Below are 56,553 nucleotides of genomic sequence, written 5' to 3'. Positions count from 1 at the left end.
ATGGGCCTGGACGGCGTCGGCTTGCTGTCCGGGGTGAAGGCGGTGTCCCGGCAGGGACGGTCGACCACGTGCGACGGCACCTGGTCGTGCTCGCCTTGATCGTGCCGCTCGGTGAGCGTGGCGGTGCCGGGCGCGGCCGGAGCTCCGTCCGGCACCGCGGGCGTGGCGGTGCCGGGCGGCGCGAATCGCGTTCTGCAGGGCGAAGCCGGCACCCTGGGCCCGCTCGTAGCGGGACGACTCCCGAGGCGGTTTGCCGTCGGCGCCGGCGATCCACCGACTCCTCGGCGATGCAGGTATCCAGTCCGGTGCGAAGGCGCGGCCGCAGGGTTTCCAGCAGGTGCCGGCGGGCCTCGGCCACGATGTGGTGGCGGTTGAAGACCCTGCGGACGGTGTCAGGGTGTAGAGGGTGTCGGCGGCAACGACGTTGCGCAGGAGGCGGCGGGTGTCCAGGGCGTACCAGGCACCGTCCGGGCGCTGGGCCCGGTTCAGGACCAGGCAGTGGCCGTGCAGGAGCGGGAAGCCGTCGCGGTTCTCGGAGTGCCGGAACGTTGCGACGATCAGGCCCGGCAGCTTGGCGCGCTCGCGACCGGAGGACCAGCGGACCTCCGCGACTTCCTCCTCCAGCCACCGCAGCGCAGTCTCGATCGCCCGCTCGTGCGCCTTCTCGATGACCCGCTGCACCGCCTCGTCTCCCCGCGCCCACAGCACGATCAGGAGGCTTCGCCGGGAAGGCGAAGTCGAAGGCGAGCAGCGGGGTTGCCTTCCGCTGCTCGGTCTCGTCGAGCAGCTGCCCCCGGACCGTGGCCAACTACGTCTCCCCGGTTCGTGATCGTTCGCGCCTGTCCTCGTCTGCCCGATGCATGTACCCCAACATAAACTGCCCAACTCGACCGTAAGGTCGATTACCTCTCTGCGGGACACGCGAAAATCTATGGCGGCCGGAGTAGACATCGGACTGCGGCGCGACTAGGTTTCTTCTCGTAGCCCAGAGAGACAACAGGGCCTGGCAGAGACGAACTGCCGGCAAGCGGTACCAGTAGTGCAAAGCAGTACACGCAGTTGCAGGACGGTACGGCGGTGGAGTTCCGAAGCCAGGTGGTTGCAGGACGGCGACGGGACTGACGGCCGGACCGGGTGGCCCGCAGTGATCAGGGGCCGCCGAGCGGGACCGTCGTCATGGCGGAAGCGGTGCCCGTAAGCGCAGTGCGGCAGTACGCAGTACCCCGAGGTAGAAAGTTGATCACTGAGGGAAACGGAGGAGCGAGGCGCCATCAGGATCGCCCGGACGGAAGTCCTGAGTCCGGGTACCGCAGGACATCGATAGTGAGGTGGTCTCCGGTCGAGCAACCGCGATCCCCGCGCCCCCGGCAGCAGTCAGGTCGGGTCCGCGGACACAGAAGGCCGGCACAGTACCAAGGCCGGCAGATGGTGTAGCAGAAGTTCCTTCGGGGCCCTGGTGCCGTACGGCACCAGGGCCCCTCCACGCGTTCCGCGGAGAGGTGCAAATGACAGCAGACGACTCGTACGGCCGTCTCGACGACGACGACTACCCCGCCTACACGATGGGCCGGGCCGCCGAGATGATCGGCACCACCCAGGGCTTCCTCCGCGCCATCGGCGAAGCCCGTCTGATCACCCCGCTCCGCTCCGAGGGCGGCCACCGCCGCTACTCCCGCTACCAGCTGCGCATCGCCGCCCGCGCCCGGGAACTCGTCGACCAGGGAACGCCCATCGAGGCGGCCTGCCGCATCATCGTGCTGGAAGACCAGCTCGAGGAAGCCCAGCGCATCAACGCCGAATACCGCCGCGCCGCCGGGGCGGTCGGCCCGCCGGCCGAGGGCTGAGACGGTGCGCGCCCGTCGGCCATCGGCGGGCCCCGCGCACGGACACGGGCGTTTCCTCTGGTGACAGGGTGTGCGGACGTGTACCGTCCCCGTTAGCTGTCGTGGTTCGGAAGTTCCCTTGCCCATGCCTTCGGCGTGGGTTTTTTGCTGTGCTGTGCCGCAGGAACCAGGGCGATCACCTCCGTCTTCCGCATGGTGCGGGAGGCGTTCATCGACCGGAAGGCATGAGACATGGCTACAGGAACTGTGAAGTGGTTCAACGCGGAGAAGGGCTTCGGCTTCATCGCCCAGGACGGCGGCGGCCCGGACGTCTTCGCCCACTACTCGGCGATCAACTCCACGGGCTTCCGTGAGCTCCAGGAGGGCCAGACCGTGACGTTCGACGTCACGCAGGGCCAGAAGGGCCCCCAGGCGGAGAACATCAACCTCGCCTGACCCGCCCCACCGGCGGACCGGGGGCACCGGACTCAGGGCGCGCAGCTGCTTCGCGCGCCGTGACCGAGTGCCCCCGGCACCGCTCATGGCGGCCCGACGCGCGGCTGTTCCGTCCGAACCGGCCGGCGTCGTGGCTCCGTGTCGTGTCTCCCCGCCGTGCCTCTGCCGACGGGGACGCGACACCGGAGCCTTCGCCCTCCCGGATGCCCCCGACCCGGTCGAGGGCGCAGCATGGAGGCAAGTGTCCCCCGGCGGCGTTCCCCGCACCGCCGGGGCCGGGGGCGGAGGGAGCATGCGATGGCCCAGGACGCACCGCCCGAAGCCGGCGGCGCCGAGACCGCCGGGGCCGACGTCGATGCCGGTGCGGGTCGGCAGAGCGCGGGAAGCGTACTGGACTTCCTGAACGTCGCGGCGGTCGTGGTGGACATGGACGGGCGCATCGTCTTCTGGAGTCCGCAGGCCACCGACACCTTCGGATACACCGCCGCGGAGGCGCTGGGGCAGTACGCGGCGCGCCTGCTGCTGAGCACGGAGAACCGTGCGCGGGCGGCGGAGCTGTTCGCCGGCGTGATGGCCACCGGGCAGAGCTGGGCCGGGGTCTTTCCCGTCCGCCACCGGGACGGCGCGACGCGGCTTGTGGAGTTCCGCAACGTGCGTCTGCTGGACGACCTGGGCGACGTGTACGCGCTGGGCATGGCGGTCGACCAGGCGACGCTGCACGACGTGGAGAGCCGGCTGGCGCTCTCCGATCAGCTGGTGTCCCAGGCGCCGGTGGGGTTCGCGCTGATGGACACAGATCTGCGCTACCGGCTGGTCAACCCCGCGCTGGAACGGATCAACGGGGTACCGGCCGCCGAGCACATCGGCCGCCGCCCCCGTGACATCCACCCCTACGAAGGGGTGGAAACGGTCGAGAGGGCCCTGCGCCACGTGCTGACGACGGGCACGCCGCTCGTCGACCAGTACATCGTGAGCCGTACCCGCGCCGACCCTGACCACGACCACGCGTGGTCGATCTCGTACTACCGGATCCACGGCCCCGCGGGCCAGGTGATCGGGGTGGCGTCCTCGGTCGTCGACGTCACCGAGCGCCACCTGGCCGCCGCCGAGGCCGAGCGGGCCCGGCGACGACTCACGTTGATCGCGGACGCCTCCGCCCGGATCGGCACGACGCTCGGGGTCGAACAGACCGCCCGGGAGCTCGCCGAGGTCGCGGTCCCGGATCTCGCGGACGTGACCGCCGTCGACATCCTCAACGACGTGCTGTCCTACCGCACCTCCACACGGCACCCGAACGGCCCGGTGCTGTTCCGGGCACTCGCCGTCGCCTCCGCCTTTCCCACCGACATCACCGCCGCGGCCGACCCGGTCGGCGAGGTCGCCGCCTACGGCCCGGACCGGCTGATCACCCAGTGCGTACGCACCGGGCAGCCCGTCCTCGTCGCCCACTGCGACGAACAGGACCTGCGGCGCATCGCCCGCGACGCGCGGTCCGCCGACACCCTCGCCCGCGCGGGCGCCCACTCCTACCTCGCGGTCCCGCTGATCGCCCGGGACGAGATCCTCGGAGCCTTCGACCTCCTGCGCATCCGCAACCCCCATCCCTTCGACGAGGACGACGTCCTCCTCGCCCGCGAACTCGCCGCACGGGCCGCCGTCGCCATCGACAACGCCCGCTGGCACCAGAACGTGCGCACCGCCGCCGAAACCCTCCAGCGCAGCCTTCTGCCGCCCGCCCCGCCACAACGACCGGGCCTGAGGATCGCCTCCCTCTACCAGCCGGCCCAGGCGGCCAACGAGGTCGGCGGCGACTGGTACGACGTGATCCCCCTGGCCGGTGAGAAGACCGCCCTCGTCATCGGTGACGTGATGGGCAACGGCATCGACGCGGCGGCCACCATGGGCCAGTTGTGCACCGCCGCCCGCGCCTACGCCGCCCTCGACCTGCCCCCCGAGGAGATCCTCCACCACCTCGACCGGCTCACCCACGGCCTGGAGCACTCCATCGCCACCTGCCTCTACGCCACCTTCGACCCGGCCACCGGACAGTGCCGCATCGCCAACGCCGGGCACCTCCCCCCGGTCCTCACCCGCCCCGGAGACCCGCCCGAACTGCTCGACCTGCCCACCGGAGCCCCGCTCGGCGTCGGCGGCGTCGACTTCGACACCACGACCGTCCCCCTGTGCCCCGGTGACCAGCTCCTTCTCTACACCGACGGCCTCGTCGAGACCCGCGACGACCCCATCGACGAACGTCTCGCCCTCCTCCTGGGAACCCTCGGCCCCGCGGGCCCGCACCTCGACACCACCTGCGCCCGACTGGTCGACGCCATGCGCAGGCCCGACGACCCGGACGACGTCGCTCTGCTCCTGGTCGAGGCCCGAAATCCGAAGCCCTGACGAGGCCGGCGAGCCACGGGGTGAACACGGCGTCCGGAACGGCGACGACGGCGTTCCGACCGGTCGGCTCGGAAGGCGGCCGCAGGAACGCCTCCTCCGTGTACGGGGAGCCGAGCGCGGCGATGTGACGGTCCAGGACCTGCCCGCCCCCCGCCCCGCGACGCCGGGTCGCGCCTCGGCCCCGGCGTCGTCGCGCCGTTTTGCCGGATCGGCAACAGCAGTGGCGGGAGCGGGGCGCGGTGGGTGACGGTGGAACCGTGACCGAGAACATCGCAGCGGGATCGCCCGCGTACGACAGCCCCTCGCCTGCCGGCGGATACCTCGGAGATCCCGCCGTGCGGGCGGAGTGGGACGACCGGTATGCCGAGCGGCGGCAACTGTGGAGCGGCCGGCCCAACGGCGCGCTCGTGGCCGAGACCGCCGGGCTCACCCCAGGACGGGTGCTCGACGTGGGCTGCGGCGAGGGCGCGGACGCCGTCTGGCTCGCGCGCGGCGGCTGGGACGTGACCGCGCTCGAAGTCTCGGGCGTGGCGCTGGAACGGGCGGCCGGGCACGCGCGGGACGCCGGTGTCGACGTCCGCTGGGTGCACGCCACGCTGACGGACGCGGCGCTCCCGCCGGCCTCCTTCGACCTGGTCTCCGCCCAGTATCCGGCGCTGCTGCGCACCCCCGACGCCGCGGCCGAGCGTGCGCTGCTCTCGGCCGTCGCGGTCGGCGGTGTGCTGCTGCTCGTCCACCACGCGGGGATGGACACCCGGCAGACGCACGAAAGCGGCTTCGATCCGGCGGACTACGTCTGGCCCTCGATGGTCACGGCACTCCTCGACGAGGACTGGGTGGTGGAGGTGGACGAGCAGCGGCCGCGCGTGGCGCCCGAAGGCGGCGCCGGCGCGCACCACACCGACGACCTGATCCTGCGCGCGCGCCGACTCCGCTGAGCCCTCGTCGGCTTTCCGCCTCCGTGGGGCGCGCTTCCTGGCCGGCCGGTGCCGACGCGCCGGCCGGCACCGTGCCTCACCGGGCCCGGGTCGACGACGAGGGCGTGGCTCAGTCCCGCCAGAGCGACCACACCGTCGAACGGACCATGCCGTCCCCGGCGGTCCGCGGGTCCTGCACGGTGTCGTCGCGGTAGCCCAGCAACTCCGTGGCCGCCTGCGCCGTGGCCCGGGGATCCAACGGCGTTCTGCCGACGACCAGTTCCGGATACGCGCCCTGGGCGAGGACCTGGTCGCCGTGACCGAACCGGTTGCCCGTCCCGATGAGGTGGGGCAGGACCACGGGCACCTCGTGACCCCCTCGCACCGGTACGAAGTCGAGCCATCGCGGACCCCGTCCCCGGACGTCCCGGTCACCGGAGGCCCAACGGGACACTCCTGGCGGCGGCTTCGCGAGCTCAGGGCCCAACCGCGGCGCCGGCCGGTCCGGGCCGTGATCGTCGCGCCGGCCCTCCTGGCCCTGGCCCGCGACCTCGGCCGCCGGCTTCTCCGGAGTCACAGCCGCAGCCGCGGCGTCCACACCGCCGTGACGACCGGCGCCGGCCACGTCGTCCGGTGACATCCGGCTGCGGGAGTTGAGCGCTCAACCGGTCAAGAATCAAATCAATCACCGGGTGGTCCACGTGTTTTCCTCGCTCGGGTGCGGTAAGTCGCGCGGTTACCGAGACAGAACCAGGAGGGCCATCATGATTGCCCAGGAACAGATTCCCGCGGTGGTGGACCACCCGGTCTACGACCCCCAGGGGAAGAAGATCGGTGACGCCAAGCACATCTACGTCGACGACGTCACCGGCCGTCCCGAGTGGGTCACCGTCAAGACCGGCCTGTTCGGTACCAGCGAGTCGTTCGTGCCGATCAAGGACGCGTCCATGGTCGACGACCACCTGGAGGTCCCGTACCCGAAGGATCGGGTCAAGGACGCCCCCCACGTCGACGTGGACGGCGGAGGTCACCTGTCCAACCACGAGGAGCGGCGGCTGTACGAGCACTACGGCATCGCCTGGGACGAGGCCTGGCAGCAGGCGAACCGGCCCGGCGAGGGCGGCTGGGCGCACGGCACGGCGGACACCGCCCGGCGTGGCGACGGCGGCCTGGGCGACACCAGGAGCGCTGCCGGCGGCCTGGGCATGAGTGGCACGAGCGCTGCCGGCGACGGCACGTCGCGTACGGGTGACGACGCCATGACCCGCTCCGAGGAGCAGATGCACGTCGGCACCGAACAGGTGGAGACCGGCCGGATCAGGCTGCGCAAGTACGTCGTCACCGAGGACGTCCAGCAGACCATCCCGGTCAGGCACGAGGAAGTCCGCGTGGAGCGCGAGCCCATCACCGAGGCGAACCGGGGCCAGGCCTTGTCAGGACCCGAGATCTCCGAGGCCGAACACGAAGTGACGCTCTATGAAGAGCGCCCCGTGGTCGAGACACGGGCCGTCCCCGTCGAGCGGGTGAGTCTGCGCACGGACGAGGTCACGGAGGAGGAGACGGTCACCGGTCAGGTCCGCAAGGAGCGGATCGACATCGAGACCGACGAGGCCGACGTGACCGACGAACTCTCCGAGCGCCGCGGCCGCACCGACGAGGGCCGCATCTGACCGTTCCGCCGACGCTCCCGGCCGACCCCGACCGACAGAGCGAGCGGGTGAACGGCCTCCCGACCGGGCGACGCGGCTCTGGACAGCCGTGTCGCCCGTCGGCGGGGCCGGTCGGCGGACCATGCCGACGGCGTCCTGGGACGGGCGGAGTTCCGCCCGTCACCACGGCGCCGTCGCCGTCACGCCCGGTGTCACGCCCCGGTGTCACACCCTGGTCCGGTCCGCACCACGGCGTGGTCCCCGTGCGGGCCGAACAGGTGCAGGATCTCCACCGCTTCGCGGCCCGCGGGGCCGAACCAGTGCGGCTCGCCGGTGTCGAACTCGGCCACCTCGCCCGGCCGTAGGGTCACCTCCCGCTCCCCGAGGATGAGCCGGAGTTCCCCGGCGAGTACGTACAGCCACTCGTAACCGGCGTGGGTCACCAGCCTCGGTTCGCGGTGCGCGAGGACCTGCTTGAAGACCTGCACCCGGCCCGGGTACTGCGTCAACGGAACGAGGACGCTTCCGCGTTCCCGGCTCCGCGGGGTCAGGTGGACCCGTGGGTCGCCGGTGGCCGGGGCCGCCACCAGCTGGTCGAGGGCGACGCGGTGGACCCTGGCGAGCGGGATGAGGAGGTCGAGCGTCGGACGCCGCAGGCCCGACTCCAGGCGCGACAGCGTGCTGACGGAGATTCCGGTGCCCTCCGCGAGGGTTTCGAGGGTGAGGCCGCGGTCGCGCCGCAGGGCGCGCAGCCGTGGCCCGATGCTGTCGATGAGTTCCGCGAGTTCGGCGTCCATGCGGCTATTTTGCGGTCTTCGCAAAGTTCCTGGTCCCGGGTCCTTCCCCCGCCCGAGTCTGGGCGCGTCGAATCTCGTCGAAGGGGGAACTCCTTTGCTCACGGCATCCCTGCCCGCTCCACCCGTCCCGCTGAGCGCCCGCCGCCGCTGGGCGGTGCTCGCGGTCTGCGCGCTCAGCATGTTCCTGGTCGGTGTGGACACCACCATCGTCAACGTGGGGCTGCCCGGGATCGGGCGTGGCCTCGACGTGGGCACCCACGGCCTCGAATGGGTCGTCGACGCCTACACGGTGGTCATGGCCAGCCTGCTCATCGTCTCCGGGGCACTCGCCGACCGCTTCGGGCGCCGCCGGGTCTTCCGGTGCGGACTGCTCGTCTTCGGCCTCGCCTCCCTCGCGTGCGCCCTCGCCCCGTCCTTCGGCGTGCTCGTCGCCGCCCGGGCCGTCCAGGGCGTCGGGGCCTCGATGCTGAGTCCGGTGGCCCTGGCGATCGTGGTGAACGCGATGCCCGACCCCCGGGAGCGCGCCCGCGCGATCGGGGTGTGGGCATCGGTCTTCGGGCTCAGCATGGCGGCGGGCCCGGTGACCGGTGGGGCGCTCATCGCCGCGTTCGGCTGGCGCTCGGTGTTCTGGATCAACGCGCCGGTCGTCGTCGCCGCCCTCGTCCTGGTGGCCGTGGTCGTACCGGAGTCCCGTGGGGAGCGCGCCCGTCGCCTCGACCTGCCCGGGCAGGTGCTCCTCACTCTGGTCCTCTGCCTCTCCGTCGGCATCCTCATCGAAGGGCCCCGCGTCGGCTGGACGTCACCCGCGGCCCTCACCGGTTACGTGCTGACCGTGGCGGCCGCGGCCGGTTTCGTCCGGGTCGAACGGCGCCGCCGTGAACCCCTGATGGACCTCGGTCTCTTCCGCCGGCCGCCGTTCGCCACGGCGGTGCTCGGCGCGGCGGCCGTGTTCGTCGCACTGAACGTGACGCTGCTGCTCACCACTCTCCACCTCCAGCACGCCCGTGGCTGGACGCCGCTCGCGAGCGGTGCCGTGACCCTGCCCATGGCGCTCGGGGCCACTCTCTGCGCGCCCTGGTCCGGTGCTCTCGTGGGCCGTCTCGGACCACGGCGTCCGCTGATCCTCGCGGGCGGGTCCACCGCGGCCGGCGGTCTCTGCCTGGTGGGCCTGGACCAGGGCACGAGCGTGCCGCTGATCCTCCTCGCCTTCCTGCTGATAGGCGTCGGCTTCGGCTTCGCCAACGCGCCCCTGACCAACACGGCGGTCAGCGGTCTGCCGTCGTCCCGGGCCGGAGTGGCGGGGGCGGTCACCTCCACGGCACGTCAGGTCGGTGCGGCGGTCGGCGTCGCCGTCGCCGGAGGCCTGGCCGCGGGAGCCGACCCCGCGGGCCTCGCCGCCGCGACCCGGCCGGGATGGCTGCTCGTGTCGGCCTGCGGACTCTTCCTCCTCGTCGTGGCGCGCGCCGCGGTGCCCCGCCCGTAAGGGAGTTGACTACGTGTCAAACAAGAGGGAGCGTTCGGAGGGCGTGAAGGCCGGCCCGGTCACGGCAAGGACGGACGGGGCGGTCAGGACGGACGGGGGAGTCGGTCATGCTCGTACGAGTGCTGCGCGTACCCGTGCTGCGGAAGAGGCTGCTGTGGACACTGCTCGCCGTCGTCCTCTTCCGGCTGGGACAGGGCCTACCCCTGCCGGGCGTACGCGTCGGGGCGCCGGCGAAGGGCGACGGGGGCGACGGGGGAGGGCAGCGGCTCCACGGCCTCGTCGAGGTGCTCACCGGCGGCGGGCTCGGCCACCTCTCGGTGTTCGCCTTCGGGATCGCGCCGGTCCTCGCCGCCCGTCTGGTCATGGAGGTCGCGGGTCCGCTCGTTCCGCGCCTCCGGCTCCTGGCGGCGACCGGTGAGGACGGCGCCGCCGTGGTCGCGCGCCGGACCCGGTGGTTGGCCGTCCTCCTGGGCGCCCTGTTCGCCGGGGCGGTGGTGGTGGCGGTGGCCGACGGCGGGTGCGTCCCGCTCACCGGCGTCTGCGCCTCGGAAAACTCGCCCCTGCTCCACGCGCGCGCGGACGGCCCACTGGCCCAGGTCGCGCTGGTGGCCTGCATGACGGCGGGTACGGCGGTCGTCGTCCTCCTGAGCGGTCTGATCACGGCCCGGGGCGTCGGCGAGGGGATCGCCGTGCTCTTCCTCGTCCAGGTCGTCGCGGTCGTCCCCGGTCAGGTGATCACCGCCGCCGGGGAGACCGGAGGCACGCGCGGCGCCTTCGTCCTCCCGCTCGTCGCCGCCGCGTTCGTGGTCATGGCGGTGGTGGTCATCACCGTGTGGCAGGCGGAGCGGCGCGTCCCGGTCCAGCGGGCCCGCCGGATGGTCGGCCGCCTGAACCCGGGTCCCACACCGACGTACGTGCCCGTCCGAGGCGGCCAGGGCGGCTTCGGCGTGATGATCCCGGCCTCCCTGCTGCTTCTCGTGCCGGCGCCGGTGGGGCCGTGGCTGCTGCCCGTGTACGTACTGGTCGTCTTCGCGCACGCGTGGCTCCGGGCGGGCATCGCGCCGGCCGCCGACGACCTCGCGCGCCGATTGGAGCGATCGGGCCTGTTCGTACCCGGTATCCGCATGGGCCGGGCGACCGCCGAGTACATCGGGTACGTCCAGTCGCGGATCGGACTCGCCGCCGCGCTCGCCATGACGGTCGTCGCCCTGGTGCCCGTCGTGGCGCTCACCGTGCTCGACGGGCCCGCCGAGGGGTTCGCGCTCAGTGCGACGACCCTGCTGATCGCCGTGAGCGTCGCCGTGGGCACCGTACTCCCGGCCGCGAAGCAGATGGAGTCCCTGGTCGCACAGCACACGTACGCGCCGTTCCTCCGCTGACGGGCGTTCACCGCGCCCGTACGTGGCCCCGGTCGCCGTTTCAGCGTGTCCCGGGGCCGGTGTCGGTCATGCCGAGCCGAAGGTGCTCCACGTGGTAGAGGGCCTGGTCGAGGAGGCCGGCGACGTGGTCGTCGTGGAGCGCGTAGACGACGGAGCGGCCCTCGCGGGTGCCGGTGACGAGGCCGAGGTTGCGGAGCAGTCGCAGCTGGTGGGAGCAGGCGGACTGCTCCATGCCGACGGCCGCGGCCAGTTCGGTCGCCGGGCAGGGGCCTTCGCGGAGGCGGGCCAGGATCAGGAGCCTCGACGGTGTGGACAGCGCCTGGAGCGTGGTGGCGACCTGCTGCGCGTTCTCCGGGGTCAGGCGGGTGCGCGGTGTCGTGCTGTTGTCCGGTGCGTTCACTCCGTGGCCCATGGGCAGCATCCTACGGAAGTAGACATATGAATGGATGTTCAAGTGTTCCTGTACGGTGAGGGCGTACGACTCCTCCCGTGAAGGACTCCCTCTGTCATGGCCTCCACCCTGACCCAGCCCGTATCCGTTTCCACCGGCCCCTCGGCCGTCCGGCGGCGCACCCGTGTCCTGGCCCTGCCGGAGGCCCGCTGGGCCCTGGCCGCCCTCGTGCTGTTCCTGATCGCCCTCCCCCTGGACCTTCTCGGGGCCCCGGGGTGGGCCTGGGGCCCGCTCTTCGCCGCCACCTATCTCACCGGCGGCTGGGAACCCGCGTGGGAGGGCCTGAAGGCGCTGAAGGACAGGACCCTGGACGTGGATCTGCTCATGGTCGTCGCCGCCCTCGGCGCCGCGGCCATCGGGCAGGTCCTCGACGGAGCCCTGCTGATCGTCATCTTCGCGACCTCCGGCGCCCTGGAGGCGGTGGCGACCGCCCGTACCGAGGACTCGGTGCGCGGACTCCTCGACCTCGCGCCGGCCACCGCCGCCCGGATCCGGGACGACGGCACAGAGGAGAGCGTGCCGACCGGGGACCTCCTGGTCGGGAACGTCATCGTGATCCGCCCCGGTGAGCGGGTCGGGGCCGACGGCCGCGTCCTGGCGGGGGCGAGCGAGGTCGACCAGGCCACCATCACCGGCGAGCCGCTGCCGGTGCTCAAGGAGACCGGTGACGAGGTCTTCGCGGGCACCCTCAACGGCACCGGCGTGCTGCGGGTCGAGGTCGGCCGGGACGCCTCCGACTCGGTGATCGCCCGGATCGTGCGGATGGTCGAGGAAGCCTCCGAGACCAAGGCCCCCACGCAGCTGTTCATCGAGAAGATCGAGCAGCGGTACTCGCTCGGCATGGTCGCCGCGACCCTGGCCGTGTTCCTGGTCCCGCTGGCGTTCGGCGCGGAGCTGACCGCCTCGCTGCTGCGCGCGATGACCTTCATGATCGTCGCCTCGCCGTGCGCCGTGGTCCTGGCCACCATGCCGCCGCTGCTCTCCGCCCTCGCGAACGCCGGCCGGCACGGCGTGCTCGTGAAGTCCGCCGTGGTGATGGAGCGCCTCGGACAGGTCGACGCGGTGGCCCTCGACAAGACGGGCACGCTGACGGAGGGCACCCCGCGCGTCACCGCCGTCCGCGTCCTGTCCCGGTCCGGCCCGGAAGGCTCGTACGAAGAGGGCCTCGACGGGGACATCGACGAGGACCGGCTGCTGGCGCTCGCGGCGGCCGCCGAGCACCCCAGCGAGCACCCGCTGGCCCGCGCGGTCGTCCTCGCCGCCCGCGCCCGCGGCCAACGGCTCGCGCCCGCCGAGGACTTCGGCTCCACCCCCGGCATCGGCGTCACCGCCACCGTGGACGGCAGGACGGTCGAGGCCGGTGCCCCCGCCCGGCTCCTGCACGGAGCCGAGGACCCGCTCTCGGCCCGCGCCGCCGGCACGGCGGCCGAGTTCGAGGCCGGCGGACACACCGCCGTCCTCGTCAAGGTGGACGGGGTGCCGGCCGGCGTCCTGGGCATCGAGGACCGGCTGCGCCCGGACGCCACCGCCACCGTCGCCGCCCTGACCGGCCTCACCGGTACCGCCCCGATGCTGCTCACCGGCGACAACCCGCGCGCCGCCGCCCGCCTCGCCGCCGCCGTCGGCATCACCGACGTCCGCGCCGGCCTCCTGCCGCAGGACAAGGTCGCCGCCGTCCAGGACCAGGAGAAGGCCGGACGCAAGGTCATGGTGATCGGAGACGGCGTCAACGACGCCCCCGCCCTGGCCGCCGCCCACACCGGTGTCGCCATGGGCCGCGCCGGCTCCGACCTCGCCCTGGAGACCGCCGACGCGGTGATCGTCCGGGACGAACTCGCCACCGTCCCCACGGTCGTCGCGCTCTCCCGCCGCGCCCGCGCCCTGGTCGTGCAGAACCTCGCCGTCGCCGGGTTCTTCATCGCCGTCCTGGTGCTCTGGGACCTCCTGGGCACCCTGCCGCTGCCCCTCGGCGTCCTCGGCCACGAGGGCTCCACCGTCCTCGTCGGCCTCAACGGGCTGAGGCTGCTCCGTGAGGCCGCCTGGCGCCGCGCCGCCGCCGAAGCCGCCGACAGGCCGGCCGTGCGCGCGGGGTGAGCCGCCGCGTACCGGGGCCGGGGGCCGTCGGTCCCGTCGTACCCGAGCCGCCCGTGGGGGCCGGGCGGGTCACCAGGTCCGTCCGGCCTCGATCAGCAGGTCGCGGACGCGGATGACGTCGGGGCCGGCGGGGCGGCCGGGGCGTTGGGCCAGATAGGCGGTGTTGATGGGCGGGTCGTCCGGACGGTGAAGGGCGACGAGGGCGCCGGAGGCCAGCTCCGCTTCGCAGAGGTAGCGCGGCAGGACGGTGAAACCGGCGCCGGCGGTCACCGCGGCCAGGACACCGCGCAGGTCGGGCACGGTGACGGCCGCCGGGCAGGACAACCGGGTGCCGAAGACGTGACGCCAGTAGCGACGGGCGATCGGCAGGTCCTCCGCGTACGTGACCAGGGGGATCCCGTGCAGCGCCGCCGGGCCCTCCCCGGCCGGCCGCTCCTTCACGCGGTCCGCCCAGACGGGGGCGGCGACCAGCGCGAACTCCTCGTCCATCAGCGGTACGGCCGTCAGGGCGCGCCCCCGGGGCCGGAAGGTGGCGATGACCAGGTCGTGGCGTCCGGCGCGGAGTTCGTCGAGGAGCGGATCGGTCAGGCCCGGGGTGACGCGGAGCCGCACCCCTTCGGCCACCAGCGGTGCCAGGGCGGGCAGGACGCGGGTGCAGAGCAGCTCGGCGGGCCCCGCCAGGTGGACGGGGGCCGCCCGCTCGTGGGGCGCCGTCCCGTGGCCGACGGCGGCGAGCGCGTCGAGGGGGGCGGCGACGCGGGCCGCGAGGTCATGGGCGACGGCGGTCGGGGCGACGCCGCGGGGCAGACGCTCGAACATCTCCCTGCCGGTCTGCCGCTCCAGGGCACGGATCTGGGTGGTCACCGTGGGCTGCGAAAGCCCCAGGAGCCCGGCGGCCGCGGTGAACGAGCCGGAGCGGTACACCGCGAGGAAGGTACGCAGCAGATTCAGGTCCGTCACGGACGTCCCGCCGGGCCGCGTTCCGCCGGTCGGCCCGGTGCCATCAGGATCCGTATGTCTCACGGGGAAAGCCTACCCGCCGCCTATGGCAGGACGGACGCGGGACGGCTGCGGGACGAGTGAGGGACGGGTCGGAACGGCCGGTACGCGGCGTACGGCCGTACGAGTCGTCCGGCGACCCGTACGGCCGTACGCCGGCGGCCGACGCGGTCCTCGCGGCAGCGGCGGCCGTACGCGCCGTCAGGCGCCCAGGACCTTGAGGACCTCGGCGGCCAGCGGGGCGGAGGAAGCCGGGTTCTGGCCGGTGATGAGATTGCGGTCGACGACCACGTTCGGCACCCACGGCTCGCCCACCCGGACGTCCAGGCCGGCTTCGGTGAGACGGTTCTCCAGGAGCCACTTCGCCTTGTCGGCGAAGCCGGACTGGGTCTCCTCGTCGTTGGTGAAGGCGGCGACCCGGTAGCCGGCGAAGGCGTTCGAGCCGTCGGCGTCCGTGGCGGCGAGGAGCGCGGCCGGGCCGTGGCAGACGACGGCCAGCGGCCTGCCGGAGCGCAGGGCCTCGACCAGCAGCCTGCCGGAGGTGGCGTCGACGGCGAGGTCCTCCATGGGGCCGTGGCCGCCCGGGTAGAAGACGGCCGCGTAGTCGGCCGGATCCACGTCCTCGAGGCGCAGCGGGTGCTGGAGCGCGGTGAGCGAGTCGAGGGTGGCGGCGACCTTGTCGGCACCCTCCTGACCGCCGTTGAACTCCGGGGCGAGGCTGCTCCTGTCGACGGTGGGGACGACACCGCCGGGGGTGGCGACGACGACCTCGTACCCGGCGGCCGTGAACGCCTCGTACGGGGCGGCGGCCTCCTCGGCCCAGAAGCCGGTCGGGTGCTTCGTACCGTCGGCCAGGGTCCAGTGGTCGGTGCCGGTCATCACGAACAGGATCTTGGGCATGGGGTTTCTCCCGGGAGGTACGGGCCGGGGTCCGGCCCGGAGGGTGGTGATCGCTCACCCGGCGCCCCGGTCGGAGACCGTCGGGGTGGCGATGTCCTCGAACGTAGCCGCGTCCCGGAAAGCTTTCCAATGGGGATTCCCATGGCTGCCATGGGAACTCCGATGGCAGCCATGGGAACACGCGTACGCCGCCGTCCCGCGGGATAAGGGACACCGGGGTGTGCGTCAGACGCGGTGCACGGTGTGGAGCTTCGTGGCGTACGTGCCCGTGCCGTCCAGGGTGGAGGAGCCCGCCAGGTCCGACATGGTCGGTCCGTTGCCGGTCTTGCGGCTGGAGAGGAAGCGGCGCTTGCCGTTCGTGTCCTGCCCCAGGTAGATGCCGACGTGGTCGACCGTGACGGTCGGGCCGTCGTCGCCCGAGTCGGCGTTGAAGAGGAGCAGGTCGCCCGGCTGCAGCAGGGCCGCCGCCGGTGCCGCGCCGCCGGCCGTCTGGTCGATCCGGGCGCCCGGCGCGTGGTCGACCATGTCGCGGGACTTGCGCGGCAGCCGCGTGCCCGAGGTGTCGGCGCCGGCCGCCAGCGGGACCTTGTGGTGGTAGCCGAACACCATCCGCGTGTAGCCGGAGCAGTCCAGGTTGCCGACCTGCTTACTGGACGGGCCGGTGTACGTACCGTCCGGGAAGGTCCAGCCCGTGTTCATGTACTCGTGGAAGTCGGCGCCCTCGTAGCGGTTGCCCTGCGGGTCGAGGTAGCCGTAGCCGGCCTCACCCAGGACCTGCCTGCCCGCGGCGGTGCCCGCGCCCGCGGTCACGGCCGGCGCGCCCGGCAGGAACATGGCCGCGAAGGCGAGCACGTCGGGCGCGGTCGAACCGGCCCAGGCGCGGATCTGGGTCTCGAGGGCCGGGGTCCAGGTGCCGTCGAACGGCTGGTCGAGGACGCGCACCCAGTCGCCGTGGGTGACCGTCGGCGGGGCCTCCCAGGTCGCGTCGGTGACCTCGAAACGGCTGACGGTCAGTTTGACGGGCAGGTTGGTGCAGCCGTCGTTGGCGAGGGCCCGCAGGCCCACCCGGCCCTTGCCGAAGGTGGCGTCGTCGGCCTCGGTGGTCCAGGCGGTGGGCTCGGCGCCGGCCGTACGCCAGGCCTTGGCCCGGATCCTGGTGCCCTCGCGGCGGACCCGGACGGTCCAGTCGGTGCCGGCGGCGACTCCGGTGGCCAGGGGGACGGCCGGCGCCAACTGCGTGACGGCGTCGGCGACCTCCTTCTCGACGCGGAGCTCGACGGCCCCCGTGGTGGTGAAGGAGAGCCGGGCCCGGTAGTTGTTGTGCGAGTCCTGGTAACCGAAGGACAGGGCGTACGAACACGCCTGGCCCGTGGGCACCTTGTCGAACCTGGCCACCGCGCGCACGTCGACGTCGGTGATCTCGCCGTCGCGGACGCTGGCGTGGCGGCTCGCGTAGTCCGTGGTCAGGTTGATGACGCCGGCGCCGGGGGTCACCGAGAAGTCGGTGGCGGAGCCGCCGAGCGTCGTCCAGCCACCGCCGCCGGGGGCGGTGCCCCAGTACGCGCGGTCGGCCTCGGGGAGCGCCAGGTCCGGCAGCGTGCGCCGGAAGTCGTCGACGAAGGGCCGCTTGTTCTCGGTGAAGGTGCGCTCGGGGCCGGGAAGGAGCACCGTGCGGGCGCCGTGCGTCAGGAGCGCGACGCGCCTGCCGCCGGAGGTGACCTCGGTACGGGCCGGGGTGCCGGGCAGCACGTCGGCACTGAGGGTGCCGAGGGCCACGGGGCCGAACCAGTCGGCGTTGAGGGCGGCGACGGTCACGGCGGACCGGGGGGCGCCGAGGCCGGTCACGGGAGCGGCGAGCGGTGTCAGGGCGGGAGCGGCGGCCGTGCCGGCCGCCTGGGCGGCGCGAGCGGGGGCGGCGGGCAGGGACGCGAGGGGAACAGCGGCCGCGGTGGCGGCCAGCGCGGTGAGCACACCGCGCCGGGAGGTGCCGGCGGTGCGAGATGTATTGATCATGACAGCTATCATCCGGACACCCCGCGCACCCGGTTCGACCGGGTGCCCCTACCCGCCGGGCCGCACGCGCGACGACCTGGCCGACCGTCCCGGTTCCGGGGGACGGCCCCGCTGCCACGGGGCGCTCGTGCCGCACCCGTCCGCCGTCCCCGTGCGTTCCGGTCCGGACCGATGGATCCTGGAGACAGGGAACGGGGCCGTGCATCGGTCGTGCGCGGCTCGAAGTACGAGGAGGCAGGCCATGACCCGCACCCTGGAGTGGACGGTCGGCGTGGAACTGGTCGAGGAGCGCGGCATGACCAAGGCCGAGGCCCGGTTGAGCACCGGAAGCTCGACCCTCACGGGTCACGGCTCCGCCCGGTGCAACCCGGCGGACGTGGACGTGCCGGCGATCGGTGACGAGCTCGCCGCGAGCCGGGCGATGAAGGACCTGGCCGGCAAGCTCATGCGGGAGGCCAACCGGGAGATGGAGGCGGTGGGCGCGGGGACCGTTCCCCAGCACACCGGCCCCGGATACGGCTGGCCGGAGGCGGTCACCTGACGGGACCGCCGCCCGCGGCGAGGGCCCGGCGGGGCGTCGTCCGTCCGTCGGGCCCCGTCCGGGCGCGCGCCGTGGCGCGGCCCGTCGCCGTCGGCCCTCCGCACGGGCCATGAGCCGTTCCCAGCGGGTTCCCGCCGGTTTCCGCGAGTGCGGACGGGTCCGCTGCCGCGAGTGCGGGTGAGCCCGCCGAGAGCTTCCCCGCCGGTTCCTCGCCGGCACCCAGGGGCCTCCGCCGGGTTCCCGACCTCGCGGATCTCCACCGGGCCCGCGGATCCCGGCCGGTCACGGCCCGTCCGGCCCTGACCCGTCCGACCGGACCGCCGCCCCCTCGGCCTCCTCGTACGCCAGCCGGTCCGCGACCTCCACCACCCCGTCCACCGTCTCGCACAGCCGGACGAGGATCGGGCCGATCCCCGGGCGGTCCAGCGTGCCGCTGAGCGTGACGCGGCCCTCGTCGACGTCGATGTGCACGGCGGCGGGGGAGAGGCGCAGGATGCGGACGACGACGTCCTCGCGGATCTCCTCCTGGATCGAGCGGTCCCTCCGCAGGAACAGCTGAAGCAGGTCGCTCCGGCTCAGCACCCCGATGAGCCGTCCGTCCGTGTCCACCACCGGCAGCCGCTTCACCCGGTGCCGCTCCATCAGACGGGCGGCCTCGACCGCCGTCCAGGAGGGCCGGGCCGTCACGACGGGGCTCGACATCATGGCCTCCGCCGTGCTGGGCCCGTCCTTCGCCGTGTGCCGCCTCAGGAGATCCGCCTCGGAGACCACGCCCACCGGCCGGTTCTCCTCGTCGACCACGGGGACCGCGGTGATGCCGTACTCGTCGAGGAGCCGCGCGATCTCCTTGAACGAGGTCCCGGGTTGCACCGCCACCGCGGTCGGCGTCATCAGGTCGGCGACACTGCGGTGCCTCATCGTCCGTTCCGTCCCTTCGGGGTTCCGGATTCCATGATCTCCCACCGGGCACCGGAGTGGGACGAGGCGCCTGCGAAACGGGGTGCGCGGCAGGCTTGCGAGATTGGCATGTACATGGTTACTTCGGGTAAGTCCACCCCTGCGAGCCGGAAGAAGGACCCCCGCATGCCCTCTCCCCGCACGTCGAGCACGCTCGTGCCGAGCCCCCGCGCCTCCGGCGCCCCCGGCACCTCCCGCACCCGCCCGCGCCGCGCCCGTCACCTCGCCGCGGCCGTCGCGGTCGCCCTCGCCCTCGTCGCCACCGCCGGCGGCACCGGAGCGGCCGCCCCCGAGGGGCCCGCGGCCGAGGGGCCCGCGTCCGCCGGGCTCCGCGAGGCGATGTTCGTCGGCAACAACTGGGACGGAACGGCCGACGTCATCGCCGCCCGGGGCGACTTCCACCGCATCGGACGCCTGAACGTGATCCCCGACAAGCGGGAACGCCTCCGGGAGATCTATCTCAACCCCGTCAAGCTCGCCTTCTTCCTCGGCGTCCGCAGCGGCCCGGGGGAGGGCCACGACCAGTTCGTCGACGACATGTACGCGACCCCCGACGGCTCCGCCATGGTCGTCTCCCGGCCCAGCTTCGCCGACGTCGTCTCCCTCGACCTGCGCACCGGACGGATCAACTGGCGCTTCGCGGTGGCCGGTCACCGCGCCGACCACATGGCCGTCTCGCCCGACGGCACCCGCGTCGCGGTCTCCGCCTCCACGGGGAACACGGTCCACGTCCTCGACATCACCACCGGCCGTGAACTCGGTTCCTTCGCGACGGGCGACAAGCCGCACGAGAACGTCTTCACCTCCGACGGCCTCCTGTGGAACATGTCCATCGGCGAGGTCACCACCGCACTCGACGCCCCCTGGCTCGACTGGACCAAGGGCGACCGCCGCATCACCGTCGTCGACGCCCGCACCTTCGAGACCGTCCGCGTCATCGACATGCGCGGACGCCTCGACGCCTTCGGGCGCGATGACCTCTCCGACGCCGTCCGCCCGCTCGTCTTCACACCGGACGAGAAGAAGCTCTACTTCCAGGTCTCCTTCTTCAACGGCTTCCTGGAGTACGACATCGCCACGGACCGGATCACCCGGGTGAAGGAGCTCCCCGCCGCCCCGGCGACCGATCCCGACCGCACCACCTGGGTCAACGACTCGCGCCACCACGGCCTTTCGATGAGCCCCGACGGCGGCAGGATCTGCGTCGCGGGGACGATGGACGACTACGCCACGGTGGTCGACCGCGCCACGCTCCAGGAGGGCCCGCTCGTCGAGGCGTCCAAGCCGTACTGGGCGACCGTGAGCGGCGACGGACGGTCCTGCGTCGTCTCCGAGAGCGGCGCCGACCGGGTGACCGCGATCGACTTCGCCACCGGCCGGCGCGTGGCCTCCGTGGACGTCGGTGACCACCCCCAGCGCGTGCGGCTCGCCAGGATCCCCGCCGACTGGACCGGACCGACGGGGAGTTGACGGCGGCTGCGGGGCCGGTCGGATCGGCGGTCCGACCGGCCCCGCTCCCGTCCCGTTCCTCAGGCCCTGTGGACCGCGATCTCGTGGAGCGAGTAGCCCCACCGGGTCGCCCGCCGCTCGCCGTGGAACCGTACGTAGCGGGCCGGCGTCGACGCGAACTCCGCCGTGTCGTACCCACCGTCCCCGGCGTCCGTGGACCACACCGTCCGCCAGTCCGTGCCGTTCTCGGACACCTCGATGCGGTACTGGCGCGCGTACGCCCGCTCCCAGTCGAGGGTGACCCGGCCGACCCGGCGGACCGCCCCGAGGTCCACGCCCATCCACTGGTCGTCCGACCAGTCGCTCGCCCAGCGCGTGCCCACGTCCCCGTCGACGGCGCGGCCCGGGGCGTAGCTCGTGAACGGGTTCCACTCCGAGGAACTGGCCGAAGCGGCAGCGCCCGCCGCGAGGTTCACCCCCGGCTCGTGCCTCTCGGTCGCCCCCCAGGTGGTCAGGTACGACTCGGCGCCACGGGCCAGCTCGTCCACGACTCCCTGGCCGCCGCTGAGCCGGATCTGCTCGATCCAGTCCGGCACCATGCCGTTGTGCGCGGCACCGTCGGTGTTGAGGTCCCAGGTGCGCTCACCCGTCACCTGACGGTCGATCACCGCTCCGCCGTCGAAGCTGCGGAAGGGGTACCTCACCGCGTTCGGCGCGTCCGCCCCGACCGGGCCCGGCCAGCCGCCGACCCCGTTCATGTCCGTTCCGTATCCCAGGCCGACCCCGTACTTCTCGCGGAGCCCGGCCTTCTGCCCCGCCTCGCCGATGAAGCCCTCCGCGCCGTGCATGTACTGGGCGACGAAACCGCCCAGGCGGTAGAGCCGCTCGGTCCAGTCCAGGTCCATCCAGCTGTGGGTGGAGAGGACGCCCGGGTACTCCTCGGACTCCAGGATGTCGAGCGCCCGCCCGGCCGCCTTCACGCTCATGTGGTCGAGCTCGAGCATCATGCCCCGGTCCATCATGCCCCGCAGCGCGTACTCGCCCAGTCGGCTCAGGCCGCGGGTGTTGCACTTCGCGTCGGAGGCGTACGAGGGGACGCTCACCCCCGGCGGCAGCTTGGAGGCCATCACCGGGGCGGCCGCGAGCCCGATCGGGTTGTCGTGCTGCGGACCGGTGCACTTCTCGGTGGCCCAGAAGGTGCCCGTCGACAGGAACTGGCCGATGTTGACCGCGGTCCCGATGGCCCCCGAGTCGAAGCGGACGCCGCAGAGCGCGTTGTCGAACTTGTGGCAGAGGAACATGCTCCGCACCCCGAGCCCGTACAGCTCGTCGAGACCGCGGTCGATGTCCTCCTTGTCGCACTGGGCCACGTCGAGGATCATCTTGCAGCCGAACGGCTCCGAGGTCTCCACGCCCAGGACGACCGCGAGCTTGCCCTGCTCGACCACCGAGCGCGCCTGCGCGGCGGAGGTGACGATACGGAACCAGCCCTTCCCGGGGCCGCCGTACAACCCGTCGACGTAGTCCTGGAGCTCGTACGTCTTCCGGGCCTGGAGGCGGATCGACGTCATCTCGTCGCAGCCGCGGTCCCGGGGCAGGATCGAGCAGATCAGGCCGTTCGTCACCAGGTCGTTGACGAGCACCCGCTGCCCGCCGCGCCAGGCGCGCTCCACCCACGCGTAGTAGTTCTGCTGGTGGGTCAGGGAGTCATGGGCGGGCCAGTCCTTGAACGTCGGCCAGCCCACCGGGTCGTGGTGGCCGTCGGAGCCGCCGGTGATGTTCTCGAACAGCGCGCCCGAACCGTCGGGATAGTGTTCGGGACAGTCCTTGAGCGCCTCCGCGGCGCCGCCCGCGGCGAACGTCCGGCCGCAGATCAGCCGGCCGCCGAAGCCCTCGTCGGACATCAGGTGGTTGTGCGCGTCGACGAAGCCGCGCACCTTCCCCTGCGCGTCCGTTCCCGTGAACGGGGCGCCCGTGACGTTGATCCGCGAGTCGGCCGCGGGCCGGGACGTGGGCTCCCACCAGGAGCTGCCGGCGTCGGCCGCGGGGACGGGGGCGGAGCCGAAGAGGACGGCGGCCAGGGCGAGGAGCAGTGCCAGGAGGGCGGATCGGCCGCCGGTCCCGCGCGAATGGGGTCGAGTCATGGTCAGCGATGCCTCCGGTCGGTGGGGGTGTACCGGGCGCCCCGAGGATCGCGGTGTCGGTGGAGCGAGTCAATAGTCCGGGACGGATGACCTGTTGACGGCGGGGAAGGCCGACCGGCCGGAACCAGGACCCGTCGGGGGAGCCGTCACCCCTCGAACATGACCACCAGCTGATCAGCCGCCAGGTCGAGTTGGTCGGCGGCCGCCTTCTCGTCGCCGAGGACGAGGAACTGCAGGGTGAGACCGTCGATCGCGGCCGCCAGGTACCGCGCGATCGTCTCCACCGGCACCCTCGGTTCGAGGCCCCGCAGCGCGCGCACCTGCTCGACCAGGGTGCCCGCCGACACCACGTACTGCTCGTACTGGGCACGCGCCAGGTGCTCGAACCCCGGCTCCCGCAGGGCGTACTGGGTGAGGTCGTAGGTGAGCATGTGCTCGCCGGGACGGTCCGTGACGTGGTCCCAGTACGTCTGGAGCGCCCCCCGCACGGCCTCCCGCAGTGTGGCGCCCGGCTCGACCGCCGACATCACCCGGGCCACGTAGGTGCCGGTGATCGTCTCGATCGCGGCCTCCAGGAGGGCCTGCTTGGACTCGAAGCAGTAGTGGAAGACGCTCAGCGAGACCCCGGCCTCGGCGCAGATCGACCGGGTGGTCGTCCGGGCGACACCGTCCCTGGTCATCGCCCTGATCGCGGCCTCGACCAGCTGCCTGCGTCGTTCGGCCGACGGCATCCGCCCCATGGTTCCTCCTCGCGTCCGGCGCAAGGGTAGGCGAGAGCCGCGCCCGGTGACACCACGGGCGCCGCCCGTCGCTCGCCGCCCGCCGCGTGATCCGTGCGCGCGGCGGGACGGGACGGCCGGACGCGTCAGGGGACGGGGGTGTACGGGGTGTCGCTGTGGCGCAGTTCGGTCATGGCGGGCTCGGTGACGCGGTAGACGGCGGTGCGCCGGATCGTCACGACGGCGGCCGGGTCGGCGTCCCCGCGGGTCAGGTAGACGACGGTCGCCTGCCGCGGAGCGGGCGAGGAGGCGTCGATCGACACCACCGGCGTGCGGTCGCCGAGCGAGGCGGCGGCGGCCGGTACGGGAGTCCCGCCGTCGTTGCGCCAGGTGACGAGACCGTAGAAGCGGCCCGTGCCGCCCGTCGTGACCTTCACGGCGGCCACGGCGTCCGCCGCCGGATCGCCCGTCACGTCCCCGATGCCGCACTGCGGCTGGAGCTCGATCACCACACCGTCACCTTCCCACCGCCCGTCGGTGAAGGCGATCGTCCCCGCCGGGGCGTCGGGCAGCCGCAGGGACGGCCCCTGTAGTTCGGCGTTCCGCAACTGGTCACAGGTGAGGGCGCCCGCCGAGGCGTCCTTGCCGGGCTTCTTCGACCCGGTCGGCGAGGGCTTGGCCGGTTCCTCGCCCTTGGTCGGCTTGCCGCCGGGAGCCTTCGAGGCGCTGGGCTTCCCGGGTCCTGATCCGGAGCCCTCTCCGCCGCCGCCCGTGTCCTGGCACCCCACCGTGACCGACGCCAACGCGAGAGCCGTGACCAGCAACGCTCCGCGCGCCACCCCTCTTCTGGTTCCGAACATCCCAGGTTCCCCCTTGTTCTGTCCCGCCGTCCGTGCGCAGACCGGCAGGGTCGAAGACGCGCCACCGGGCACCACGGTTGCGGACGCCTGACCTGGCGGAACCAGGGGACCGCGCCGTCGAGGCGTACAGCCGCACTGGCATCATGCGTACCCGGGAAGAACACCGATCGCGGCGGCCTCGCGGTCAGCACAGCCGCCGCCACGCCCCACGCCCCACCACGACCGAACCGCTGAGTGAGCTCCTCTTGATCGACAGCACCACCCCTCCGCACGACACCACCCCCTCGGGCATACGCGCCGAGCGCCGGCGGATCGTCGAGTCCGTCCAGGCGCACCGGCGACTCCTCGCGAAGCGGGGGGCGTTCGAGGTGTCGGACCGGCAACGGCTGAACCGCGAGGCCAGGGAGCGCGACCGCGCCGAGGCACGGCACGGGAAGGCGCTCCAGCGCGTCCACGAGAAGCAGGTCAAGAACGAGCGGTCGCTCACGGGCAAGCTGAACGGGCTCGACGGGAAGCGCGACAGCCAGGAGCGCAGGGCGCTCGCCGTGCTGCGGCGCGAGTCCGTCGACCAGGCGCTCCGGAGCACGCACCTCACCGCGAGCCAGGTGAACGGCATCGGCAGCGGCCTCGTCCGGGACCTCGCCGCGCAGGGAGTCAGGACCGCCGCCGACTTCAGACGCGTCTCCTGGGGGAAAGCCCCCAACGGGAAGGGCGGTGAGGTGCTGTACATCCACCGCACGCAGGGCCGCAAGGTCCACATCAACGGCATCGGCGAGCATCGCGGCCGCCCGCTGACGGAGTGGCGACGAGAGGCCCTCGCCCGTGCGGAGGCCCGCGCGCCGCACGAACTGCCGGCCGATCAGCGGCACCGTATCGCCGAGATCATCGAGACCGAACGGGTCCGGCTCCAGGGCGAACTGGACGAAGTCCCGCGGCTCGCGGCTTCGGCCCGGGCCGAAGCCGTACGCGTCCACACGGAGGCCGTGGAACGCCTCGCCGTCGCCGAGGCGGAGGCGGCGGAGGAGGCCGCGCGCCGCAGGGCGGAGTTCGACGCGATGGCCGAGCGTCTGCTCGGTCTCCAGGCCGAACTGTCCGCCCACGTGGACCGGTTCGGCGATCTGGGGCTCCGTGACCGGCGGGCCCGTTCCCGGGCTCTCCGGCCGGTCCCGGTCGCGCCCGCCGTCCCGGCTCCCCGCGCCCCGGAATCCGCCCCGCGCCGGAAGACGAGCCCGGCGTACGCCGACACCGATCCGACCGCGGCCCCGGCGAGCGCCGTCACCGGACCGGCCGGAGCGCAGGCGAGCGACACCACGGACTCGGCCGGAGCGCAGACGGGCGCCATGACGGGCCTGGCCGGAGACCCGGCGGGCGCCATGACGGACCCGGCCGGAGACCCGGCCGGCGCCACCGCCCTGGACGGAGTCCGGGCGAGCCTCGGCTGGCTCGTCCCGATGGCCTTCTTCGGGCTGACGACGGTCCTCGGCACGGGCGGCGACGCCACCGCCCCCCTGGGGTTCAGGATCACGGCCCGGCTCGCCGCCCTTGCCATGCTGGCGGATCTGCTGCGCCTCTGGGTTCCGCGCAGACGCTGGCGTACGGCGGGTTCCCTGCCCGCCGGTACCGGCCTGCTGGCCTCGGGCACGTTCCTGGGCCTGGTCTCCGCGAGCATGTCCGTCGACCCGGAGCACTCGGCCGGCGGCGCCCCCTGGGCCGTCGCCGTCGTGTCGGCGCTCCTCCTCCTGGGAGGCGCCGCCCGCCGCACGGGCACGCGGACACCGGGCCGGACCTCCGACTGACCGCGCGGCGACCACCGGGGAGTCGTCAAGAGCCGGCGGTGCGCCCCGTGCGCCGCGCCGACCTGCGTTCCTCGTGCCCCGGGGGGAAGCTGGAGGCGGGGAAGTGCCCGGAAGGAGCCGTCGCCATGGGAGGAAACCCACGCCGCCCTCAAGGACTCGTACGCCTCGCGGCCGTCGGTGTCGCGGCGGTCGCGGGCGCCGCACTGCTCTCCGGCTGGGACGGTGACGGTACGGCGGGCCGGGCCGAGGGGCAGGCCCCGGGCCGTACCGCCGCCGTGCCGGCCGCCGCGGCCCCGGCCGCGCCCAGTCCGTCGGCCGATGACGTGCGCACCCTCGAGCAGGGCCGGACCCTGACCGTCGCCATCTCGCCCAACGACCTCTTCGACATCCCGGCGAGCTCGGCCGAGGTGACCCTCACCGCCCTGAAGCAGGCGGACCGGCTTCCGCAGGGCGAGCACCTGGACCCCGAGGTCGCCGAGCGGGGCATGACGTTCGTCTGCCTGGAGTTCAAGGTCGAGAACGCGAGCACCGAGGAGTTCGACACCTCGCCTCTGACCAGGGCGCGCTGGACCGGCAAGGACGGAGAGACGACGAAGGTCGAGCAGGAGATCGGCGGGAACTGCGCGGCGCTCGGCCTCGTCGAGGAGAACCTGCTGACCGAACCGGACCCCCGGCCCGGCGAGTTCGTGCGGGGGACCACCGTCTTCGCGGTGCCCGACGGGCAGGCGGGTGTCCTGGAGTTCGCCGACGGCCTGGACCACCCCCTGTTCAAGGTCGAGACGAAGGCTTCCCGTTGACCGGGCGTCCCGGCGCCGACGGCCGGACGGGAGGACCGCCGACGGGCGCCCCGAGGGGACCGCGTCTCAGGCCCGTTCCAGGTCCAGGACGTCGCGCAGCGCCGCCACCGCGTGGGCCCGGTGCTCGTCGAGCCACCGGACGGTGGCCTCCTCGTCGCCGTGGCGGAGCGCGGAGATGACGGCGCGGTGCTCGCGCACGGCCTGCTTCCGGTGCGGGTCCTCGGTGTAGTAGAGCGAGCGGTACGCGTCGGTGGAGTCCCACAGGGTGGCGATCAGGCGGACCAGGCGCGGCATGCCGGACGCCTCGATCAGGGTGAAGTGGAAGAGCCGGTTCGCCGCCGCCATCCGCGGCACGTCACCGTCCTCGGCGGCCCGCTCCACCTCGCGCTGGACGCGTTCGAGCGTGGCCACCGTGCCCTCGGGCATCCGCCGGACGGCCATGCGCACGGCCTCCGTCTCCAGGAGTTCCCGGATCCGGTAGATCTCCTCCAGGTCGTCGAGAGAGAGCTCCGCGACGAAGTACCCGCGGTGGATGTGATGGACGACCAGGCCCTCGGCCTCCAGGGCCTTCAGGGCCTCGCGCAGCGGCACCCGGCTCACCTCGAAGCGGGCCGCGAGGGCGTCCTGGCGGATCTGCCCGCCGGGCCTGAGCTCCCCGCTGGTGATGGCGCGCCGCAGTTCCTCCAGGACGAACTGCTGGGCGGTCTGCGGCCGCCTCTTCTGCACCGCGCTGCTCATCGCCTGTGACCTTCCGTTTCCTTACGCTGCCCACCGGGCGTCGCCGCGCCGGTGGCGACCATCTTCCTACGCGCGGCCGTTCGCCGCCGATCCCCTGTGGACGGACCGTCCGAGCTCCGCGAGGAGGCCGTCCGTGTGCTCGCCCAGGCGCGGGGGAGCGGTGCGGTAGGCGGCCGGGGTGGCGTCGAGCCGGATCGGATGGGCCACCTGACCGGGACCGGCCGCGGACTCCGGGACCCGGGGGGCGAGCCCCAGCCGGTCGGCGAGGTCGAAGGCGGCGGCCAGGTCGTTGATCGGCCCGCACGGCACGCCGGCCGCGGTGAGCTCCTCGAACCAGCTGTCGGCGGTCCGGGTGCCGAGCGGCCCGGCGAGCGCCGCGATCAGTTCCTCCCGGTGCGCGACCCGGGCCGTGTTGGTGGCGAAGCGGGGATCCCCGGCGAGTCCCGGCAGGCCGAGCCGTTCGCACAGGGCCCCGAACTGCCGGTCGTTGCCCACGGCGAGGACCAGCGGCCGGTCCTGGGCCTCGAACACCTCGTACGGGGCGATGCTCGGGTGCCGGTTGCCCATCGCGCGCGGCACGACCCCGGCCCCGAGGTGGGCGGCTGCCTGGTTGGTGAGCGCCGAGAGGAGCGAGCCGAGGAGGGAGACCTCGACCCGCTGGCCCTCGCCGGTGCGTTCCCGGTGGCGGAGGGCGGCGAGGACGCCGAGGCCCGCGTGGAGCCCGGTGATGACGTCGACCAGGGCGACCCCGGCCTTCGTCCCCTGGCCGCCGGGTTCACCGGTGACGCTCATGAGGCCGCCCATGGCCTGGACGAGCAGGTCGTAGCCGGGCAGCCGGGCCCCTTCGGCGGTGCCGAAGCCGGTCACCGAGCAGTAGACGAGCCCGGGGTTGGTCGCCCGCACGTCCTCGTACGCGAGGCCGAGCTTCTCCATGGTGCCGGGGCGGAAGTTCTCCACCAGGACGTCCGCGCGGTCCACGATCGCGCGGGCCGTCGCCAGGTCCTCCGGGTCCGTGAGGTCGAGGGCGACGGAGCGCTTGTTCCGGTTCACCCCGAGGAAGTACGTGGCCTCGCCGGCGGCGAACGGCGGTCCCCACGCGCGCGTGTCGTCGCCGGCACCCGGCCGCTCGATCTTGATGACGTCGGCGCCCAGGTCGGCGAGGAGCATCGTCATGTACGGCCCGGCGAGCACCCGGCCGAAGTCGGCGACGACGATCCCGGAGAGGGCACCGCCCAGCGGAGTCCTCGGCGTCCCCGGCGCCCCTGAGGTCCCCGGTATCCCCGAGGTCCCGGGCGTCTCGGGAGTGCCCGGCTGGTCTGCGCGCATTCCGCTCTCCCTCGTTGGCGATCGGATCCAGTCGGACCGTACGGTCCGGATATTGGATTTTCAATACTGGATCCAATATTCGATCTGGCGCTACGCTTCGGCACGCCGAGTCGCCACAGCCGCCAGGAGGCCGTCCGTGAAGTCGCAGCCCAGCTCCGCTCCCGTCCACCCCTTCGACCTGCTCGCCGTCGACGGACTGCTGACCGACGAGGAGCGTGAGATCCGCCGTACCGTGCGCGCCGTCGCCGACCGCGAACTGCGCCCGCACGTCGCAGGCTGGTTCGAGAAGGGCGAGATCCCCGCCCGCGAACTCGCCCGCACCCTCGGCGGCATCGGCGTCCTCGGCATGCACCTGGAGGGCTACGGCTGCGCGGGTACCGACTCCGTCGCGTACGGCCTCGCCTGTCTGGAGCTGGAGGCCGTCGACTCGGGCCTGCGCTCCCTCGTCTCCGTGCAGGGCTCCCTCGCCATGTACGCGATCTGGAAGTACGGCTCCGAGGAGCAGAAGCAGCGGTGGCTGCCGAAGATGGCGGCGGGCGAGTACATCGGCTGCTTCGGCCTCACCGAGCCCGACGCCGGCTCGGACCCGGGCGCCATGCGCACCAACGCCAAGCGCGACGGCTCCGACTGGATCCTCAACGGCACCAAGATGTGGATCACCAACGGCTCCGTCTCCGACGTGGCCGTCGTCTGGGCCCGCACCGAGGACGGCGTCCGCGGATTCCTGGTGCCGGCCGGCACCCCCGGCTTCAGCGCCCCCGAGATCAGGATGAAGCTCTCGCTGCGGGCGAGCGTCACCAGCGAACTGGTCTTCGAGGACGTGCGCCTCCCCGCCGACGCGATGCTGCCGGAGGCCCGCGGCCTCTCCGGCCCCCTCGGCTGCCTCAACGAGGCCCGCTTCGGCATCGTCTTCGGTGCGCTCGGCGCCGCCCGCGACTGTCTGGAGACGGCCATCTCCTACGCCCGCGACCGGATCGTCTTCTCCCGCTCCCTCGCCTCGTACCAGCTCACCCAGCAGAAGCTCGCCGACATGTCCGTCGAACTCGGCAAGGGCATGCTGCTCGCCCTCCACCTGGGACGGCTCAAGGACGCGGGCGCGCTCACCCCCGAGCAGGTCAGCGTGGGCAAGCTGAACAACGTGCGCGAGGCCATCGCGATCGCCCGCGAGTGCCGCACGATCCTGGGTGCCAACGGCATCACCCTGGAGTACCCGGTGCTGCGCCACGCCAACAACCTGGAGTCGGTGCTCACCTACGAGGGCACGAGCGAGGTCCACTCCCTGGTCATCGGCAAGGCGCTCACCGGCGAGCAGGCCTTCCGCTGATCCGCTGATCCGCTGATCCGTGGACCCCGGGGGCCGAACCTCGGGTCCGGGGAGTCGATCCTCGGGCCCGAGGCGCCGGTGGTCAGCCCGCCGTCACCCGGTCGACGAACGCGTCCAGGTTGTCCGTCAGACGGGCGACCTGCTCGTCGAGCGTGAGGGACTCCTCGTGGCGGCGGCCCCGCAGCTTCGGCTGCCGCCTGCCTCGGACGTACAGGGAACAGGCGAGGTCGGCGCAGAGGTAGATCCCGACGGTGTTCCCCTCGCGGCCACGACTTCCGGCGAGGGGCGCCACGAGGAGCGTGACGCCCGATGACGCGTGCCCGGTCAGGCATACCTGGCACATGCTCGACTTCACGGCGCTGGTCCGGCCGGCGGCCGGCACGCGCAGGCTCACCCCCACCGGCCCGTCCGCGCGGGGGACGACCAGGTGCGCGCGAAGCGGCGCGCCCGGGTCGACCCAGCCCAGGAAGTCCAGGTCGTCCCAGGGGAGCTCGGCGAAGTCGAGCGGCAGCTTGAGGCGGGCCGCCTCGCCCTTGGTGCAGTTCACGAAGGACGAACGGATCTGTTTGTCGGTCAATGCTTCCACTCGGTGGACCGTACACGGACCGTCGTGGGCGGGCATCCGAATAAGGCGCTGCTCAGCCGCCAGCCGCCGCGGGGCGACCGCCGGAACCGGCGGTCAGGACCGGTGGCCCGCCCTGCGGACCGGGGGCCGGGGGCGGGGCGGAGTCCGAGACCGGGGCCGTGTCCGAGCCGGCCGGGGGCGGCGGGGAGACGTCGGCGGGAGAGCTGACCGGGGCGGAGCGGTCGGCCGGCTCGCTCGTGCCCGGATCCGCCGGGGATTCCGTGGCGGGCGCCGACTCCGGCTCCGACGACTCGGTCGACGTCGACGTCGACGTGTCGGGCGGTGACGCGTCGGTCGACGGGGACGTGTCGGAAGGGGACGTCGGCGGCGAGGACGTCGAGGTCGACGGGGATTCGGACGGCGACGTCGAGGTCGACGGGGAGGTGGTGGGCGGCGGGGGCGGCGGCGGGGTCGGCTTGTCCTGCTTGCCGGTGTCGCCGTGCTTCCGCGCGAACCAGCTGTCGTCCTCGGGGTCGTACACCACGAAGACGTTCACGACCGTCGTGGCGGGCGCCACCACGACCACCTGGGAGGAGCTGTACCCCTGCCACGGCGTCCCCGTCGTCCGGGGCTCCTTCTGCGGCACCGGGTCGGTCAGCGGGTTGCCGCAGGCGCAGCGCACCCGGGGCACGCCCCGGCTGTCGACGAGGACCGCCGTCCCGGCCTGGAGCACCGCCTGGTACGGGGTGGCGGAGCCGTCCCGGAAGCCGTGGTTCGTCACCCGGGTGTCGGCCCGGAGCTGAAGCGGGGTCAGGGACCGCAGATAGCGCGGTACGTCCCCGGCGGAGGTGCCCACGACCGAGGCGAAGGCCGCGTTCTTGGCGGGCTCGCCCGAGAGGTAGCGCACCTGCTGTTCCACGTCGCAACTGGCCACCGCCTGCGTCCCGCCGTAGAGGCCGGGCGTCGATCCCGACACCTCGGGGGTGGCGGACGCGGTACGGGGCGGCAGGGAGGGTGGCGGCGCGGAGGCCGGGTCGGTGCGGGCCGTCGACCGGGTGAACGGGTCGGGGCCGGACGCGGCCGCGTTCTGCAGGAAGACCTCGCCGCCACCGGACCCGGAGCCGCCGCCCCCGCCGGAGCCGTTGGTGAGGACGACGGCCAGGGCCGCGGCCGCCACCGCGACGGCGGTGACCGAGGCGACCTTGGGGACGGAGCGCCACCAGGGGCCCTTGCCGCCGCCGTTCCCGGGACCATCCGCACGGCTGCTTCCGCCGCCGGAGCCGCCGGACGAACCGCCGCCGCCCCCGCCTCCCCTCGAACCGTCGTGGGGTGGTCCGGGGGGAGGCGGGGGGCCGGCGCTCCCGGGGCGTGTACTCGGACCCGAGAGCGGGCCTGAGGGGGGACCTGCGGGAGGCACCGACGGGGGGCCGGACGACGGAGGGCCGGACGGCGGGTGGGAAGTCACGTTTTTCCCTTTCTTCCGTTCCGCGCCCATTGTGTGCGCGGAACAGTGCCCTCCCGCAAGCGGAAGCACGCGGATCGCGGGCACGTCCGGGAGCTCCACCGGTCCGCAAGCGGCCGACCGCCACCGGTACTAGCGTGGGCAGCGTGAGCAGTCGGCTCTCCACCTCCACCCGGCCCGCCGAGACCACTGGCGGGCTCCTCGCCCGCGTCGCCCTCCAGGCCCTGGCGGCAGTGGTCGCCGGATACCTCGCGATGGGCGTCACGGCGGGCCTCGGCCTCTGGGCCGCGGACGCGGCCGACCTCCCCGGCGGCTTCACCGCCGTCCTCGCCGCGGTCGTCGTCATGGCCGCCGGCGGCAAGGTCGAGCTCTCCGGCGACGCCGGAGCCCTCGCCGGAACCCAGGCGGAGCTGACCGCCATGCCGCTCACCGTCACCCTGGTGGGCGCACTGGTCACCGGCTTCTGTTTCCTGCGCCCGCTGCGCCACCACGCCGTCACGAGCTCCCGTGAACTCCTGCTGCGCGCCGCGAGCACCGTCGTCCTCTGGCTGGCGGCGCTCGCGGGCCTCTCCGCGCTCGCCCGGCACGACTTCCGGATCACCATCGGCGGCGGGGAGGGACAAGGCGGACTGGAGGACCTCTTCAGCGAGCTCCTCGACGCCGTGAACCCCACCGTCGGCTTCCGCACCGACCTCGGACCGACCCTGTTCTACGGCCTCCTGTGGATCCTGGGCGTCCTCGCCATCGCTCTCCTCGTCTCCCGCAGGACCCCGCTGCCGCCCCGGCTCGTCCGCTACCAGGAACCCGTCAGGCCCGCGGCCCACGCGATGCTCCTGCTGCTCCTCGCGTACGTGGCCGTCGGCCTGGTCATCGGCCTGGTCGTCGCCGCGACCAGGGGGCACGCCGCGGAGACCTTCGCCGTCCTCCTGCTCGGCCTGCCGAACGTCACCTGGCTCGCCCTCGGCGTCGGCATCGGCGGCTCCTGGGAGGGCCGGGCCGAAGGCCCCTTCGGCCTGCCCATGCCACAGGTCCTCGACGCCGTGCTGCGCCAGGGAAGCGGCACGGGCGACACCCCGGACCTCTCCACCATCGACCTGAACTCGCTCGCCGCGCAGGACGCGCGGGCCTGGTGGCTGCTCCCCGTCGCCGCCGTCCTGGTCCTCGCCGCCGCCTTCGCGGCGGCGGTCCGCTCGCCGGCCCGGATCCGGCTGTGGCAGCACGCCGTGCACCTGGGGGTCGCGTTCGCGCTGACCATGCTGGTCGTCGCCCCCATCACCCTGGTCGAGGCCCGCTTCGGCCTCTCGATCCTCGGCATCGGCGACCTCGGCTCGCTCGGCGGCGAGGTGCTCCTGCGCCCGCACATCTGGAAGACGGCCGGTTTCGCCCTTCTGTGGGGTCTGTTCTTCGGCTTCCTCGGCGGACTCCTCGCCACCCGCGTGCGCCGCAAGGGTGAGATCGAGGAACCGCGGCCACCGGCCCGCACGTAGCCCCGGGGGGTGTTCCGAAAGTCCCGCACAGCACCCATGGGTGTTGACGGCCGCCCACCCGAGCACGGCCCGGGACCGGTCGGCGCCGACCGTGCACCCCTCGTCGTTCACCGAAGTCGACACCGAAGCCGACCGTCACGAGTTCTGCGTTTGACGACAGTCCGGCACGGGGCTGCACTGGATTCATGGACGCTGCGGTGACTCCGTCCTAGGGAGAGCAGCGATGACAACCACGAAGAGTTTCAACCTTCTGCAGCCGTACAAGATCGCCGAGGAGACGTTCGTCATCCCGTGGGCCCTCGAGGCCCCGCCGGTCGGCCACTTCCCGATGAACTCGATGGTGATCCGGGGAACCGAACCGATCCTCGTGGACACCGGGGCACCCGCGGTGCGTTCCCAGTGGCTGGAGGCGGCCTGGTCCGTCGTGGATCCCCTGGACGTACGGTGGATCTTCCTCACGCACGACGACCGCGACCACGCCGGCAACCTCCTGGCGGTCCTCGCGGAATGCCCGAACGCGACCCTGCTGACGACATGGTTCTCCATCGGCCGCATGGCCGAGGAGTGGGAGACTCCCGTCAACCGGTGCCGCTTCATGACCGACGGCGACACGATCGACGTGGGCGATCGCACCCTGGTCGCCAAGCGGCCGCCCCTGTACGACAACCCCACGACCCGCGCCCTCTTCGACCCGAAGGCCGGCGTCCTGTGGGCCGTGGACACCTTCGCCACGAACGTGCCGACCCCCGTGCCCGAAACGGGGGCGCTGTCGCCGGACGAATTCCGCGACGGCCAGTTCTTCGGCGGACGCCTGGTCTCCCCCTGGGTCGCCCTGCTGGACGCCCAGAAGTTCGGGACGGTCGTCACCGACTTCCAGCACCTGAACGCCGAGGTCATCGCCGGCTGCCACTGCCCGGTCCTCCGCGGAGCCCAGATCCCCGAGGCCTACGACCTCCTCCGCCAACTCCCCGGAATCCCACCGTGGACGGAGTTCACCCAGACCGACCTGGACCAGTGGATGGCGGCTGCCGAGAGCTCGGTTCCGCCGGAGCAGCCGCGGCCGTCGGGGACGTGAGCGACTTCCCGAACACGCCCTGGCCCCGGGACGGGTCAGAACAGGCTCCTGACGAGGTCGACGAACCAGTTGAAGGCGACCACCACGAGGACCACGAGTCCGATGAGCACCGCGTAGAACCAGGAGCAGCCGCCCCCGGTGTCCAGGTGGTGATCGTCCCGTCCGCCCAGCTCTCCGTCGAACAGGTCCATGTCCTCCCCCTCTTCGGCCCCGAGGCCCTTTGCGCACGGCCCCCCGGCCCGGCATGGACGTACTCTCGCACGCGTGGTTCCCGCGCCGGAGCAGGGCCTCGTACTCAGAAGGCGGGGGCGGCGTACTCAGACGCCTTCCCGCGAAGGGCGGCCGGGCGGCCTCCTACAGCTCGCGGAACACCGGTCGCGCCCACGCCGGCGGGTCCGGCGGCGGGCCGAGGGGCTCGGGTCCCCTCGGCATCACGGGCCTCGCCCCGCCCCCGCTCCCACCCTCGCCCGAACCCAGCGCACCGCGCAGCTGGGCGACGAACTCCAGGCACGTCCCGTACCGTTCCTCGGGCGTCTTCGCCAGCGCCTTCGCGAACACCGCGTCGGCCGCCTCCGGCAGTCCCGGCCGGACCTCGGAGAGCGGCGGCGGCGGATCGTACTGCTGCGCCCACAGGACCGCCCAGTCGGTGTCACGCCGGAACGGCGGCGCCCCCACCAGGGTCTCGAACACCACGCACGCCAGGCTGTACACGTCGCAGCGGCCGTCCACCGGCTTCCCGGAGATCTGCTCGGGTGCCACGTAGTCGAGGGTGCCGACGAACTCGCCCACCGTGGTGAAGCCGGTGAGCGAAAGCGACTTCTTCGTCAGTCCGAAGTCCGTGAGGTACACGTGCTCCGGGTGGTCGCGGTCGGTGCCCTCGGCGACCAGGATGTTGCCGGGCTTCACGTCCCGGTGCACCAGGTCGTGCGCGTGCGCCGCGTCCAGGGCCGAGGCCACCTGGACGGCGATCCGTCCCGCCTTCACGGGCGGCAGCGGCCCCTCGCGGTCGAGCAGCGCCACCAGGTCCTGGCCGGCCACGTACCGCATGGCGATGTACAGCACGCCCTCCGTCTCGCCCGCCTCGAAGACCGGCACGATGTGGGGGTGGTCGATCGAGGCGGCGACCCGCGACTCGTGCGCGAAGCGCTTGCGGAAGGTGTCGTTGCGGGCCAGCTCGGGCGCGAGCAGTTTCAGCGCCACCGTCCGGCCGAGCCGCAGGTCACGCGCCCGGTAGACGACCGCCATGCCGCCGCGCCCGATCTCGCCCTCCACGCGGTAGCCCGCGATCTCCTTGCCGAGGAGCCCCGAGGGGCGGCCCGCCGGCAGCTCGGGGTCGTCGAGCGGCCCGCCGCCGGCCATCAGCCCTCACCGGCCGTGCCGGGCGGCCGCTCCACGACCTGGGTCGGCGGCTGCTCCACGACCTGGGTAGGCGGCCGTTCCACGACCTGGGTCGGCGGCGGCCCGGCGGCGGCGGACGGGTCGCCCAGCACCACCACCTGGGTCGGCTCGTGCACGGGGGGCGGGGCGCCGTCCCGTTCGCCACCGGGCTTTCCCGGCTCGTTCACGGGGGAGGAGGCGGCGGCGACCGAGGGCGCGGCCGAGGCGGCGTACGTACTGAGCCCCACGCCGTCGCAGTACACCCAGCGCTCGTGCTCCGCGTCGTACAGCCACACCGACTCGCCGTCGACGACCATGCCCACCCGCAGGCCGCGGGTCCGCAGCCGGAAGCGCTCGCCGTCGAGACGGCCCGCCCCCAGCTCCTCCGCGGCGCGCCGGTAGCGGCCGAGCGCGTCCTCGGCGCGGGCGATCAGCGGGCGCGGATCGGCGGTCCTGGTGAGCGGCAGGCCCGCCGCAGGAGGGTCGTCGGGTACGGAGACGAGGAGCCGCGCGTCGACCCACGCCGTCCAGCCGTTGGAGCAGAGGATCCGCCCCCAGTCACCGGCCCGCTCCTCGAGGCGCACCGGCAGGAACGCGTCGAGCGGCACCGTCGGCAGCGCCGGGTCCGGCGCCTCCCAGGCGGCGAGACCGTCACGCGGTACGACATGGGTGGGCCGGAAGTCCGGCACGTACTCGGGCACGGGGACGCTCACGGGCCTACCTCCGCATGACGACCGGCTCGTGGCGGCGCAGCAGCCTGGCCACGAGCAGTCCCAGGACGAGACAGAGCAGCACCATCATGCCCATGTCGAACAGCCAGGCCTCCGCCGTGTGACGCATCAGCGGATCCGTCGTCTTGTCGCTCGGCGCGACCTTCCCGATGTCGATCGTCGCGCCCATCGCCGCGAACGCCCAGCGCGAGGGCACCAGCCAGGCCAGCTGCTCCAGGACGGGGGTGCCCCGTACGGTCAGGAGCGCCCCGCAGAACACCACCTGCACGATCGCGAGGAGGACGAGCAGCGGCATCGTCACCTCCTCCTTGCGGACGAGCGCCGAGACGAGCAGACCGAGCATCATCGCCGTGAAGGCGAGCAGCGCGACGGCGAGCGTGATCTCCACGAGCGGGGGCAGCAGGACGCCCTTTCCTCCGGGCACGTTCAGCGGCACGCCGATCAGGGCCACCAGGGTCAGGACGACCGCCTGCACCACCGTGATCAGGCCGAGGACGACCATCTTGGAGGCGAGGTACGCGGAGCGGGACAGGCCCACGGCTCTCTCGCGCCGGTAGATGGTGCGCTCCTTGACCAGTTCGCGCACGGCGTTCGCCGCGCCCGTGAGGACTCCGCCCACACAGAGGATGAGCAGGACGTTCAGTGTCGACTCGGGGTTGAGGCTTCCCTCGGACAGGGCCCGGGCCATCGCGCCCATCACGAACGGCAGGGCGATCATGATGGCGAGGAAGGTGCGGTCGGCGGCGAGCGCCGCCGCGTACCGGCGCACCAGCGTCCGCAGCTGCGAACCCCAGCTCTGCGCCTTCGGCGGCGGGGCCGGCTCCGGCGGCGGGGCGGCGCCGGGGACGGGGACGTCCGGCCGGGCCATCGCCTCCGTGATGTACCTGCGGTGGAAGCGCGAGGACAGGTACTGGCCGGCCCAGTCGCGGTCGCGGTCGTTCTCGAAGGCCTCGAATGCCTCCGGCCACTGCTCGTACCCGAAGAAGTCGAGAGCGTCCCCCGGCGGCCCGTAGTAGGCGACCCGGCCGCCCGGCGCGAGGACGAGCAGCCGGTCGCACACGTCCAGACTGAGCACGCTGTGGGTGACCACGACGACCGTGCGCCCGTCGTCCGCGAGCCCGCGCAGCATGTGCATCACGGACCGGTCCATGCCCGGGTCGAGGCCGGAGGTCGGCTCGTCGAGGAAGAGCAGCGACGGCTTGGTGAGGAGTTCGAGGGCGACGCTCACCCGCTTGCGCTGGCCGCCGGAGAGACTGTGGATCGGCTGCCCCGCGCGCTCCACGAGACCCAGCTCGCGGATCACCTCGTCCACCCGTGCCCGCCGCTCGGCCGGCACGGTGTCCTCGGGGAAGCGCAGCTCGGCGGCGTAACCGAGGGCCCGGCGCACGGTGAGCTGGAGGTGCAGGATGTCGTCCTGCGGGACGAGCCCGATGCGCTGGCGCAGTTCGGCGTAGTCCCGGTACAGGTCGCGGCCGTCGTAGAGCACCGTGCCCCGGTCGGCGGGGCGCTGGCCGGTGAGCGCGCCGAGGAGCGTCGACTTCCCGGCGCCGGACGGCCCGACGACCGCGAGCAGGCACTTCTGGCCCACCGGGAAGGACACCTCGTCGAGGAGCGTGCGGCGTCCGTGGTCGACGGTCACGGCGAGCCGCTGGACGTCGAGGGAGACCTCGCCGGTGTCGGTGAACTCGACGAGCTGCCCGCCGATCAGACAGAACGCGCAGCGGCCGATGCCGACGATGTCCTCCGGTGTCACCCGGGCGTCGACGACGGGAGCGCCGTTGAGGAAGGTGCCGTTGTGACTGCCGAGGTCGTGGATCCAGTACGTGCCGTCGGGATGGGCGCGGAGCTCGGCGTGCTGCCGGGAGACGACGAGGTCGGAGACGACGACGTCGTTCTCGGGGGCGCGGCCGATGCGGATGCTGTGTGCGGGCAGGGGCCGCACGGAGGTCGGCCGCCGGAAGGTGCCGGTGGCGGCGGGATGCGAGACGGAGGGCGGCCGCGGAGGCGCTCCGGACGGGTGCGCGGACGCGGGCCGGCCGGCCGGGGACGCGGGGGCGCGGTCGTGGTCGGGCCCGGGGCGGGGCTCCGGTGGGGACGGTGGTTCCGGTACGGCGGGCGATTCCGGTACGGCTGACCGCTCGGGTACGACCGGGGACTCCCGCGCGGTCAGAGGCTCCTGTACGACCGGGGGTTCCGGCGCGACGGCGGGCGGGACCGGCGGTTCCGGTACGGCGGCGGGCGGCTCGGGTACGACAGGGGACTCCGGCGCGGTCAGGGGTTCCTGTGCGACCGGAGGTCCCGGTGCGGTCAGGGGCTCCTGCGTGATCGGGGACTCCGGTGCGGTCAGGGGTTCCGCACGGCCCGCCGGGCCCGCGCCCTCCTCCCGGCCGGCCCGCGCCACGGCGGAGAAGACCCCGCGCGGCCCGTCCTCCGGATGCCCGAACCGTACGACCGTCCCGGGGCCCACCTCCCGCTGCCCGGCCATCCGCAGGCCGTCCGCGTAGGTGCCGTTCGTACTGCCCTCGTCCGCCAGCGTCCAACGGCCGCCGACGGCGCTGAGCACCGCGTGGTGCCAGGACGCCCGCGCGTCCGCGAGGACGATGTCGCTGGTGGGGTCCCGCCCGACGCGGTAGACGCGATGCGGATCCATGCGGGTCGCGTCCCCGTCGATCTCGAGGACCAGGTCAGGCGCCGCAGGCGCGACGGGTCGCTCTCCCATGCGTGAATTTTATCCGCCGGTGCTCATCCGCGCCCGGGATGAGGGCGCCGGTAGGGTGGCGTCCGCCGCAGGACGCGGCACCCGACGAAGGAGGAAGAACCCGTGCCGAAAGGTGTCACCAGGAGGCGGCCCCGTACCCGCGCGGCACTCCTGAAGGCCGCCCTGGAGACCTTCGCCGAGCACGGCTTCCACGCGACGACGATCGAGCAGATCTGCGAGCGCGCCGGATACACGCGGGGCGCGTACTACTCGAACTTCGCCAGCAAGGAAGAACTCTTCCTCGCCCTCTTCGACGAGCACAGCGACCGGACCGTGCGCCGGCTCGCCGAGTCGATCGACGCGCTGACGGCGGAGGAGTACACCCTGACCCGGCTCGCGGAACTCGCCGCCCGCGTCGAACCGGACGAGCGCGACTGGTACCTGGTCACGACCGAGTTCACCCTGCATGCCATCCGCGACCCGCAGGCGGCCTGGGTCCTCGCCCGCCACGACGAGCGGCTGCGGACCGAGATCGCGCGCGGCCTCACCCTCGTGCTGCGCCGCGCGGGCCGCGAACTGACCGTGGACGCCGACCGGTTCGCGCGGCTCCTCATCGCCCTGCGCGAGGGCGGTCTCGCGCAGAGCTACGTGGAACCGGACGTCCTGCCGCCCGGCAGCCTGGAGCGCCAGTTCCTCGCCCCGCTCCTGGAGGCCTCGACACGCGAGATCCCCGGCCCGGCGGATCAGGCGGATCAGTCGAAGAGGTCCGGGTCGGACGCGGTGATCTGATCCCACAGCGGGCGCGCCTGGAACCAGCCGGCCAGGTGACCGCCGACCTGGCCCCGGGTGAGCAGCGCCGTCTCGCGGTCGATGAGCTGCGGTGTGCCCGCCGCCATCGCGAGGAGCTGCGCCTGGCAGGAGCGCTCCATCGTGACGAACCACCAGACGGCCTCGGCGACGGAGTGGCCGACGGTCAGGAGCCCGTGGTTCTTGAGGATGACCGCCTTGTGGTCGCCGAGCGCCTTGGCGACCCGCTCGCCCTCCTCGGTCTCGTTCACCACGCCCCGGTAGTCGTCGTAGATCCCGTGGTCCTCGAAGAACGCGCAGGCGTCCTGGGTGATCGGGTCGAGCGGAATGCCGAGACTGGAGAACGCCTTGCCGTGCAGGGAGTGCGAGTGGGCGGCGGCGATCGCGTCGGGCCGGGCGGCGTGGACCCGCGAGTGGATGACGAACGCGGCCCGGTTCACGGGCCGGCGTCCCTCGAGGACCGTCCCCTCGTGGTCCACCAGGATCAGGTCGGAGGCCTTGATCTGACCGAAGCTCATCCCGAACGGGTTGACCCAGAAGGCGTTCGGGTCGCCGGGATCCCGGACGGTGATGTGTCCGGCGACCCCTTCGGAGAAACCGAACCTTCCGAAGATCCGGAATCCGGCGGCGAGTTGCTCCTTGCGGTACCGGCGCTCCTCCTCGACGGAGCCGAAGGTGGGCGGCAGCGGCAGGACGACCCCGTCGGGCAACGGCCCGACGGCGGCGGCGAGCGCGGGAGGCACGGTGCTCATGACGGCTCCTCGGTGAGCGGGTGGGGCACGGCGCGCCAAAAGGTACAGAGATGTATCCGATGCGACAACGGATCACGTACGGAAACAGGCGGCGAGGCCGGGCGCCCGCTCAGTGGTCGGCGGTCGCCCCGAAGCGGGCCAGGCAGTGCCAGACCTTCTTCACGTCCTGCGGGTCGTACCGCCCCGAACCCGCCGCCTCCTGCACGATCCGGGGGTCGAGCCACCCGTCGACCGCCAGGAGGGTGCCCAGTTCCACGTACTCGGGACCGCGAAAGTCCGGGTGGCGCCGCAGTTCGGTGACGGAGAGCCGGAAGCCGCCGTGCCACTCGACGGGACACGGCAGCCGGCGGGCGGCCGCCTCCACCTCCGTGCCCCGGTGGCTCGGGTCGAGGACCAGCGCCTCCACGTCGCGCCCGATCGCCGTCGGCCCGTGGACCTGCGCCTCGATGTAGTCGTCGAGCGGGTCCGCGTCGTCGGCCTCGGCGAGGGCGATCAGACCCATCCGGGACGCCACGCCGAAGTCGGTGGGCTCCAGGAAGCTGTCCGGGTAGCAGAAGGTCGCCCGCTCCAGGGCGGCGGCCGTCAGCCGCAGATGGGCGGAGCCGAAGCGGGGGGGCGGCGCCGAAGGGGCGGCGGCGGAAGTTCAGTGCGCCGTAGACCGGGCGCGTGTCCGCGGGGGCCTCGTCGTACGCCCCGCCGAAGATGCGGCTCTCCCAGCGCCGGCGGTCTCCGCCGGGATGGGCGGTGAGGCCGCCGTTGCTCGTGCCGGTGACGAACTGCGAGCGGTAGACGCCCTCGTCCGCGAGCCGGTGGAGGAAGTGCGGATGGAAGTTGAGGGTGACCCGCAGGGAGGGGTCGAGCGGGTCTCCGGCGGAACGGTCGGCCACATGGGCGAGGGCCTTGCGGGCGTGGGCGGACGCGGGGGTGTCGATCGTCGTCATCGGGGCAGTGTGCCGGAGCGGCGGGGGCTGCGGCCCGGGGTTTTCGGTGGCGACGGTCGCCATCTGGTAGAAAGCGCTTACCGTCCTTTTGTTTCCCTCGTTCTGGAGTCGACCGCGTGTCCACCGCAGACGTCCTGATCTACACCCGCACCACCGGCTACCGCCACGAGTCGATCCCCGACGGCGCCGCCGCGCTCGCGGAGCTGGCCCATGACCTCGGACGGCCGGCCGAGGTCACCGAGGACCCAGGCGCCTTCACCCCCGGGCGCCTGGCAGGCTGCGCCGTCGTCGTCCTGCTGTCCACGACCGGGAACGTCCTGACGCCCGAGGGGCGCGCCGCCTTCGAGGCGTACCTGAGGGGCGGCGGGGCCGTCCTCGCCGTCCACGCGGCGGCGAACGCCGAGCCGGACTGGCCCTTCTACGGCGACCTGCTCGGCACCCGCTTCGACGGCCACCCCGAGATCCAGCCGGGCATCGTCCTCGTCGACGACCACGACCACCCCGCCACCGCCCCGCTCCCGGACCGCTGGGCCCGGACCGACGAGTGGTACAACTTCACTTCCGACCCGCGGGGGACCGGTGCGAAGACCGGCCCCGACCGCGTACGGATCCTCGCCCGGGCCGACGAGTCCACCTACCGCGGCGGCACCCACGGCGACGACCACCCGCTCGTCTGGTGCCGCCAGGTGGACCGGGGACGCTTCTTCTTCACCGCCCTCGGCCACGCCCCGGAGACGTACCGCGACCCGGCCTTCCGCGCGCACCTCTCCGGCGCGCTGGCCTGGCTGACCGCCTGACCGGGTCGCGTCCCCCCGGCCCCGATCCGGGTCACCCCACCGCCCCGTCCCTGTTGCGCTCCGCCGTGCTTGGCGGAAGGTTGCAGACGGGGGCCGATGACAGGAGGAGACAGGTCATGGGCATCGCCACCGTGAACCCCGCGACCGGCGAGACGCTGCGCACCTACGAGGCCCACGGGCCCGAGGAGGTCGAGCGACGGATCGCCGCCGCGCACGAGGCGTACCGCCAGTACCGCACCACCTCCTTCGCCGACCGCGCCCGCCTCATGCGTGCCGCCGCGAACCTCCTCGACGAGGACACCGAGGACATCGCCCGCACCATGACCGTGGAGATGGGCAAGCCGATCACCGCCGCCCGCGCGGAGGCCGGCAAGTGCGCCAAGGCCATGCGCTGGTACGCCGGCAACGCCGAGGAACTCCTCGCCGACGAGCACCCGGCCGAGAGCGACGTCCAGGACTCCGGCGCGGACGTGGCCCGCGTCCACTACCGGCCCCTCGGCCCGATCCTCGCCGTCATGCCGTGGAACTTCCCGCTCTGGCAGGTGGTCCGCTTCGCCGCGCCCGCCCTCATGGCGGGCAACACCGGCCTCCTCAAGCACGCCTCCAACGTGCCGCAGACCGCGCTCTACCTCGGCGACCTCTTCCGCCGCGCCGGATACCCCGAGGGCTGCTTCCAGACCCTCCTCATCGGCTCGAGCGACGTCGAGGCGGTGCTGCGGGACCCCCGGGTGGTCGCCGCCACCCTCACCGGCAGCGAACCGGCGGGCCGGGCCGTCGCCGCCGTCGCGGGCGACGAGGTGAAGAAGACCGTCCTGGAACTCGGCGGCAGCGACCCGTACATCGTCATGCCCTCCGCCGACATCGTCGGTGCCGTGAAGACCGCCGTCACCGCGCGCGTACAGAACAACGGGCAGTCCTGCATCGCCGCCAAGCGGTTCATCGTCCACCAGGACGTGTACGACGACTTCTCCGAGCGCTTCACGGCCGCCATGAACGCCCTGAGCGTCGGCGACCCCCTCGACGAGTCCACCGACGTCGGGCCGCTCGCCACCGAGCGGGGCAGGACCGACCTGGAGGAACTCGTCGACGACGCGGTACGGCGGGGCGCCACCGTCCTGTGCGGCGGCCACCGCCCCGAATCCCCCGCGCTCGGGAACGGCTGGTACTACCAGCCCACCGTCCTCACCGGCATCACCCCGGAGATGCGGATCCACCAGGAGGAGACCTTCGGCCCGGTCGCCACGGTCTATCCGGTCGCCGACATCGAGGAGGCGGTGGCCGTCGCCAACGACTCCCCGTTCGGACTCAGCTCCAACGTCTGGACCCGCTCACCGGAGGACCTCGCCTTCTTCGTCCGGGACCTGGAGGCCGGCGGCGTCTTCGTCAACGGCATGACCGCCTCGCACCCGGCGCTGCCCTTCGGCGGGATCAAGCGCTCCGGATACGGCCGGGAACTCTCCGGCCACGGCATCCGCGAGTTCTGCAACGCGACCACGGTCTGGCAGCGCGCCTGAACCCGAGGGCGGTCCCTCCCCGGCCGGGGCTCAGGCCGCCGCCCTCGACCGGGGCTCAGGCGGCCTCTCCGGCTGGAGCTCAGGCCGCCGCCCCCGGCCGGACCCAGGCCGCCCCGGCCGGGCTCAGCCCGCCGTCCACTCCAGCAGGCGTTCCACCGGCCAGGTGTTGATCACCCGGTCCTCCGGTACCCCGCACTCCTCCGCCCGCGCGCAGCCGAGGATCTGCCACTCCAGCTGGCCGGGGGCGTGCGCGTCCGTGTCCACCGCGACGTACGTGCCCGCCGCCACCGCGAGCCGCAGCAGCCGGCGCGGCGGATCCAGCCGCTCGGGGCGGCTGTTGATCTCGACGGCCGTCTCCGCCTCCGCGCACGCGGCGAACACCCGCTCCGCGTCGAACTCGGACTCCGGCCGCAGCCGCCCGCCCGCCACCAGACGGCCCGTGCAGTGCCCGAGCACGTCCATCAGCGGGTCGCGCACCGCCCGTTCGAGGCGCCGGGTCATCGTCCTCGCGTCCGTCCGGAGCTTCGAGTGGACCGAACCGACCACCAGGTCCAGACGGTCGAGCAGTCCGGGCTCCTGGTCCAGCGAGCCGTCCTCCAGGATGTCGCACTCGATCCCGGTCAGCAGACGGAACGGCGCCCACTCCTCGTTCAGCCGGGCCACCACGTCCAGCTGCTCCCGCAGCCGCTCGGGCGACAGGCCCCGCGCCACCGTGAGCCGGGGCGAGTGGTCGGTCAGCACCGCCCACTCGTGGCCGAGCGCCGCCGCCGCACGGCCCATGTCCTCGATCGTGGCACCGCCGTCCGACCAGTCCGAGTGGAGGTGGCAGTCGCCGCGCAGGGCCGCCCGCAGCGTCTCACCGCCGCTCCCGGGCCCGGACCGCAGCGACTCCTCCAGTTCCTTCTCCAGACGGGCCAGGTGCTCCGGCACCCGCCCCGCCAGCGCCTCGCGCACCACGGCCGCCGTCTTCGGCCCGATCCCCTTCACGGACTCCAGGGTGCCCGCGTCCGCCCGCCGCGCGGCCTCGCCCTCCGGCAGGGAGGCGACCGCGCCCGCCGCCGTACGGAACGCCTTCGCCCGGTATCCCGGCGCCCGCGCACGCTCGAGCAGGAACGCGATCCGGTTCAGCGCGGCCACGGGATCCATGACGCTCCTTCTCAGGCACCGTTCGGGGCGGTGTCGGCCGGCACCTGTACGGGCCCGATCTCGCACCACACCGCCTTGCCCTCGCCGCGCGGCTCGACCCCCCACCGGGAGGCGAGCGCGTCGAGCAGCATCAGCCCGCGCCCCGAGGTGGCGGCTTCGCCGGGGGTGCGCCGCCGGGGCCAGGCGCTCGACCGGTCCTGCACCGAGAGCCGTACCCGCCGCACCGGCTCGGGCAGCACTTCGAGGGTCAGCACCGCACCGCCCTCGGTGTGCAGCAGGACGTTGACGAGCAGCTCGCCCGTCATCAGTTCGGCGTCGTCGGCCAGTTCCGGCATGCCCCAGTCGCGCAGCGCCTGCCCGACGGCCGCGCGCGCGTCCGAGAGGCCCTGCGGGTCGGCCTGGTGGATGTACTGGTGGATGCGCGGCGCCTTCGGCGTCCCCGGGTCGGGGCTGCGCCGCAGCACGAGGAGCGCCACGTCGTCGCCCGAGCCCCAGCGCTCCCACAGCCGCTCGGACAGGTGGTCGGCGAGCGCCTCAGCCTGCGGCGGACCGGTCCTGATCGCCTCCGAGAGCGCGACGAGTCCGGCCTCGATGTCCGAGCCGGGCTGTTCGACGAGACCGTCCGTGCACAGCACGAGGGTCTCCCCGGGCACGAGGTCGAGCCGGGTCTCGGGGAACTCCTCGTCCCCGAAGACGGTGGCGAGCCCCAGCGGCAGCCCACCGCGCAGATTGGGCTGTCCGACCCGGCCGTCGATGTGCCGGATCAGCGGCCCCAGATGCCCGGCCCGCACCGCCCGCAGCGTGCCGCTGCCCAGGTCCACCTGGGCGTATGTGCAGGTGGCGAAGCGGTTGGTGTCCAGTTCGGCGAGAAACCGGGAGGCCCGGGCCAGGACCGTCGACGGGGCGTGCCCCTCGCCCGCGTACGCGCGCAGGGCGATCCGCAGCTGTCCCATGATCGCGGCGGCGTGCGTGTCGTGCCCCTGCACGTCGCCCACGACGATCCCGACCCGGCCCCGGGGCAGCGGGATCACGTCGTACCAGTCGCCGCCGACCTGCCGGCCGCTCCAGGCCGCGTGGTAGCGGACGGCGATCTCACCGCCGGTGATCTCCGGGATGCGGCGGGGCAGCATCGTCGCCTGGAGCCCCGTCGCGAGCTCCCGCTCCTCGTCGAAGAGGATCGCCCGCTGGAGCGACTGGGCGACGATCGCGGCGAGGCCGAGCGCGAGGTTGCGCTCGTCGGCGTTGAACGAGGTGCGGCCCCGGTAGAACAGGGCCATGCCGCCGAGGGACCGTGCCTGCGCCACCAGCGGCAGATAGCAGGCGGCCCGGAAGTCGAGGTGGGCCAGGTAGGGGGCGAGCTCGGGGAAGTCCCGCCCGAGCGACGAGAACGAGGAGACGAACCGGGGCCGCCCGCTCAGCACGGCCTCGGCCAGCGGCAGCCCTCGATCAAGGCGGCGGATCCGGAGGTCGCTCAGTACGTCGAGGGACTCGCCGCTGAGCGCGATGATGTTGAGCGAGCCGTTCTCGACGAGCCCGAGCGCGAGCCCGTCCGCACCGAGCCGGGCGAGTCCGCCGGGACCGGTCAGCGCGGCCGTCACGTCGTCCACCGTCACCGCGCGCGACAGGGCGTTCGTCGTTCGCTCGACGATGCTCGTCTGCACCTCGCGCCGCTTCTCCAGCTCCTGCACGAAGGCGAAGCGGGTGACCTCGGCGGTGGTGTCCCGCACGATGCCGACGATCCGCCGGGCCCATCCGTCGGGCGAGCGCAGGATACGGGCCTGCACCTGCGTCCAGTGGGGTGGCCCGTCGTCCTGCGGGATGGGGAAGTGCGCGGTGTACGAGACCTCTCCGCCGGTGACGGCCCGCCGTACGACCTCTTCCAGCTTGACCCGCTCGTCGGGGGCGAGACGTTCGACCAGCGTCGCCGGACGGCCGTCGTAGGCGTCCGGGGTCAGCCCGAAGACCAGCAGCCCGGACGCGTCGACATCGATGGTGCCCGTGTCGAGATCCCAGTCGAAGCTGCCGGCCCGGTTCATGGCGAGCCACTCGGCGGGCCCGATCTCGCCGTTGCGCGTATGCCGGTCGTCATCGGTCATCCTCCCCATTGTCGAACCCGCACCCCGCCGACGCCATGGCGGTGACACGGCGTGGCGCGAGTTCGCCTCGCCGACGGGGATGCCGCCGGGGCGGGGGTTACGGGTGGTACGGGCGGGGCGGAGGGGACGGCAGTGCGGAGGGGGCGGCGGGGCGGAGGGATGGCGGGCCCGCGCGACGGGCCGCCCACCGCCCCGGCCGGGCGCCGGGACGCGGTCGCCCCGGCGCCTGGGAGCGCCCGGTGGCGGCCGCCTCGCCGCCTGTCCGGCCGCGGCGCTCTCCACCCGCCCGGATGCGCTCCGGGTGACCGGACACGAGAATGGCCAGTGCCGGAAGAATACGTAGGAGGCGGCATGAACGCTGAGCCCGACAAGACGTCCCTGGGGGACTTCCCGACGCCCGACCGGCTGCTGCACGCCGGTTCGGAGGGCGAGTTCACGGCGGAGGACCTGGTCCTCGCCTCCGGCCGTGACGTCAATCCGAAGAGCCTCGCCTGGGCGGAACGCCGCATGGCGGAGAAGGGTCGCGCCTCCATGGACGAGCTCCTGCCGTAGACCGGCCCGAGCCCGGTCCAGGAACCCTCCTCAGCACCTACCCCGTCGCCCCGGATCCGAAGGTACCGATCCGGGGCGACGGGCTGTCCGGAGCCGCCCCGAGGCTTCCGCATTTATGGAACACGTTCTACCGTGGCCGCCGTCGCGCGTCTCACCGCACCGAGGACGCCGCAGGACCGCCGCCACGGGAGGCCTCATGCACCTCGAATACACGCCCGCCCAGAACCGCCTGCGCGCCGAGCTGCGTACGTACTTCGCCGAGCTGGTCCCGGACGACGTCCACACCCGCTACGCGGACCCGGCCGCGCAGAAGCGCTTCTACCGGGAGACCGTGCGCCGGCTCGGCACCGACGGCTGGCTGGGGGTCGGCTGGCCGACCGAGTACGGGGGACGCGGGCTGACCCCCATGGAGCAGTTCATCTTCTTCGACGAGGCCGCGCAGGCGGGCGTGCCCCTGCCGCTCATGGCGCTGAACACGGTCGGACCGACGATCATGCGGTACGGCACCGAGGAGCAGAAGGCGTACTTCCTGCCCCGCATCCTCTCCGGCGAACTCGACTTCGCCATCGGCTACAGCGAGCCCGACGCGGGCACCGACCTCGCGGCCCTGAAGACGCGCGCGGTACGGGAGGGCGACGAGACCACCGGCCACTACACGGTGAACGGCCAGAAGATCTGGACCACGAACGGCGACACCGCCGACTGGGTCTGGCTCGCGGTCCGCACCGACGCCGACGCGCCGCCCCACAAGGGCATCACCATGCTCCTCGTCCCGACGACCGACCCGGGCTACTCGTGCACGATCATCAACACCCTCGCCTCGCACGACACGACCGCCAGCTACTACGACGACGTCCGGGTCCCGGCTTCCCGCCGCGTCGGCGAGGAGAACAAGGGCTGGCGCCTGATCACCAACCAGCTCAACCACGAGCGCGTCACCCTGGCCGCCCACGGCACCATGGCGATCCGCGCGCTCCACGACGTACAGCGCTGGGCCGCCGCCACCCCGCTCACCGACGGCCGCCGCGTCATCGACCTGCCCTGGGTCCGTCGCTCCCTCGCCCGCACCCACGTCCGGCTCGACGCGATGAAACTCCTCAACTGGCAGATGGTGAGCGCCGTTCAGCACGGCACCCTCACCCCGCAGGACGCCTCCGCCGTCAAGGTCTACGGCTCCGAGGCCCGCCGGGACGCCTACGCGGCCCTCATGGAGGTCGTCGGCGCCGCAGGCGCCCTCAAGGAGGGGTCGGCGGGCACGGTCCTCCACGGCGAACTGGAACGCGGCTACCGCTCGGCCGTCATCTTCACCTTCGGCGGCGGCAACAACGAGATCCAGCGCGAGATCATCTCCTGGATAGGCCTGGGCATGCCCCGGGTACGCCGGTAGAAGGCTGTGACGAAGATTTATGGTTGGCGCAAAAGAGGGATAGTTGGCACCAAGATCGTTTGCCCTTCTTCGACGTGGTCCTGGTCGTCAGGCGAGTCTTCCCGAGAGGTTCGTCACCCCGACTCGAAGGTCTGCACGCGGGGCTGACACCCTCAGGATCGGCCCTGAAAGTGTTCGTTGATCCAGGACAGGCTGCCGAGGTCAAGCCGGTGGCTGGCGCGGGTGACGGCGACGCGGGCGAGGCGTGCTTCGCCTACGTCGATCGGCCCCGGCACAGGCCGTCCCCTGTCATCCTGCTCGGCGGTGTCCTGGGGAGGCATGAAGTCGTCGGCGATCTTCACGCTGTTCCACTCCCGTCCTTTGGCCTTGTGAGCCGTGGACACGGTGATCTCGGCGTTGAGTTCGTGGCTGAGCCGGCCGACGGCGGCGAGGATGGCCGGGGTCCCGTGGGTGTCCACGAGGTCCACCAAGGGCTGGAGGTCTCGTCCGGACGGGTCGTACGCGGCGTAGTCCTGAACGGCTCCCCAGGTGGGGAACAGGACGAGTTCGGGGTGGCTTGTGGGGCGGCCCTCCTGGAGCTGCTGGGCGGCGAGAGCGAGGGAACGGAGGCTCTCTCCGCCTCCCGCAAGCGCGACCCGGCTGCCGTAGGACAGGAGAGCCATCACATGGTGTATTGCCCCCACGTTGGTCCGGCACAGGACTGCGTCGGGGGCGGCGACCGGACCGAGATCGGTGGATCTGGTGGTGCTGCCGCTGAGACGCAGTGGCGATTCGGCGAGGGCAAGCCACCTGTTGGCTTCCGTTGCGAGACCGGGTCCGAATCGAAAGGACATGGGAGAGCGTGAGGTGCGTTCCTTCGAAACCGGTCATGACGTCCTTGGCGCCGCGCCAGTGGTAGATGGCCTGAGCGGAGTCCCCGACCATGACGAGCTGGGCGTGTTCCCGCTGGCCGTTGAAGATCTGCTCGATGACGGGGTTCGTGTCCTGGGCCTCGTCGAGGAAAAGGAAGTCGGCGTGGATCTTCGGATTGGTCATGGACCAGATCTTGAGGAAGTGGTCGGGGCCGAATCGGACCGCCCCGTCGTCCGGATTCTGCAGGTCGGCCCAGACCGTCTCGGCGAAAGGGAGTACCAGATCAGCGAGCTCCTGATGCTGATCGGTGGCGTCGATTCCGCGCAGGAGCGGGACGTGGCGTGGTGTGAACGCGGCGTCTGCGGAATGGCAGAAGCGGGTCACCGTGCGCAGGACGGCGTTGGACAGGGTGGTGGGGTTCAGAATGTTCCCGGCGATATGGACGGGACGGTTGATCCCTAGGACTTGCCCTGTCCACCAGGCGGGGCGGCGGGGGACACCGAGCCGACGGGAGTGTCGGTGGCCGACAGCCGCATAAGCCAGTGCGTGGGCGGTCTTGCAGGTGACAGTGGAGGGGAAGCGTGAGGCGGCTTCTTGGGCGATGGCGCGGTTGTATGCGAGGTAGCGGCCCTCGGCGTTTGGCGCCGTGGGCAAGCAGGGCGAGTGTGGAGGTCTTGCCGGTCCCGGCCCCGGCCTGAAGGGCCATGTGATGGCCTGCGTTGAAGCGGTCGGCTGCGTGTGCCTGCTCGTCGGTGGGGGTGAACAACGGTGCGTACTCCGAATCGGGGGATGGGCGTGGGGCGGGTGGGACCTTGTGGCGTGTGCGGGTTCAGCCGCGTCGGCGCGGCTCCTCGGGGAGCCGGGTGGCCAGGTACTCGCGGTGAAGCAGGGGATCGAAAGGCTCCCAGTCGGACAGGGCGAGGTCCGCTGCACCGGGTGTCGCCGCATGGGCCGGACAGCGTTGAGTGCGCCAGCGCACCTGTTCCCGGTAGGGGATGCCGCTCAGGTCGTACACGGCGAGGTCGACCGCAGACAGGGGTGGGCGACGCCGGTGACCAGGTGCCAGCGGTGCCGGGCGGGAGCCAGAGCCGACGGCATTTCGGCGGGATGAAGGCCGACGTGCTGGTGGCCGCTCGTGGCGTGCCGGTCGATGCGGTTGCCGCATTCCCGGCAGCGGGATGGCTGCGCGCTGCGCAGCAGCCGGCTGGGGCTGTCGCCGGCGATGGTCACGCCGCCCAGCCCCCTGACGCCGCCGGACCTCACCGGTGCGGGCATCGTGAAGTCCTCCACGTGGATCTACCGGATCTTGCTGACGGCTGTCCGGGGGTGATGCACTCGGAGTCACGAGACAGGCGCCCCGCCGGGCCGGCCCTCCGCTGCCTCGCCCGGCTGTGTCCGGCCGAGGGCCAGTGTGAAGACCTCGCGCCAGTCCATGGGCGGACTGGCCGCCGGGCCCCCCGGGCGAAGCCTTGGTACCAGTACGCGCAACGCGCCGGGGCGGATGGAGCAGGTGACGGGTGCGGGCATGGTCAGGGACTCTCCGTCCACGCCGACCGGGAGGCTCTCCGCGTCAGACCTGATGACGATCTGGTGGGAGGTCAGTTCGTGGAGGCCGGCCGCCCTGGCACCCAGGAGCGCGACGTCGGCCGCCTGGGCCGCGTTGGTCACCCGGATCCCGACGAGACCCAGCGCTCCGAGGTCGAGCCGGGGTCTGCGGCCGCCCAGGGTCATCGGTTCTGGGGCGTCGTAGGGATTGTTGCTGATCAGCAGCGCCTGCTGGGACTCCAGGCGCGTGTCGTCCGTCACCGCGTCGAGAGGGTGACCGGCGTATCCGAGCAGGAGGTCGGGCAGTGCGTCCAGTGCTGTGTCTGCCTTGGCATCCCGATAGTCCGGACGCTGCACGATCTCCGCGTAGATGCCGAACGAGGCTGTGTTGACGAAGGTGCGGCCGCCCACGATGCCCAGGTCGATCCGGAGTTCCTCCCCGTCGGTCAGTGCGTCCAGGCACCGGGCCGGGTCCTCGCGGTCCAGGCCGAGGTCCATGGCGAAGTGGTTCCTGGTGCCCGCGGATATCACGAGGAACGGCAGGTCGTGCTCGGCGGCCACCTCGGCCACAAGGGCCTGAGTGCCGTCACCGCCCGCCACCCCGAGCAGGTCCGCGCCCTCGGCCACCGCCTGACGGGCGAGGGCGGCGACGTCCGTCTTGACCGCCGTGTCCAGCAGCACCACCCGGGCGCCCAGCGCCTCGGCCTTCTCGACCAGGCCGAACCGGCCGACCTTGCCACCGCCCGATTTCGGGTTCATGATCAGCACTGGACGCCGGGGGCGGGGGCCCGCGGCAACCGCCTGCATCCCCTGGGGTTGGTGCACCGCGCGCAGCGCCGACCGTCCGCACACCACAGCGGCTGCCCACAACGCGATGGCGATCAGCGCCGTGAGCCACACATCAGCCCAGGCGTAGATGACCAGGATGGCCACCGGCGCGGCCACCATCAGTAGCGCCCCGGCCACTCGAACCGCGCCACGCCGAGACAGCGCCCACCACGTACCCATGCCCGTGAGCACCGAGCCGACCACCCCGACCACCAGGATGAGCAGACCGCCGGCGCCGCCCGCTGCCACCAACGCCACCACCGCGCCCAGCGCGCAGACCAACGCCAGCCGGGCCGATCGCCGAGCATGCGCCGGTGCGCCGGAAAGGTGCGACTGCGACATCGTCCTTACCTCCTGGCCGGTCCTCACACTGTGCGCGGGGCTACGGGTTACGAAGGAACTCGCCCTACCCGGTCGTCTCCTGACCGGATCGGGCATGGCTGCGGTCAGCGCAGGGAGCATGGTTCTCCTGCGCCATATCCATATATCGACCTTACGGACGTTCTGACCTGCGTGCACGCTCATGCCGGAGCGAGACGCGGCCGCCTCGAATGAACAGCTTTGGTCGGGACTTGGTTGGGGGTGGAACAGTGAGACGTCGGGGTCGCGCACGGTTCGGCGGGATCCTCCGGCCGATGAACCGCGGGCGACGAACGACATCATGGAGAGAGCGTCGTCGGGCCGCGCGTGTCGTGGTTCGGTGCGTTTTCAGGGACCGTCCTGCGGCGAGCCCTGACCCTCCTGCGCGTCGTCTTCATCTGCGCCGGTACCGATGCCCTGACGGTCGCCCGTCATGGCGAAGGCACGCTGGTCCGGATCTCCGAACGTCCGCTCGACCGCGGCGTCCAGTCGGTGGAGCTCCGTCTCGACCGCGGCCCGGTTCCCGGCTTGTACGGTCTCCAGGAGCCTGTCCAGCAGTGCCCTGATCCGGCGGCACACCTGGACGGACGTCACGCCGAAGTCGCGGATCTCGCTGACGGCGAGCTGGAGGTAGTCCTCCCACGACCGGTCCGGCACGACCAGCAGAGCCCTGCCTCGTTCGTCAGTGACGACATGGCGCTTGCGCAGTGTGGCGCTGTCGAGGGTGTGGAGGAACGCTTCGATGTGGTCGAGTACCTGGATGGCGGTGGTGGGGTCGTTGACGGCGGGGGACAGTGCGCGGGTGGCGATGTCGACGAGGACTCGCAAGGCGAAGGCCGGGTCCTGCTCGATGGTGCGCTCGACGCCGAGGGCGATCTTTCCTCGCACGCGGCGGGGGGCTGGGCGGGTGGTTCCGCCGTGGATTCGCGCGAGGGTGGCTCCGGGCGGCAGGAAGTCCCCGACCGGGTGGGTCAGGACGATCGTGCACTCGTGGTGGGCCGCGAGGGCGATCAGCCCGCCCACATCGATGGCTTGGATGGCGCCGGCGCGTGTGGCGGAGACGGGGGTCGCCGGTCCTGGGGGCAGCGTCCGGCTGTGGAAGGCGGTCGCGTTGCGGTCCGCTGCCGTCAGCTCGGCGATCAGGCGCTGGCCCATGCGCCCGACGATGGCAGCGGTCGCGACCGGCCGCAGGCTGTGGGCGAAGCGGTTCAGGTAGACGAGCAGGAGCACGAGGCTGACGGCGCCGCCCAGGCCGGCCAGGGTAATGCCGAGGTCCGGCACTGTCTCCGCCCCGATCGAGGTCAGGAGGAAGAAGGCGAAGGAGAAGGTGGCGGTGAACGTGGCAAGGACGGCTTTCTGAAGGTAGCTCCGGTACCAGATTCGCATGTAGCGCGGGGACAGGGTGCCGGTGGCCTGTTGGACGACCAGGACGCCGATCGTGACCACGAAGCCCACCAGGGCGATCATCGCTCCGACGATCGAGCTCAGCACGCTGCTGGCGGTCGACTCGGCGTAGGTCCAGGTCGACGGCAGTGCGCCGGTACCGTCCACCACGACGGCCCACTGGGCGAGGAGCGCCCCGAGGACCATCCCGAGCATCGGCGTCAGCCACAGGGAATCACTGAGGTACTTCGAGAACCGGAACCGGGTTGCCCAGGACATCATCACGAAACCTCCCGCCCAGGGACGGACAAAGCGCGACGACGCCCCGACATTCTGCTGGCCGACCGCGGCCACGACCACGACAAGTACCGCCGCCTCGTCTGGGCCCAGGGCATCAAACCCGCGATCGCCCGCCGAGGCGTCCCGCACGGCTCCGGCCTCGGCGTCCACCGCTGGGTCGTCGAACGGACGATCGCCTGGCTTCACGGCTTCCGGCGCCTACGCGTCCGAGGGGAACGACGCGACGACATCCACGAGGTTTTCCTCGGCCCCGCTACCTGCCTGATCACCCACCGACACGTCCAACGCCTTTGTGAGGACCTCTAAGCGGCCCGTGCCCATCCCGCCGCAGTTCGTCCGTGCGCTCGCCACCCCCATCGAACGTTTCGGCGTGGCACAGGACGGTTGGCTATTTCGGACCGGGAAGGGGAACTATGTAGATGCATCGGCATACGGCGTCACGTGGGCGCGGGCCGGGGAGTACGGCCTGACACGTCTGGAGCGCGCCTCAGGTCTGGCCGAGAGGCCCTACGACCTTCGGCACGCCGGAGTCTCCTTCTGGTTGCACTCCGGCGTCGACCCGGCCGAGTGCGCCCGCCGGCCGGGCCGGCCGGAGCGTCGAGGTCCTCTTCCGCTTCTACGCCAAGTTCCTGGACGGGGCCGGGAGTTCCGGCGCGGGTCGACTGCTGTGATGGATGAGGCTGCGTCTGGCGTCTGGTGGGCAAAAGACCAGTTCAGGCGCCTCTCTTTGTGTCCCTGGAAGAACCCGAGCTTCTTCGGCGAGTACGACACCAGCAGCACTGGTGGCGACCTGAAGAAACGACCGTCGTAGTGCCGTCGGCCGGCGTCGTGGTCCGGGTATGGTCCGGATCTTGGCCGGAGCCTCCCGGATCGCCCGTAACAGGTCACCTATCGATGTCCGGGTGAGGCCATGGTGCGTGATTGACGTCGGCGCCGCCGGGCCGGTGACCTCGTGGTGCGCCTGCCGTACGGCATCGGAATCGCCCGGCAGAGTGTGACTGCCCTCTGGCAGGCGCAGTAGCGCGGTCACGGCATCCTGTACGACCGAGAGGGGAAACGTGGGCAGGGATCCACACGGCCGTCGAGCGGCTCTACTCACCACGGTGCGTTCTCTTCTGACACTGGCGGTCCTCCTGGCTGCCTACTACGTGCTGCCCCTCGACTCGGCCTTCACGGCGGCCACCGTCTTGGCGCTCCTGGGTGGTGGCGTGGTGGTGGCCGCGCTCCTGGTCTGGCAGGTGCGCACGATCATGCGTTCCGCCCGGCCGGGTCTTCGGGCCTTGACCGCGTTGGCGACGGCGCTTCCCCTCTTCCTGCTGCTGTTCGCCGCGACCTACTACCTGTTGGCGCACAGCGCGCCGGAGAGTTTCAGCGAATCGCTGTCGCGGACCGACGCCCTGTACTTCACGATGACGGTGTTCAGCACGGTCGGCTTCGGCGACATCAGCCCGCGCAGCGAACCCGCGCGGCTGCTGGTCATGGGTCAGATGGTGGCCAACCTGCTGCTGATCGGCGTGGCTGCCCGACTCTTGGTGGGAGCAGTCCAGGAGGGCCGCCGGCTGCAAGGCCGTGCACCTACGGACGGGGCGAACGACAGCTCGCCCACCGAGCGGTGACCTGATGAGGGGTTCCCCGGAAGGCAGCGGTTCCACAGGCCCCGGGGCCCCTTCCCCCGGTCAGGTCGTCGGCAGTTCCTCCGCGGGCAGCCGGCCCGCGGCTACGGCGTCGACGAGGGCCTGGTGGTCGCGCTCGTTCTGGTCGGCGTAGGCTTCCGCGAACGTGGCGAGGGCCCGGTCGAAGGAGTCGCCGCTGCCCAGGTACGCGGCGATCGCGATCCGGTCGCCGGACCGCGCGTGCGCACGGGCCAGCGTGACGCCGCACAGCTC

The 56,553-nt window shown here is 72.6% G+C and carries 48 protein-coding genes and 3 pseudogenes (1 of these 51 only partly in view); 23 read left to right on the top strand and 28 right to left on the bottom strand.

What is annotated here, in order from left to right; translation table 11 throughout:
• Positions 1-708: the 5' portion of a relaxase domain-containing protein gene (locus ACFWUY_RS07070; RefSeq protein WP_384102934.1), read on the bottom strand. The gene continues 60 nt to the left of window position 1, outside the view; 708 of the gene's 768 nt are visible here — the first part of the coding sequence; the start codon lies at positions 706-708; its stop codon lies beyond the left edge, outside the window.
• Positions 709-1,505: 797 nt separating this feature from the next.
• On the opposite strand from ACFWUY_RS07070, the gene ACFWUY_RS07065 reads away from it, so the two are divergent.
• From ACFWUY_RS07065 to ACFWUY_RS07050, 4 genes are all read left to right on the top strand, one after another.
• Positions 1,506-1,844, top strand: coding sequence for a MerR family transcriptional regulator (locus ACFWUY_RS07065; RefSeq protein WP_384102932.1), 339 nt, complete (start codon positions 1,506-1,508; stop codon positions 1,842-1,844).
• Between the two features lie 231 nt (positions 1,845-2,075).
• On the top strand, positions 2,076-2,279 hold the full coding sequence (locus ACFWUY_RS07060; RefSeq protein WP_055603386.1) for a cold-shock protein: 204 nt from the start codon (positions 2,076-2,078) through the stop codon (positions 2,277-2,279).
• A 297-nt stretch (positions 2,280-2,576) separates the two neighbouring features.
• Positions 2,577-4,679 carry a SpoIIE family protein phosphatase gene (locus tag ACFWUY_RS07055; RefSeq protein WP_384102930.1) on the top strand — a complete coding sequence of 701 codons (2,103 nt, stop codon included), beginning with the start codon at positions 2,577-2,579 and terminating at the stop codon, positions 4,677-4,679.
• Positions 4,680-4,936: 257 nt separating this feature from the next.
• Positions 4,937-5,617, top strand: coding sequence for a class I SAM-dependent methyltransferase (locus ACFWUY_RS07050; RefSeq protein ID WP_384102928.1), 681 nt, complete (start codon positions 4,937-4,939; stop codon positions 5,615-5,617).
• Between the two features lie 109 nt (positions 5,618-5,726).
• Here ACFWUY_RS07050 and ACFWUY_RS07045 read toward each other — a convergent pair whose 3' ends face one another.
• Positions 5,727-5,963 carry a hypothetical protein gene (locus ACFWUY_RS07045; RefSeq protein WP_384102926.1) on the bottom strand — a complete coding sequence of 79 codons (237 nt, stop codon included), beginning with the start codon at positions 5,961-5,963 and terminating at the stop codon, positions 5,727-5,729.
• Positions 5,964-6,107: 144 nt separating this feature from the next.
• On the opposite strand from ACFWUY_RS07045, the gene ACFWUY_RS07040 reads away from it, so the two are divergent.
• Complete coding sequence (locus tag ACFWUY_RS07040) at positions 6,108-6,233, top strand: hypothetical protein (protein ID WP_384102924.1); 126 nt, start codon at positions 6,108-6,110, stop codon at positions 6,231-6,233.
• Between the two features lie 127 nt (positions 6,234-6,360).
• Complete coding sequence (locus ACFWUY_RS07035) at positions 6,361-7,266, top strand: DUF2382 domain-containing protein (protein WP_384102922.1); 906 nt, start codon at positions 6,361-6,363, stop codon at positions 7,264-7,266.
• A gap of 191 nt (positions 7,267-7,457) precedes the next feature.
• Here ACFWUY_RS07035 and ACFWUY_RS07030 read toward each other — a convergent pair whose 3' ends face one another.
• Complete coding sequence (locus ACFWUY_RS07030) at positions 7,458-8,042, bottom strand: helix-turn-helix domain-containing protein (protein WP_384102920.1); 585 nt, start codon at positions 8,040-8,042, stop codon at positions 7,458-7,460.
• Positions 8,043-8,136: 94 nt separating this feature from the next.
• Between ACFWUY_RS07030 and ACFWUY_RS07025 the strand changes: the two genes are divergently transcribed.
• Together ACFWUY_RS07025 and ACFWUY_RS07020 are read left to right on the top strand one after the other, a co-directional pair.
• Positions 8,137-9,525, top strand: coding sequence for an MFS transporter (locus ACFWUY_RS07025; RefSeq protein WP_384102918.1), 1,389 nt, complete (start codon positions 8,137-8,139; stop codon positions 9,523-9,525).
• Positions 9,526-9,632: 107 nt separating this feature from the next.
• Positions 9,633-10,904 carry a preprotein translocase subunit SecY gene (locus ACFWUY_RS07020; RefSeq protein WP_384102916.1) on the top strand — a complete coding sequence of 424 codons (1,272 nt, stop codon included), beginning with the start codon at positions 9,633-9,635 and terminating at the stop codon, positions 10,902-10,904.
• Positions 10,905-10,944: 40 nt separating this feature from the next.
• Here ACFWUY_RS07020 and ACFWUY_RS07015 read toward each other — a convergent pair whose 3' ends face one another.
• Positions 10,945-11,316, bottom strand: coding sequence for an ArsR/SmtB family transcription factor (locus tag ACFWUY_RS07015; RefSeq protein ID WP_384102914.1), 372 nt, complete (start codon positions 11,314-11,316; stop codon positions 10,945-10,947).
• Positions 11,317-11,412: 96 nt separating this feature from the next.
• Here ACFWUY_RS07015 and ACFWUY_RS07010 point away from each other — a divergent pair, with 96 nt between their 5' ends.
• Positions 11,413-13,449: a heavy metal translocating P-type ATPase gene (locus ACFWUY_RS07010; RefSeq protein WP_384102912.1), complete on the top strand. Its 2,037-nt coding sequence runs from the start codon at positions 11,413-11,415 to the stop codon at positions 13,447-13,449.
• A 69-nt stretch (positions 13,450-13,518) separates the two neighbouring features.
• Here the strand turns inward: ACFWUY_RS07010 and ACFWUY_RS07005 are convergent, their stop codons facing one another.
• The 3 genes from ACFWUY_RS07005 to ACFWUY_RS06995 form a co-directional block, all read right to left on the bottom strand.
• Positions 13,519-14,472: a LysR family transcriptional regulator gene (locus ACFWUY_RS07005; RefSeq protein WP_384102910.1), complete on the bottom strand. Its 954-nt coding sequence runs from the start codon at positions 14,470-14,472 to the stop codon at positions 13,519-13,521.
• A gap of 177 nt (positions 14,473-14,649) precedes the next feature.
• Positions 14,650-15,348, bottom strand: coding sequence for a type 1 glutamine amidotransferase domain-containing protein (locus tag ACFWUY_RS07000; protein WP_384102908.1), 699 nt, complete (start codon positions 15,346-15,348; stop codon positions 14,650-14,652).
• A gap of 225 nt (positions 15,349-15,573) precedes the next feature.
• A complete protein-coding gene (locus tag ACFWUY_RS06995) occupies positions 15,574-17,361 on the bottom strand; it encodes an NlpC/P60 family protein (protein WP_384102906.1) in 1,788 nt (595 codons plus the stop codon).
• A gap of 241 nt (positions 17,362-17,602) precedes the next feature.
• On the opposite strand from ACFWUY_RS06995, the gene ACFWUY_RS06990 reads away from it, so the two are divergent.
• Positions 17,603-17,902: a DUF1876 domain-containing protein gene (locus tag ACFWUY_RS06990; RefSeq protein WP_384102904.1), complete on the top strand. Its 300-nt coding sequence runs from the start codon at positions 17,603-17,605 to the stop codon at positions 17,900-17,902.
• Between the two features lie 282 nt (positions 17,903-18,184).
• On the opposite strand, the gene ACFWUY_RS06985 is transcribed toward ACFWUY_RS06990, so the two are convergent.
• Positions 18,185-18,820 (bottom strand): CBS domain-containing protein, encoded by a 636-nt coding sequence (locus ACFWUY_RS06985; RefSeq protein ID WP_384102902.1) that lies wholly within the window; start codon positions 18,818-18,820, stop codon positions 18,185-18,187.
• A 165-nt stretch (positions 18,821-18,985) separates the two neighbouring features.
• On the opposite strand from ACFWUY_RS06985, the gene ACFWUY_RS06980 reads away from it, so the two are divergent.
• Positions 18,986-20,329, top strand: a complete 1,344-nt coding sequence (locus tag ACFWUY_RS06980) for a YncE family protein (RefSeq protein WP_384102900.1) — start codon at positions 18,986-18,988, stop codon at positions 20,327-20,329.
• Positions 20,330-20,388: 59 nt separating this feature from the next.
• On the opposite strand, the gene ACFWUY_RS06975 is transcribed toward ACFWUY_RS06980, so the two are convergent.
• From ACFWUY_RS06975 to ACFWUY_RS06965, 3 genes are all read right to left on the bottom strand, one after another.
• The gene (locus tag ACFWUY_RS06975) at positions 20,389-22,452 is read right to left on the bottom strand and encodes a discoidin domain-containing protein (protein ID WP_384102898.1); all 2,064 of its coding nucleotides are present in this window, start codon (positions 22,450-22,452) and stop codon (positions 20,389-20,391) included.
• 146 nt (positions 22,453-22,598) lie between these two features.
• On the bottom strand, positions 22,599-23,192 hold the full coding sequence (locus ACFWUY_RS06970) for a TetR/AcrR family transcriptional regulator (RefSeq protein WP_384102896.1): 594 nt from the start codon (positions 23,190-23,192) through the stop codon (positions 22,599-22,601).
• 125 nt (positions 23,193-23,317) lie between these two features.
• Positions 23,318-24,031: a hypothetical protein gene (locus ACFWUY_RS06965; RefSeq protein ID WP_384102894.1), complete on the bottom strand. Its 714-nt coding sequence runs from the start codon at positions 24,029-24,031 to the stop codon at positions 23,318-23,320.
• Positions 24,032-24,276: 245 nt separating this feature from the next.
• Between ACFWUY_RS06965 and ACFWUY_RS06960 the strand changes: the two genes are divergently transcribed.
• On the top strand, positions 24,277-25,827 hold the full coding sequence (locus tag ACFWUY_RS06960; RefSeq protein ID WP_384102892.1) for a hypothetical protein: 1,551 nt from the start codon (positions 24,277-24,279) through the stop codon (positions 25,825-25,827).
• Positions 25,828-25,952: 125 nt separating this feature from the next.
• A complete protein-coding gene (locus tag ACFWUY_RS06955) occupies positions 25,953-26,624 on the top strand; it encodes a hypothetical protein (protein WP_384102890.1) in 672 nt (223 codons plus the stop codon).
• A 66-nt stretch (positions 26,625-26,690) separates the two neighbouring features.
• Here the strand turns inward: ACFWUY_RS06955 and ACFWUY_RS06950 are convergent, their stop codons facing one another.
• On the bottom strand, positions 26,691-27,362 hold the full coding sequence (locus tag ACFWUY_RS06950; RefSeq protein WP_384102888.1) for a GntR family transcriptional regulator: 672 nt from the start codon (positions 27,360-27,362) through the stop codon (positions 26,691-26,693).
• A 66-nt stretch (positions 27,363-27,428) separates the two neighbouring features.
• Positions 27,429-28,688, bottom strand: coding sequence for a CaiB/BaiF CoA transferase family protein (locus ACFWUY_RS06945; RefSeq protein WP_384102886.1), 1,260 nt, complete (start codon positions 28,686-28,688; stop codon positions 27,429-27,431).
• Positions 28,689-28,824: 136 nt separating this feature from the next.
• On the opposite strand from ACFWUY_RS06945, the gene ACFWUY_RS06940 reads away from it, so the two are divergent.
• The gene (locus ACFWUY_RS06940) at positions 28,825-30,012 is read left to right on the top strand and encodes an acyl-CoA dehydrogenase family protein (protein WP_384102884.1); all 1,188 of its coding nucleotides are present in this window, start codon (positions 28,825-28,827) and stop codon (positions 30,010-30,012) included.
• Between the two features lie 82 nt (positions 30,013-30,094).
• On the opposite strand, the gene ACFWUY_RS06935 is transcribed toward ACFWUY_RS06940, so the two are convergent.
• Positions 30,095-30,634, bottom strand: coding sequence for an FBP domain-containing protein (locus tag ACFWUY_RS06935; RefSeq protein ID WP_384102882.1), 540 nt, complete (start codon positions 30,632-30,634; stop codon positions 30,095-30,097).
• Positions 30,635-30,650: 16 nt separating this feature from the next.
• Positions 30,651-32,072, bottom strand: a complete 1,422-nt coding sequence (locus tag ACFWUY_RS06930; RefSeq protein WP_384102880.1) for a DUF6777 domain-containing protein — start codon at positions 32,070-32,072, stop codon at positions 30,651-30,653.
• Positions 32,073-32,176: 104 nt separating this feature from the next.
• Here ACFWUY_RS06930 and ACFWUY_RS06925 point away from each other — a divergent pair, with 104 nt between their 5' ends.
• Both ACFWUY_RS06925 and ACFWUY_RS06920 read left to right on the top strand, forming a co-directional pair.
• Entirely contained in the window at positions 32,177-33,526 is a 1,350-nt protein-coding gene (locus ACFWUY_RS06925; RefSeq protein ID WP_384102878.1) for a streptophobe family protein, read from the top strand.
• 223 nt (positions 33,527-33,749) lie between these two features.
• A complete protein-coding gene (locus ACFWUY_RS06920; protein ID WP_384102876.1) occupies positions 33,750-34,601 on the top strand; it encodes an MBL fold metallo-hydrolase in 852 nt (283 codons plus the stop codon).
• 35 nt (positions 34,602-34,636) lie between these two features.
• Here the strand turns inward: ACFWUY_RS06920 and ACFWUY_RS06915 are convergent, their stop codons facing one another.
• The 4 genes from ACFWUY_RS06915 to ACFWUY_RS06900 all read right to left on the bottom strand — a co-directional run bounded on the left by ACFWUY_RS06915 (position 34,637) and on the right by ACFWUY_RS06900 (position 39,428).
• A complete protein-coding gene (locus tag ACFWUY_RS06915; RefSeq protein WP_384102874.1) occupies positions 34,637-34,792 on the bottom strand; it encodes a hypothetical protein in 156 nt (51 codons plus the stop codon).
• Positions 34,793-34,955: 163 nt separating this feature from the next.
• On the bottom strand, positions 34,956-35,960 hold the full coding sequence (locus ACFWUY_RS06910; protein ID WP_384102872.1) for a serine/threonine-protein kinase: 1,005 nt from the start codon (positions 35,958-35,960) through the stop codon (positions 34,956-34,958).
• Positions 35,960-36,691, bottom strand: coding sequence for a hypothetical protein (locus ACFWUY_RS06905; RefSeq protein WP_384102870.1), 732 nt, complete (start codon positions 36,689-36,691; stop codon positions 35,960-35,962). Before ACFWUY_RS06905 ends, ACFWUY_RS06910 begins: the two co-directional genes overlap by 1 nt.
• 4 nt (positions 36,692-36,695) lie before the next feature.
• Positions 36,696-39,428 (bottom strand): FHA domain-containing protein, encoded by a 2,733-nt coding sequence (locus ACFWUY_RS06900; RefSeq protein ID WP_384102868.1) that lies wholly within the window; start codon positions 39,426-39,428, stop codon positions 36,696-36,698.
• 102 nt (positions 39,429-39,530) lie between these two features.
• Between ACFWUY_RS06900 and ACFWUY_RS06895 the strand changes: the two genes are divergently transcribed.
• Positions 39,531-40,196, top strand: coding sequence for a TetR/AcrR family transcriptional regulator (locus tag ACFWUY_RS06895; protein ID WP_384102866.1), 666 nt, complete (start codon positions 39,531-39,533; stop codon positions 40,194-40,196).
• On the opposite strand, the gene ACFWUY_RS06890 is transcribed toward ACFWUY_RS06895, so the two are convergent.
• Both ACFWUY_RS06890 and ACFWUY_RS06885 read right to left on the bottom strand, forming a co-directional pair.
• Positions 40,160-40,966 (bottom strand): class II aldolase/adducin family protein, encoded by an 807-nt coding sequence (locus ACFWUY_RS06890; RefSeq protein ID WP_384102864.1) that lies wholly within the window; start codon positions 40,964-40,966, stop codon positions 40,160-40,162. The two genes, ACFWUY_RS06895 and ACFWUY_RS06890, sit on opposite strands and share 37 nt — an antisense overlap.
• 109 nt (positions 40,967-41,075) lie before the next feature.
• A pseudogene (locus ACFWUY_RS06885) lies at positions 41,076-41,907 on the bottom strand (DUF3626 domain-containing protein).
• A 116-nt stretch (positions 41,908-42,023) separates the two neighbouring features.
• Between ACFWUY_RS06885 and ACFWUY_RS06880 the strand changes: the two are divergent.
• A complete protein-coding gene (locus ACFWUY_RS06880) occupies positions 42,024-42,704 on the top strand; it encodes a ThuA domain-containing protein (protein ID WP_384102862.1) in 681 nt (226 codons plus the stop codon).
• A gap of 116 nt (positions 42,705-42,820) precedes the next feature.
• A complete protein-coding gene (locus ACFWUY_RS06875; protein WP_384102860.1) occupies positions 42,821-44,218 on the top strand; it encodes an NADP-dependent succinic semialdehyde dehydrogenase in 1,398 nt (465 codons plus the stop codon).
• Positions 44,219-44,341: 123 nt separating this feature from the next.
• Here the strand turns inward: ACFWUY_RS06875 and ACFWUY_RS06870 are convergent, their stop codons facing one another.
• Together ACFWUY_RS06870 and ACFWUY_RS06865 are read right to left on the bottom strand one after the other, a co-directional pair.
• On the bottom strand, positions 44,342-45,364 hold the full coding sequence (locus ACFWUY_RS06870) for a PHP domain-containing protein (RefSeq protein WP_384102858.1): 1,023 nt from the start codon (positions 45,362-45,364) through the stop codon (positions 44,342-44,344).
• Between the two features lie 11 nt (positions 45,365-45,375).
• On the bottom strand, positions 45,376-47,460 hold the full coding sequence (locus ACFWUY_RS06865; protein ID WP_384102856.1) for a SpoIIE family protein phosphatase: 2,085 nt from the start codon (positions 47,458-47,460) through the stop codon (positions 45,376-45,378).
• Between the two features lie 351 nt (positions 47,461-47,811).
• Between ACFWUY_RS06865 and ACFWUY_RS06860 the strand changes: the two genes are divergently transcribed.
• Positions 47,812-48,012 (top strand): hypothetical protein, encoded by a 201-nt coding sequence (locus ACFWUY_RS06860; protein WP_030216321.1) that lies wholly within the window; start codon positions 47,812-47,814, stop codon positions 48,010-48,012.
• Positions 48,013-48,208: 196 nt separating this feature from the next.
• Entirely contained in the window at positions 48,209-49,399 is a 1,191-nt protein-coding gene (locus tag ACFWUY_RS06855) for an acyl-CoA dehydrogenase family protein (protein WP_384102853.1), read from the top strand.
• A 152-nt stretch (positions 49,400-49,551) separates the two neighbouring features.
• On the opposite strand, the pseudogene ACFWUY_RS06850 reads toward ACFWUY_RS06855, so the two are convergent.
• From ACFWUY_RS06850 to ACFWUY_RS06835, 4 genes and pseudogenes are all read right to left on the bottom strand, one after another.
• Positions 49,552-51,017, bottom strand: a pseudogene (locus ACFWUY_RS06850) (UvrD-helicase domain-containing protein).
• Positions 51,018-51,253: 236 nt separating this feature from the next.
• Positions 51,254-51,526, bottom strand: a complete 273-nt coding sequence (locus tag ACFWUY_RS06845; protein WP_384102851.1) for a DUF6083 domain-containing protein — start codon at positions 51,524-51,526, stop codon at positions 51,254-51,256.
• Positions 51,527-51,592: 66 nt separating this feature from the next.
• On the bottom strand, positions 51,593-52,966 hold the full coding sequence (locus ACFWUY_RS06840; protein WP_384102849.1) for a diacylglycerol/lipid kinase family protein: 1,374 nt from the start codon (positions 52,964-52,966) through the stop codon (positions 51,593-51,595).
• 366 nt (positions 52,967-53,332) lie between these two features.
• Positions 53,333-54,649: a DUF2254 domain-containing protein gene (locus ACFWUY_RS06835; protein WP_384102847.1), complete on the bottom strand. Its 1,317-nt coding sequence runs from the start codon at positions 54,647-54,649 to the stop codon at positions 53,333-53,335.
• Positions 54,650-54,676: 27 nt separating this feature from the next.
• Between ACFWUY_RS06835 and ACFWUY_RS06830 the strand changes: the two are divergent.
• Together ACFWUY_RS06830 and ACFWUY_RS06825 are read left to right on the top strand one after the other, a co-directional pair.
• Positions 54,677-54,973, top strand: a pseudogene (locus tag ACFWUY_RS06830) (transposase); the annotation flags it as partial.
• A gap of 797 nt (positions 54,974-55,770) precedes the next feature.
• Entirely contained in the window at positions 55,771-56,283 is a 513-nt protein-coding gene (locus ACFWUY_RS06825) for a potassium channel family protein (protein ID WP_384102845.1), read from the top strand.
• 60 nt (positions 56,284-56,343) lie between these two features.
• Here the strand turns inward: ACFWUY_RS06825 and ACFWUY_RS06820 are convergent.
• The coding region (locus ACFWUY_RS06820; protein WP_384102843.1) for a DUF2252 family protein at positions 56,344-56,553 on the bottom strand (210 nt) is incomplete at its 5' end.

The sequence above is a fragment of the Streptomyces sp. NPDC058664 genome (genome assembly GCF_042716635.1).
GTDB lineage: Bacteria > Actinomycetota > Actinomycetes > Streptomycetales > Streptomycetaceae > Streptomyces.
Note: the sequence above shows the minus strand (reverse complement) of the source record. Positions and strands in the feature narration are given on the sequence as shown.

Bases quoted from the DNA above. Each gene is read 5' to 3' on its own strand.
- ACFWUY_RS07065 (WP_384102932.1), top strand. From the start codon at position 1,506: ATGACAGCAGACGACTCGTACGGCCGTCTCGACGACGACGACTACCCC.
- ACFWUY_RS07060 (WP_055603386.1), top strand. From the start codon at position 2,076: ATGGCTACAGGAACTGTGAAGTGGTTCAACGCGGAGAAGGGCTTCGGC.
- ACFWUY_RS07055 (WP_384102930.1), top strand. From the start codon at position 2,577: ATGGCCCAGGACGCACCGCCCGAAGCCGGCGGCGCCGAGACCGCCGGG.
- ACFWUY_RS07035 (WP_384102922.1), top strand. From the start codon at position 6,361: ATGATTGCCCAGGAACAGATTCCCGCGGTGGTGGACCACCCGGTCTAC.
- ACFWUY_RS07030 (WP_384102920.1), bottom strand. From the start codon at position 8,042: ATGGACGCCGAACTCGCGGAACTCATCGACAGCATCGGGCCACGGCTG.
- ACFWUY_RS07020 (WP_384102916.1), top strand. From the start codon at position 9,633: ATGCTCGTACGAGTGCTGCGCGTACCCGTGCTGCGGAAGAGGCTGCTG.
- ACFWUY_RS07015 (WP_384102914.1), bottom strand. From the start codon at position 11,316: ATGGGCCACGGAGTGAACGCACCGGACAACAGCACGACACCGCGCACC.
- ACFWUY_RS07010 (WP_384102912.1), top strand. From the start codon at position 11,413: ATGGCCTCCACCCTGACCCAGCCCGTATCCGTTTCCACCGGCCCCTCG.
- ACFWUY_RS07000 (WP_384102908.1), bottom strand. From the start codon at position 15,348: ATGCCCAAGATCCTGTTCGTGATGACCGGCACCGACCACTGGACCCTG.
- ACFWUY_RS06995 (WP_384102906.1), bottom strand. From the start codon at position 17,361: ATGATCAATACATCTCGCACCGCCGGCACCTCCCGGCGCGGTGTGCTC.
- ACFWUY_RS06990 (WP_384102904.1), top strand. From the start codon at position 17,603: ATGACCCGCACCCTGGAGTGGACGGTCGGCGTGGAACTGGTCGAGGAG.
- ACFWUY_RS06985 (WP_384102902.1), bottom strand. From the start codon at position 18,820: ATGAGGCACCGCAGTGTCGCCGACCTGATGACGCCGACCGCGGTGGCG.
- ACFWUY_RS06980 (WP_384102900.1), top strand. From the start codon at position 18,986: ATGCCCTCTCCCCGCACGTCGAGCACGCTCGTGCCGAGCCCCCGCGCC.
- ACFWUY_RS06975 (WP_384102898.1), bottom strand. From the start codon at position 22,452: ATGACTCGACCCCATTCGCGCGGGACCGGCGGCCGATCCGCCCTCCTG.
- ACFWUY_RS06970 (WP_384102896.1), bottom strand. From the start codon at position 23,192: ATGGGGCGGATGCCGTCGGCCGAACGACGCAGGCAGCTGGTCGAGGCC.
- ACFWUY_RS06965 (WP_384102894.1), bottom strand. From the start codon at position 24,031: ATGTTCGGAACCAGAAGAGGGGTGGCGCGCGGAGCGTTGCTGGTCACG.
- ACFWUY_RS06955 (WP_384102890.1), top strand. From the start codon at position 25,953: ATGGGAGGAAACCCACGCCGCCCTCAAGGACTCGTACGCCTCGCGGCC.
- ACFWUY_RS06950 (WP_384102888.1), bottom strand. From the start codon at position 27,362: ATGAGCAGCGCGGTGCAGAAGAGGCGGCCGCAGACCGCCCAGCAGTTC.
- ACFWUY_RS06945 (WP_384102886.1), bottom strand. From the start codon at position 28,688: ATGCGCGCAGACCAGCCGGGCACTCCCGAGACGCCCGGGACCTCGGGG.
- ACFWUY_RS06935 (WP_384102882.1), bottom strand. From the start codon at position 30,634: ATGCCCGCCCACGACGGTCCGTGTACGGTCCACCGAGTGGAAGCATTG.
- ACFWUY_RS06930 (WP_384102880.1), bottom strand. From the start codon at position 32,072: ATGGGCGCGGAACGGAAGAAAGGGAAAAACGTGACTTCCCACCCGCCG.
- ACFWUY_RS06920 (WP_384102876.1), top strand. From the start codon at position 33,750: ATGACAACCACGAAGAGTTTCAACCTTCTGCAGCCGTACAAGATCGCC.
- ACFWUY_RS06915 (WP_384102874.1), bottom strand. From the start codon at position 34,792: ATGGACCTGTTCGACGGAGAGCTGGGCGGACGGGACGATCACCACCTG.
- ACFWUY_RS06910 (WP_384102872.1), bottom strand. From the start codon at position 35,960: ATGGCCGGCGGCGGGCCGCTCGACGACCCCGAGCTGCCGGCGGGCCGC.
- ACFWUY_RS06900 (WP_384102868.1), bottom strand. From the start codon at position 39,428: ATGGGAGAGCGACCCGTCGCGCCTGCGGCGCCTGACCTGGTCCTCGAG.
- ACFWUY_RS06890 (WP_384102864.1), bottom strand. From the start codon at position 40,966: ATGAGCACCGTGCCTCCCGCGCTCGCCGCCGCCGTCGGGCCGTTGCCC.
- ACFWUY_RS06875 (WP_384102860.1), top strand. From the start codon at position 42,821: ATGGGCATCGCCACCGTGAACCCCGCGACCGGCGAGACGCTGCGCACC.
- ACFWUY_RS06870 (WP_384102858.1), bottom strand. From the start codon at position 45,364: ATGGATCCCGTGGCCGCGCTGAACCGGATCGCGTTCCTGCTCGAGCGT.
- ACFWUY_RS06865 (WP_384102856.1), bottom strand. From the start codon at position 47,460: ATGACCGATGACGACCGGCATACGCGCAACGGCGAGATCGGGCCCGCC.
- ACFWUY_RS06860 (WP_030216321.1), top strand. From the start codon at position 47,812: ATGAACGCTGAGCCCGACAAGACGTCCCTGGGGGACTTCCCGACGCCC.
- ACFWUY_RS06855 (WP_384102853.1), top strand. From the start codon at position 48,209: ATGCACCTCGAATACACGCCCGCCCAGAACCGCCTGCGCGCCGAGCTG.
- ACFWUY_RS06845 (WP_384102851.1), bottom strand. From the start codon at position 51,526: ATGCCCGCACCGGTGAGGTCCGGCGGCGTCAGGGGGCTGGGCGGCGTG.
- ACFWUY_RS06840 (WP_384102849.1), bottom strand. From the start codon at position 52,966: ATGTCGCAGTCGCACCTTTCCGGCGCACCGGCGCATGCTCGGCGATCG.
- ACFWUY_RS06835 (WP_384102847.1), bottom strand. From the start codon at position 54,649: ATGATGTCCTGGGCAACCCGGTTCCGGTTCTCGAAGTACCTCAGTGAT.